Origin of the sequence: uncultured Microbacterium sp. (assembly GCF_947632095.1) — a bacterium.
GTDB lineage: Bacteria > Actinomycetota > Actinomycetes > Actinomycetales > Microbacteriaceae > Microbacterium.
The window spans coordinates 57672-114124 of record NZ_CANROA010000001.1 but is presented as its reverse complement, the minus strand read 5'-3'; the positions used below and the strand labels follow the sequence as shown (position 1 = coordinate 114124).

Here is a 56453-nt window from a genome sequence, read left to right as displayed (position 1 = left end):
CAGTCGGCGAACAGCGACTTGTCGGTCGTGCCCGTGACGAGTCCGCGCAGCTTGTTGGCGGCGTCGGCGTCGAGCCGGCCCTTCGCCTCGAGCTTGCCGATCTCCTCATGGATGTAAGCGACGCCCTTATCGACGCGTGCCTGATCGAGATCGGTGATGAGCACCGGAACCTGCAGTCTGCGAACGAACAGCAGCGCGAACTGGCTGGCCATGAGACCCGCACCGATGATGCCGACCTTGGTCACCTTCTTCGCAAGCGCCTTGTCGGGGGCGCCGACAGGGCGCTTGGCACGCTTCTGCACGAGGTCGAACGCATACATGGATGCCGCGAACTGATCACCCGCGACGAGCTCGGTCAGCGCCTCGTCCTCGCGCGCGAAGCCCTCTGCCTTCGTTCCGCTCTTCGCCTTGTCGAGCAGCTCGAGGGCGAGGTACGGCGCACGAGGCATCGTTCCGATCTTCGACTCGAGCATGCCGCGGGCCATCTTGATGGCGATCGGCCACTTCGTGAGTCGCTCGATCTTGCCGGGGACGTTCTTGCGCTCGACCGAGATCTTTCCCGAAAGGACCCCGTCGGCCCAGGCGAGCGAACGCTCGAGGTACGTCGATGCCGGGAAGATGGCATCGAAGATTCCCAGCTCGAACGCCTGCTGGGGCTTGAGAACGCGGTTCTGCTTGAGCGGGTTGGAGATGACGACCTCGAGGGCGTTCTCGATGCCGATCAGGTTCGGCATCAGGTAAGCCCCGCCCCAACCGGGGATGAGCCCGAGGAAGACCTCCGGGAGCGCGACCGCGGCAGCAGAGGCATCCACCGTGCGGTAATCGGAGTTCAACGCGATCTCGAGGCCACCGCCGAGCGCGAGCCCGTTCACGAAGGCGAACGAGGGCACGCCCAGATCGCCGAGCGAGCCGATGACCTTGTGCCCGAGCTGCGCGATGAGGCGCGCGTGATCCTTCGACGTCACCTTGGAGATGTCGGAGAGGTCGGCTCCGGCCGCCAGGATGTACTGCTTGCCGGTGATGCCGACCGCCTGGATCTCACCGGCCGCAGCGCGCTTCTTGAGACCGTCGAGAGTCTCTCCGAGCTCGGTGAGGGTCGCCGGGCCCAGCGTGTTCGGTCGGGTGTGGTCGCGGCCGTTGTCGAGGGTGATCAGGGCGAGAGTCTTGCCCGACGCGAGGCGCACGTCGCGCACCGTCGAGTGGGTGATGACCTCATCGTCACCCGCGAGGGCGAGGATGGGCGAGAAGTCGATGGTGGAGTAATCGGTCATTGCTTCATGCCTCACTTGCGCTTCTTGCCGTCGTAGAACGGGTTCTCCCAGATGACCGAGCCGCCCTGGCCCAGTCCGACGCACATCGCCGTCAGTCCGTAGCGGACGTCGGGGCGCTCGGCGAACTGAGCGGCCAGCTGGATCATCAGACGGACGCCGGATGCGGCGAGCGGATGGCCGAGGGCGATCGCACCGCCCCAGGCGTTGACGCGCGGGTCGTCATCGGCGATGCCGAAGTGGTCGAGCAAGGAGATGACCTGGATCGCGAAGGCCTCGTTGAGCTCGAAGAGCCCAATGTCGGAGATCGTGAGTCCGGCCTTCTTCAGCGCCTTCTCGGTCGAGGGGATCGGTCCGATGCCCATGATCTCCGGCTGCACGCCGGCGAATGCGAACGAGACCATCTTCATCTTCGGTGCCAGGCCGAACTCCTTGACGGCGCCGCCACCGGCCAGCAACGACATCGTCGCACCATCGGTGAGCGGCGAGGAGGTCCCGGCCGTGACCCGGCCATGCGGACGGAACGGCGTCTTCAGGCCCGCGAGGTCTTCCATGGTCGTCTGCGGGCGACGCCCCTCGTCCTCAGTGGCGAGGCCCCATGCGCCGTCGGCGCCCTTGACGGCGACGGAGACGAGGTCGGGCTGGATCTTGCCGGCGTCGTACGCGGCCTGCACCTTGTGCTGGCTGAGCATGCCGTAGCGGTCGGAGCGCTCCTTCGTGAGGTGCGGGAAACGATCGAAGATGCGCTCTGCGGTCACGCCCATGTTCAGCGCGCCCGGGTCGACCATCTTCTCGGCGACGAAGCGCGGGTTCGGATCGGCGTTGCCGCCGATGGGGTGGTGGCCCATGTGCTCGACACCGCCGGCGAGGGCGAAATCGTACATGCCGATGCCGATGGACGCGGCCATCGTCGTGACGCTCGTCATGGCGCCTGCGCACATGCGCTCGACGGCGAGTCCGGGAACCGTGTTCGGAAGACCCGCGAGGATCGCGACCGAACGGCCGAGCGTCAGCCCCTGGTCTCCGGTCTGACTGGTCGCGGCGATCGCGACGTCGTCAATACGATCGGCGGGGACGGCGCTGTTGCGCTCCATCAGCCCGATCGTCGCTTTCACCGCGAGATCGTCTGCGCGTGTGTTCCAGTACATGCCCTTTTCGCCGGCGCGCCCGAACGGGGTGCGCATTCCATCGACGAAGTAGACGTCCGAGATCTCGGCCACTCTGCCTCCAAGGTTAGGGATGGCTTCAGCCTAGGAGGAGCCCCGGACCCAGCGGAATCGCTTGGATCGAACCTACGAATCCGAAGCGGGGGCCTGATCGGCCGATTGAGCAGCATCTACAAAAGCATCTGCGATCTTCTGTGCAGTCTGCTCAATCTGCCAGGGGCGGGCGCCCTGCGCGGCGAGAGCCGCTCCAACGGTCTCGGCCGATGTGCCCGCATCTGCCCAGGCGATGCGGCGCAGCGATTCGGGCTTCAGAAGATTCTCCGTCGGCATGCTCAACTCTTCGGCGAGGGCCTCGACGACAGGACGCGCCGCCTTGAGACGCGCGTCGGCTTCAGGATTGCGCTCGGCCCAGCTGCGTGCCGGGGGGAGAGCATCGCTGGAGACACGGGCACGGGGCAAATCGGTGCTCTCGCGTCCGCGGACGATCGCTTCCCACCAGCGATCCAGCTGCGAGCGGCTGGCACGCCCGGTGAAGCCGGAGACGGCGGCGAGCCGGCTCTTACTGTCGGGATTCGCCATCACGGCGGCGACGAGCGAGCGATCCGGGACCAGGCGTCCCGGGGACGTGTCCTGCTGCTGCGCGTACTCCTCCCGCGCCTGCCACAGAGCACGGGCGATCGCCAGGTTCTTCGAACCCTTGACCTGATGCAGACCGCTCAGTCGACGCCAGGGCTCATCGCGCGGCGGACGCGGAGGCTGTGCGAGAGTAGCGGCGAACTCCTGTGCGGCGAACTCTGTCTTGCCCTGCTCCTCGAGCTCACGGGCTATCTCGTCGCGCACGTCGACGAGGTGCAGCACGTCCAGAGCCGCATATTCGAGCCAAGTGTCGGGCAGCGGACGCGTGGACCAGTCGGCGGCCGAGTGCTCTTTCTTGAGGACGATGCCGAGGGTGTCCTCCACGACGGCGGCCAGGCCGACCTTGTCGTGTCCGAGCAGGCGCGAGGCGAGCTCGGTGTCGAAGATCGTCTCCGGCACGAGATCGAGCTCCCGCAGCGAGGGAAGGTCCTGGCTCGCGGCGTGGAAGACCCATTCCACGGAGCCGATCGCAGCCTGCAGCGGCGAGAAGTCGTCCAGCGCCGGGGGATCGAACAGGAAGACACCGGCATCGCGGCGGAAGACCTGGACGAGGTAGGCCCGCTGCGAGTATCGGAATCCCGAAGCCCGCTCGACGTCGACGGCCACCGGGCCGGTTCCCGCGGCGAGCGCTGCGCACGCCTCTTCGAATGCGATCGTGTCGTCGATGACGGCGTACTCAGTCACGACTAGCCTTTCGTGCGCCGAACACGGCGATGTTCTCTGAACCGGGCGGGAGCCCGGCGAGCATGCCGACGAGTTCGGTCCATGCTTCAACGTGCGGCCGGAACGGTTCTTCCGGCGTCCAAGACGATCGTAGTTCGATCTGGGCGCCATCGCCTTCGTCGCCGAGCGAGCCGAAGCCCGTCGACAGCGTCTTGGTCGAGGTTCCGGATGCCGAGTGGTAGGAAGCGCCGTGGGAGGCGAGGGCATCGATCAGCCACGACCAGGTGACGTCGGCGAGGAGCGGGTCGGTACCGATCTCCGGTTCGAGCGGTGCCTGAGCGAACGCGATGATGCGCCACGCGCCGCCCCAGGCCTCGGGGGTCTCCGGGTCGTGCAGGAGGACGAAACGCCCTGTTCCGTAGATCGAGTCGCCATGGTCGTCCGGAAGGACGTCTGCGGCGAACGCGATCGAGTAGGGGGCGAGTCCCTGGGGAGAGGGGATCTCGCGTATGACGATGTCGTCGCGGAATACCGTGTCGCGCAGCTCTGCTGCGGCACGGGCGAATAGCGATCCGGCGTCGGGAAGTCCGCTCACGGTGACAGGCTAGAGTCAGGAAGCGATGAAGAGTCTCAGGCACGCCGTCGCAATCCTCGTCCCTGCCGCCGTCGCGCTGGCGTCCGCGATCCTGTTCGTGGTCTTCCAGATCGCACGCAGGGTGGTCACTCCCGGGCCTCGGGACATGGACACGCAGATCCTGGCGGTCGACACGGGGGCGCAGACGATCGAGCTGGCGCGAACGCCCGACACGGAGCTGCCCGGCCGATACGGTCTGTTCACCACCGGTAGCCACGACTATGTGAAGCTGGGCGCCGTGCTGAGCGCGGATGCGGAGCGCGTGCGCAGAAAGCTGCTGACGCAGATCGAGCCGGGCTCGCAGATCGATCGGGCGGCGGGTTTCAGCGGCTGGTACTACTCGTCTCCGGCGGAGCTCCATCTCCCGTGGGAGTCGGCCCTGATCGGTGCTCCGGCGGGGCCCTGCCCGGCATGGGTCTTCCCGGCGCCGCTTCCTGCCCTCGTCTCACCGACCTGGGTGATCCAGGTGCATGGCCGGGGCGTCACTCGCGCGGAGTGCCTGCGTGCTGTGCCCGTCTTCCATTCGGCGGGGATGACGAACCTCGTCGTGTCGTATCGGAATGATGGCGAGGCCCCGCGCAGCCGCAACGGCGCGTATTCCCTCGGCGCCGCCGAGTGGCGGGATGTCGATGCTGCGATCGCCTATGCGCTGCGCCACGGCGCTGAGCGGGTGATCCTGATGGGCTGGTCGATGGGAGGGGCGATCGCCCTGCAGACGGCGGTCTCGTCGGGATACCGCGATGCGATCGCCGGCCTCGTGCTGGAGTCTCCGGTGGTCGACTGGCGTACGGTGCTGCGTTTTCAGGCACGGGAGTCGGGGATCGGCGGCCCGCTGCCCACACTCGCGATGAATGCGCTCTCGACGCCGCTCACGGCGCGACTGAGCGGCGCGGAGGACGCGATCCAGTTCGACAGCCTCGACATGGTGGCGCGTGCCGAAGAGCTCGTCGCACCGATCCTCATCCTGCACAGCGAGGATGACGGCTTCGTCCCCGCCGACGCATCGCATGCGCTGGCCGAGGCGCGCCCGGACATCGTGACGATGCCGCGGTTCGGAGGCGCGCGTCACACGAAGCTGTGGAATTACGATCAGACAGGCTGGACGTCGGCGATCGACGCGTGGCTGGTCGAGAACGGGTTCAGCGCTTCAGTGCGACCTGACGCTTGACCCGCATGAGCATGCCGGTCATACCGGCGATGCGCAGCGGCGAGACGGCACGCGTGAGCCCGATCGACTGAGGGTAGTCGTCCGGGATCGCGAGGACCTCGTCGGGGCTGAGCCCCTGGACGCCCTGCGCCAGGATGCTGGCGAACCCGCGCGTCGTCGGCGCCTCCGGCGGCGCGGTGGCGTGCATGGTGACCGCGTCGTCGACGATCTCGACGTAGATGTAGACGGGGGATTGGCATTCTGCCACCCGCTCCGTCATCTCGGGGTGAGCGGCGACCTCGTCGGATACCGGTGGGAGCCCGTTGGAGAACTCCAGCAGCAGCTGGAGCCGCTCCGCTTCGGGCAGCTCAAGGAAATCCTCGCGGATCGAGGCCAGGGCATCGGGGACGTTCGTCGTGCTCACCCCGTCATTCTCACACGGTCACAGCGTGCCCGGCTCGTCGCCGGTGACGATCGGCACGCGCACGGCGCTGCCCCATTCGGTCCAGGATCCGTCGTAGTTGCGGACCTTGTCGAACCCGAGCAGGTGCTTCAGCACGAACCAGGTGTGGCTCGAGCGTTCGCCGATACGGCAGTAGGCCACGATGTCATCGCCATCCTGAAGCCCCGCACCGGCCCGGTAGATCTCATCGAGCTCGGCGCGCGAACGGAAGCCGCCGTCCTCCGCGACGGCACGACCCCACGGAATGCTCTGCGCCGTCGGGATGTGTCCGGCGCGCAGCGAGCCCTCCTCGGGGTAGGCGGGAGCGGTGGTGCGGGTGCCGTTGTACTCCTCGGGGGACCGAACGTCGATGAGCGGGTTTCCGAGATGCGCCAGCACGTCGTCCTTGTAAGCACGCAGAATCGTGTCATCACGCTCGACGATCGGGTACTCCGTCGCCGGGCGCACGGTCGCGTTGGTGGTCGTCCCGCGCCCCTCGGCGATCCAGCGGTCCCGGCCGCCGTCGAGCAGGCGCACGTCCTCATGCCCGAACAGGGAGAAGACCCAGAGCGCGTATGCAGCCCACCAGTTGTTCTTGTCGCCGTAGATCACGATGGTGTCTTCGCGGGCGATGCCCTTGCGGCTCATGAGCCGGGCGAATCCCTCGCCATCGAGGTAATCGCGGACCACCGGGTCGTTCAACTCGGTGTGCCAGTCGACCTTGACCGCGCCGGGGATGTGCCCGGTCTCGTAAAGCAGCACGTCCTCATCGGATTCGACGACGACGAGTCCGGGCTCCTCGAGACGCGTCGCCAACCATTCGGTGCTGACGAGCCGGCCGGGTTCGGCGTACTCGGAGAACTTGTCGACGGAAGAATCGAAGTCGATGGTCACGGGGCGCTCCTCGAGGTGTGTGCGAGCGAAGGCTCTAGTGCTGGCGCGACGGCGTAGTCTTGATCCGTCCCCTTCGACGATAGAGCTGTTCGGCGCGTCCGGCATCGTTCTGTCAGACTTCGACACAGGAAACGCATGACCGACACGATGAACCCGAACGCTGTGCACCTCACCGATCGCCAGCCGGTCGTCACCGGTCCCGAAATGCTGGCGAGCCTGGTCCCGCCGCCGCAGTTCGACACGGCGACCTTCGACAGCTACCGCTCGGATGACGCCTACCCGTCCCAGTCCGAGGCCAAGGATCTCCTCCAGCGCTTCGCGGGCAAATCCGTCGCTGTCAAGCGCGGCGGATTCTTCAGCCGGGCGAAGAAAGAGCCCGAGATGAAACCGGGCGTCTACCTCGACGGCGGATTCGGCGTCGGCAAGACGCACCTGCTCGCCTCGATCTACCACGCGATGCCGGCACGGCGGAAGTACTTCGGTTCCTTCATCGAGTACACGGCGCTGGTGGGCGCTCTCGGATACAAGAACACCGTCGAGCTGCTCCGCGGCGCGGATCTGCTGTGCATCGACGAGTTCGAGCTCGACGATCCCGGCGACACGATGGTCATGACCCGTCTGCTGGGGGAGCTCGTCGGCACCGGCACGCGCCTCGCCGCGACATCAAACACGCCGCCGAACGCCCTCGGCGAGGGGCGGTTCGCCGCTCAGGACTTCCTGCGTGAGATCCACGCGATGTCCGACAGCTTCCAGACGTTGCGCATCGACGGCGTCGACTTCCGTCAGCGAGCCCTCGACGGTCAGGCGATCGTCCACGACGACGCAGCATACGCGGCGCGCATCGCCGCCGCCGGCCCGACGGCATCCGATGATCTCTTCGCCGACGTCATCCGCCATCTCGCCACGGTGCACCCGTCGCGGTACATCCGTCTGATCGACGGGCTCTCTCTCGTCGGCCTGCGCGATGTCGACCAGCTCACCGACCAGTCCGAGGCCCTCCGGTTCGTCGCCTTCATCGACCGTGTGTACGACGCGCAGATCCCGATCGCGGCGACGGGCGTGAGCCTGGACCAGGTCTTCTCCGAGGAGATGCTCGGTGGCGGATACTGCAAGAAGTATCTGCGGGCGATCTCGCGCCTCAACGCTCTCACCCACTCCATCGAGGATCCCGCGGCGCCGTAACGCGATGTTCACATCACGACGCCTCCTGTAACGCAGGAGAAACATCGCGCGCGCATTCCGGTAATCGGGGCTCAACATACTGAAGCCCTCGATCACTTCGAATGTGAGGTTTACGCATGGATTCTCCCGGAAACATCTCATGGGGGATCACCGCTACGGCGCTGGTCCTGCTCATGACCCCCGGTGTCGCCTTCTTCTACGGCGGGCTCGTCAAGGCGAAGAGCGTCGTCAGCATGATGATGATGAGCTTCGGCTCGATCGGCCTCGTCGCCGTGCTGTGGATCCTCTTCGGCTTCTCGATGAGCGCCGTCGAGAGGCCCGGACAGTTCGCGGGCAACCCGTTCGCGGACTTCGGCCTGAGCGGCCTCGCCACGGGTGAGGGCTCGAACGTCGCACTCCTCGGCGTTGCATACGGCGCGACCTTCGCGATCATCACGGTCGCGCTGATCTCGGGTGCCATCGCCGATCGAGCGAAGTTCGGCAGCTGGTTGATCTTCGCGGGCGTGTTCGCCACGGTCGGATACTTCCCGATCTCCGCATGGGTGTGGGGCGGCGGCTGGGTCATGGAGCTCGGCACGACCCTCTTCGGCGCCGACAGCGGCATCGAAGTGATCGACTACGCCGGCGGTACCGCCGTGCACATCACCGCCGGCGCGGCGGCGCTGGCCCTGGCTCTGGTGCTCGGCAAGCGAGTGGGCTTCCAGAAGGGCATCCTCAAGCCGCACAACGTGCCGCTGACCCTGCTGGGTGCAGCACTGCTGTGGTTCGGCTGGTTCGGCTTCAACGCCGGCGCCGAGTGGAACGCCGAGGACATGGGCGGCGTCGGACTCATCGGCCTCAACACGCTCGGGGCCACCGCCGCCGCGATCCTCGGCTGGATCCTCGTGGAGCGCATCAAGGACGGCAAGCCGACCTCGGTCGGCGCCGCATCCGGTGCCGTGGCCGGTCTCGTCGCCATCACGCCCGCCTGCGCCAACCTGACCCCGGGATGGTCCCTGCTGCTGGGCGCGCTGTCCGGCATCGCCTGCGCGCTGGCCGTCGAGCTGAAGTTCCGCCTCGGCTTCGACGACTCGCTCGATGTCGTCGGCATCCACCTCGTCGGTGGCCTCCTGGGCACCGTCTACCTCGGATTCTTCGCCATGGACCAGGGGCTCTTCGTCGGCGGAGACGCACGCCTGCTGGTGGTCCAGGTGCTCGCAGCCCTCGGTGTTCTGCTCTACTCCTTCGTCGTGGCCTTCGTCATCGGCACGGTGATCCAGAAGACCATCGGGTTCCGGATCACGAATGAGGACGAGATCGCCGGCGTCGATGTGGTCGTCCACGGTGAGGAGGGGTACGCACTGGTCGACGCCTGAGATCGATAGGGTGTCGAGGTGAGTTCTTCTCAGAGCATTCTCGGCCGACTCCTCGGCCTCGCCATCGACACCCTGACCAACCGGACGTCCCGACCTTCAACGACGAAGGCGGGACGTCCTCGTGCAACCCTGCGGGTGGATGCCCCATCCGCCGCTCCCACGGTGGAAGCCGGGCGCGCGCGGGGGAGCGACACCGTGCGGATCGACCCCGAGCGCATCACGGATCTCCTGGTCGACTACGCACCCGAGAAGGACGGTGCTCCGGATTCCGGAGAGGTCATCTGGACCTGGGTGCCGTATGAGGAGAACGATGGGCGCGGCAAGGACCGCCCGGTGCTCGTCATCGGCCGTCAGTCCTCGGATCGGGTCTACGCGGTCCGCATGACGAGCAAGGCGCATGAGCGCGACCGCGACTACCTCTCGATCGGCAGTGGTGCGTGGGATTCCCAGGGGCGCGAGTCCTGGGTCGACATCGAGCAGCTCTACAGCGTGCACGATCGGGGTATGCGGCGCGAGGCGGCGATCCTCGACCGCGGACGCTACGACCGCGTCGCCTCCGCGCTCATCGCCCGCTACGGATGGGCGCGCACCGCCTGATGGGACTCATCTCATGGGTGCGTCGCAGGCTCGGAATCAAAAGCCCGCTGCAGCGCCGCATCGAGCTGCAGGAACTCATCACCCGCGCATGGGAGGTCACCGACCCCGCCTCGCGCGACGTGCTCATCACCTACGCGCCGCAGCGCCTCAACGGCATCCCCGATACGGGTGAGATCGTCTGGGCCTGGGTGCCGTACGCCGAGGATCCCGAGCAGGGCAAGGACCGCCCGATGCTCGTCATCGCCCGCCACGACACGCTGCGCGTCTATGCGTTGAAGCTCACGACGAAGGCGCGTCCCGGTGCCCAGAACCTCATGCTGCTCGGACCGGGCACCTGGGACAACCACAAGCGCGACTCCTGGATCGAGATGGACAAGCTCTACAGCATCCACCATCAGGGGATCCGTCGTGAGGCGTCACCTCTGGATCGGAATCGCTTCACGTATATCGCCCAGGCTCTCGCCGATCGGCACGGGTGGCGCGTCCAGATCTGAGGCCGCCCCGCGGAACGGATGTCAAGCCCATCGGACGTGCGAGCGCTGAACACTATCGTGGGCACCCTCATTGAGGAGGACATGATGACGAGTACCGAGCAGACACCCGAGGAGAAGCGGCGCGATCAGCTCACGGCCGCTCCGGCGGCGACCGAGGCGGACGCCGCCCCGCGCATCGAGGTGACGAGGAGCGGCACGGCGACCCGCGTGGATATCCGGAACGATGCGACCGTGCGTCCCGGCCCCGGGCCGGGGATGCCGGAAGCGGACGCGGGACAGGACCTCAGCGCGCCGGACGCTGAGAGCTCTTGACCGCTTCATAGGCGTTGAGCGCCGCCTGACGCGTCGCACGCAGATCGACGATGGGCTCTCTGCTCGTCGCCCCGCCCCACCGGCGGATGTACTCGCCGTGCGGGTCGAATTTCTCGGCCTGCAGGATCGGGTTGAAGACGCGGAAGTAGGGTGCCGCATCGGCTCCGGATCCGGCGACCCACTGCCAGTTGAACGGGTTGCTGGCGGCATCCGCGTCGACGAGCGTGTCCCAGAACCATTCCTCCCCGATCCGCCAGTCGATGAGCAGGTTCTTGATGAGGAAGGATGCCGTCACCATGCGCACACGGTTGTGCATGTGCCCGGTCTCCCAGAGCTCCCGCATGCCGGCGTCGACGAGCGGAATGCCCGTCTCGCCGCGCTGCCAGGAGACGAGCATGTCGGGGTCGAGGGGCGGCCAGGGGAACGCGTCGAATTCGGGACGAAGATTATCGTCGGCGAGGGCGGGGAAGTGGAAGAGCGTGTGCCAGGCGAACTCCCGCCAGCCGAGCTCTGCGAGGAACCGGGCGGAACCGCCTACCTCGACTGCGGCGTGCCAGGCCGTATGGGGGCTGATCTCGCCCCAGCGCAGGCGGGGTGAGATCATCGACGTCGCGCCCGATGCCGGCTCATCACGAGCCCGGTCATAGTCGGAGAGGTCGTCCTCGAGGAATTCGTGCAGGCGTGCGACCGCTGCGGGCTCGCCGGGTGTCCAGGCGGTGCGGAGCCCCGCGGCCCAGTCCGGCGCTGTCGGCAGAAGTTCCCAGTCGGTGAGCGCATCGGAGGCGATGTCGACCGCGGCCGGCGTCATTCGGGGCGGTTCGGGCAGCGGCAGCCGCGGAGCGGGGAGAGCCTGACAGGCACGCCAGAAGGGGGTGAAGACCGAATAGTGCGTCCCGGCCCCGGTCTGCACGGTCCATGGTTCGTGGAGGAGATTCCCGGCGTGAGAGTGCGCGTCGACACCCTCGTCGCGGAGGCCGCTCTTGAGCTCCGCATCGATATCGCGCTCCGGCTTGCCGTAGCGCCTATTCCAGTGGATGCCGCGCGCCCCGGTCTCCGTCACGAGCTCACGGATCAAACGGACCGCAGGCCCCCGCCGCAGGACGAGGCGCACGCCGCGCTCGGCGAGTCGTTCACCCAGCGAGGTGAGCGAATGATGCAGCCACCATCGGGCGGCGCCGCCGAGCGCGCGAACGCCGGCGGATTCCTCGTCGAGAACATAGATCCCGATGATCGGCGCGCCGGTGGCGGCGGCCGTGTGCAATGCCGGGTGGTCCGCGATGCGCAGGTCATCGCGGAACCACACCAGCACCGGGGCTGTCACGGTGCGACGCCCGCCGCAGCCGGTTTGAACCCGGCGCGCACGTTCTCACAGCATCCGGGGCGGCACACATCGAACCACGGGCCCAGCGACGTGCCGGTGATGCGATCGGCTGGGGCGACCGCCGCGATCCGCTCCTCGATCAGGTCCACGAGACCGCGCACGAAGATCGGATCGGCCCCCGGCGTGGCCGTGCGCGCCGCGCGAAGACCGGCTTCCTCAGCGGCTTCGAGCGCCTCGTTGTCGAGATCCCACATCACCTCCATGTGGTCGCTGACGAACCCGATGGGGGAGATGGCGATCGCCGAAATCCCTTCGGCGGGCAGCTCGGAGATCCGGTCGCAGATGTCGGGCTCGAGCCAGGGCTGCGAGGCCGGGCCGGAGCGCGACTGGTACACCAGCTCCCAGGCGACATCCGCCAGACGTGCGTCCTGGGAGGCTGCGCGCTCCATCACGGCTGCGGCCACGGCGCGGTGCTGGGCCTCATAAGCTCCGCCGGAGCCGAAGTCCTGATCACGGGGGCCGGAGCGCTGAGCGTCGGCGGTCGGGATCGAGTGCGTGGTGAACAGCACCCGGAGGGCCTGGGCGACGATGCCATCGTCGAGGAAACGTCCCAGCTCGTCGACGATCGACGCGACGAAGGAATCGATGAAGCCCGGGTGATCGAAGAACTGGCGGATCTTGTCGATCGTCACGGTACCGACGAGCTCGGTCTCTTCGAGGACGCGCGCGAAGTCCTCCCGATACTGACGGCAGCTCGAGAACGAGCTGTATGCACTGGTCGCAAGACCGAGCAGGCGCGTGTGTCCGTTGCCGGCTGCCTCGCGAACCGACTCGTCGAGATAGGGAGCCCAGTTGCGGTTGCCCCAGTAGACCGGCAGGGGCAGGCCGCGGTGCGCGATCTCCGCCTCGAGCGCCGCTTTCAGGAGGCGGTTCTGCGCGTTGATCGGGCTGACGCCGCCGAAGTGGCGGTAGTGGTGCGCGACCTCTTCGAGGCGTTCATCCGGGATGCCGCGGCCGCGCGTGACGTTGCGCAGGAACGGGATCACGTCATCCTGCCCTTCGGGGCCGCCGAAACCGGCCAGGAGGATTGCATCGTACGGCTGGGGCTGCGCCGCGAATGGCGCGCCGCAGACCGTCGCGGGTGAGGCATGGGGGACAGCAGTGGTGTCGTTCATCGGGATCTCCGAGGTCGAGGGGCGGTTCATCACGCGGAGGTGATCGCGGTGATGATGAGGAGCATCGTGACGGCGAAGCCGCATGCGTAGTTGATCCAGAGGAAGTGCTTCCAGCCGCGGTTCGCGGTTGCGGAATCGGCGTCGTCGACGCGCCAGAACGGGCCGGCGGCGATCAGGTAGGGGATCGCGAGCACAGCGGCCCATGCCGCGGGCGGCCCGGTCGTCAGCATCAGGACTCCTGCCGCGGTCCAGAACAGCAGGGCGACGCGGACGGTCCAGGCGGCGCCCAGCACGGTGGCTATCGAGGCGATGCCTCCGTCGCGGTCGGGGACCACGTCCTGCACGGCTCCGAAGGCGTGGCTGGCCATGCCCCAGAGGAAGAAGGCCACGAGGATCGTGATCGATCCGGCATCCGGAGTGCCGCCGGCGAGCAGGAGCCCGAACAGCGCCGGGCTCACGAAGTGCGTGCTCGAGGTGATCGAGTCGAGGAACGGGATCTCCTTGAAGCGGAACGGCGGCGCCGAGTAGGCGTAGACGGCGAACATGCTGATCGCGAGGACGAGCCACGAGACCGGGTCGCCCACGATCACGAGATACATGAGGAACGGCAGGCACGACAGCCCCGCCGCGATGAGCACTCCGCGGTGGCGGCGCGGGTCGAGAAGTGCGCCCTCGACACCGCCCTTACGGGGATTCTTCAAATCCGAGGCGTAGTCGAAGACATCGTTGATGCCGTACATCGCCAGGTTGTAGGGGATCAGGAAGAAGACGGTTCCGATCACCAGCGTCAGGTCGACCTCTCCCGATACCAGCAGATAGGCGGCTGCGAACGGGAAAGCGGTGTTGATCCAGCTGATGGGGCGGGATGCGGCGAGGAGATCAGTGATCATGACGGCTCCGGAGGAAAGCCCACAGTGCGGGCAGAAGGATCAGGGCGGCGAGGGGGTAGGCGAAGTCTTCGAGTGGAGCGAGTCCGATCCGCAGACCGATGATGTGCTCATCGGCGTACGTGAACAGCCCGACGGCGATCATGACGGTGTCGAAGACCGCCGTGAGGATGAGGAGGGCTGCCCCTCCGAGGAGAAGAGCAGGCAGCCGCACGCCCGCTCGGCGCGGGTGCCGGGTGCGTGCGCGCAGGATGAGCGCGCTGACCCCGGCTATCGCGAGGAAGATGCCGGCAAGAAGCAGATAGGTCATCGCTCCGCCTCGCCGTGCCCGCTCGCGCGTCGGCTCTCGAGCAGACGCTGAGTTCCCAGCACGAGCACCATCGTCACCTCGCAGAGGAACAGCAGGAAGATCGGCTCCTCGAGCGGGAGTTCCGGGGCGAGCATGATGCCCAGCAGGAAAGGGCTGTCACCGCGGGCGAAGATCGACAGGCCGATTCCCGCGGCATCCCAGGCGAGGAAGAAGGCCAGCCCCACCCCGAGCACGAGAAGCGCCGAGGGGAGCGACCGCCCGAGGAAGAGACGGAAGCGAATATCGACCGCGACGACGCAGCCGAAGCTCACGAGCAGCGCGAGGAGATATCCGTAGGTCACGCCGCTGTCTCCGTGGGGCCTGCGCTCTGATCGTCGCGCATGCGCTTGAGCACCAGTTCGGCGCTGATCAGGCACATCGGCAGCCCCACACCGGGCACCGTGGTCGCCCCGGCGTACAAGAGCCCGTCGACCTTGCGAGAGCGTGTGCTGCCTCGGAAGAACGCGCTCTGTTGAAGGGTGTGCGCGGGACCGATCGCGCCGCCCCGCCAAGAGCCGTACTCGCGCTCGAAGTCGGCTGGTCCGATCGAGTGGCGGACGACGATCCGATCCGCGAGGTCGGGGATTCCGGCCCACTCGGAGATCTGCGCGATCGCCGCGTCGACCGTGCGCTCGACCCGCTCGTGCCCCGCTCCATCGTCGCCACCCGAACCGATGCCCGGGTCAGCCGGGACGGGCACGAGCACGAACAGGTTCTCGTGCCCGACCGGGGCGACCGTGTCATCCGTCGCGCTCGGACGGCAGATGTACAGCGAGGCCGGGTCGGGGATGTGCGGCTCGTCCCCATAGATCGCGTCGAAGCCCTCTTCCCAGCGGTCGGCGAACAGCAGCGTGTGGTGGGCGAGCTGGGGGAGTTCTCCCTCGACGCCGAGAAGTGCGAGGACCGCACCGGGGCCGGGGTTTCTCTTCTTCCACCAGCGGGTCGATGTGCTGCGGTGCTCGGGCTTGTCGAGCAGCGTGTTCTCCGTGATGTCGAGATCCGCGGTGGAGACGACGACATCCGCATCGAAATGCACGGATGCCCCGTCGCGAACCGCGTCGACGCCCGTCGCGCGATTGTTCTCCACCGTGATCCGCGTCGCGCGCGTGCCGGTGAGGATCTCAACGCCATGCGCGCGTGCGAGCCGTTCGATCGCGAATATCACGGTCGAGAACCCGCCCTGCGGATACAGGACGCCCTGATCCACGTCGAGATGGCTCATGAGGTGGTACATGCTCGGTGCAGCGGCCGGTGATGTGCCGAGGAACACCGACAGGTATCCGAGCACCTGCTGAACGCGCTTGGAGGGTGAATGCGCGGCGATGAAACGGTCGAGCGGCTGTGCCAGCAGACGCAGGAGACGCGGGAGGCGCTTCACCGTATCCGCATCGACGAGCCCGGTGAGCGAGGAGAAGTTCGTGTACAGGAACTGCTTCGTGGCGATGTCGTACGTCTCGGCGGCCGAGTCGAAGTAGCGGGTGAGTCCCTCGCGGGATGCGGGATCGAGATCGATGATCGCCTCGCGCGCACCTTCTGCGGGCAGGTCGAATCGCTCAGCATCCCCTTCGAAGTAGACCCGGTACCCCGGGTCGAGGCGCACCAGATCGAGCTCCTGCTCGGAGGAGGAGCCGAGCATGCGGAAGAAGTGGTCGAACACCTCGGGCATGAGATACCACGACGGACCGGTGTCGAAGGTGAAGCCGTCGCGCTGGTAGCGGCCGGCTCGTCCGCCGAGCTCGTCGCGCGACTCGATGAGCGAGACGGTGTGACCGTCGGCTGCGAGCAGTGCTGCTGTGGCGAGACCGGAGATGCCGCCGCCGATGACGACGATGCGCTGGGGCGCGGAGGGTGCGGGGGTCACGAAGAGTTCCGTCCAGATAGGGCGCGGGCGAGAATGCGAAGCTTGACGGATGTCGGAACCGAGACGCGGCGCGTGCGCAACTCCGTGGCTGGAGTCACACGGATCTCCGTATTGAGCCGTCCGAAGAGATCGGCGGCGGCGGTCGTCGCCCGCCGGGACCGGCGGGGCAGGCGGCTGATGGCGAGGCGCGCGACGCGGAGGTCCTCTTCGATCTCGTCGGCGACGGCATCCTTGTCGGCATCGCTGAAGGAATCCGGATCGAATGCCGGCAGATAGGTCCGGCCCAGTCGGTCGCAGTCGTCGCCGAGGTCGCGGAGGAAGTTCACCTTCTGGAAGGCGGCGCCGAGCCGGCGGGCGCCCTCGTCGAGGCCATCGTCGATGCGGATGCCGCGACCTTCCTGAGCGAAGACGCGCAGGCACATGGACCCGACGACCTCGGCAGAGCCGTGGATGTATCGACGGTAAGCGGCGTCGTCATAGACGGCATCCTCATCGAGATCCATCCGCATGGAGGCGAAGAACGGGATGACGATGTCGCTCTGGATGCCAGTCTCCCGTGCAGTCGCGGCGAAAGCGTGCACGACCATGTTCGCGCTGAACCCGCGGGCCATCGCCCGCAGCGTCTCCGCCTCGAGCTCATCGAGCATCTCCGCCTTCTCCGCGGGGGAGAGGCCGGCTTCGGCCGCCGGCCCGTCGACGATCTCATCCGCGATGCGGACCAGGGCGTAGATATCGGCGATCTGTCCGCGCGACCTCGGAGTCAGCAGTCTGCTGGCGAGTCCGAAGGATGTCGAGTACGCCGTGATCACCTGCGCGGATGCGGATCGAGCTGTACGGGTGAAGAGATCGAGACCGGTGAGGGTCATGACTCCCTCTCCGCACAGCGACGCGCGATCGCGCGCAGTTCCTGGCGCAACGGCAACGGCAGGGAGGAAGCATCGATGCGAGCGGCGACCTGGTCGCCCTCGTGGGTCAGCAGTCGCTCGATCTCCGCGGCCGCACCGGAATCGACGATGGCCTGGCGCAGAAGAGCCACATCGCCCGCATCGATGCCCCGGCGTCCGAAGAGATGGCTCACCCGAGCCCACTCGGCCGAATGCTCGGCATGGGCGATCAACAGTGTTCTCTTCCCCTCGCGCAGGTCGCCGTCGATCGACTTGCCCAGTGTGTCCGGGTCGCCGAAGACGCCGAGAACGTCATCGCGCAGCTGATAGATGAATCCGAGCGCTGTACCGATCTGGGAGAGCTCGGCGGATGCTTCGGCAGAGGCCCCGGCGAGAGCGGCGCCAATGCGCAGCGGTGCGGAGAACGTGTAGTGGGCCGTCTTTTCGGCCATCATCCGACCGATCTCCGCCGCGTCGGGGCGCATGGCTCCGACCCCGTAGCCGACATCGGCGAGTTCGCCGGCGGCGGTGACGAACATGCTCTCATCGAGGATCTCGTGGATCTTGACACGAGCGGGGCTGTTGATCCGGGCGGCGAAAGCATGCACCGCGCTGATGAGCAGATCTCCGCCGAGCACGCCGGCTGTGTCTCCCCAGGTGCGGCTGTGCTCTCCGCCCAGGCCCGACTCCAACGCATCGGCGACGAAGCGCCCCTGAAGGTTCGGCTCGCCGCGACGGACGAGGTCTGCGTCGAGGACGTCGTCATGGAACAGGAGGGCCGTGTGCATCAGCTCGGTCGCGGCGGCAGCGGTCAGAGCATCCTCCGGCGCATTGCCGCCCAGCGCCGTGTGCGCGAGCAGAACAAGGCCAGGGCGCAGCCTCTTGCCACCGCGGGAGGCATCTCGCATGCGTCGCCACAGCAACTCGTACTGGCTGCCCGAGGCGCCTGCTCGCGCGATCCTTTCGGCATAGAAGGTGTCGAGAACGGCGTCGACGGCGACGCGGGCGTCGGTGCTCGTGAGCATCATCGGGCGACCTCCAGCCCCCATGAGATCATCGACGAGCTCGGCAGGGCAACCATTTCGCGGATCTGGTCGACCATCCACGGGCTGAAGGCCCAGGGCGTCGACTCGATCGCCTGGAGCAGGTGCTCCGGTCGCGACCACTGCGTCTGCATGACCTCGGCGGGATCGGGGGTGACTTCGGAATCGATGACGGCGGCGTAGACCGGGCAGATCTCGTTCTCGACGATTCCCGATGCATCGACGGCCCGGTAGCGGAAGTCCGGGAGAACGAGCTGCAGATCGCGGATCTGCAGTCCGAGCTCCTGCTCTGCCCGCCGGTGGACGGCTTCGGGGATCGGCTCGAAGGGCTCGGGGTGCCCGCAGAACGTATTCGTCCACGTCCCCGGCCAGGTCTTCTTCGTCAGAGCCCGCCGCGTGAGCAGCAGGCGATCGCGCTGCGCGTCGACCACGTAGCAGGAGAAGGCGAGGTGAAGGGGTGTGGCCTCGCCATGCACCTCAGACTTCAGCGCAGCGCCGAGGGGGGACCCGTCGTCGTCGAGGAGAACGACGCGTTCTTCTGGTCCGCTCATGCTTGCTCCCTCAGTAGATCCGTCTATTTCTTATCTCAGTAAACATTAAGCCTAGTTTAAGTTCAATCCGGTTAGGATGATCATGTGAGTGATGACGCGACAGCTTTCTCGATGCTCGACCCACGGATCATGGACCCCGATGGGGAGATCGTCGACCGCTCTGGCCTCAGCGCGGAGGACGTCGATGAGGTAGTGGCCGTGCTCGAGGCGATGAACGAGTGGCGAGACACGGAGCGCAGCATGAGCGAGGCGTCCCGCCGCTACATGCGCCTCGGCGACACAGACATGCGGGCTCTGCGCTTCCTCATCGCACAAGAGCGCAATGGTCAGGCCTCCACGCCCGGATCGATCGCAGCCCACCTGGGCGTGACGGCCGCCGCGACGACAAAGCTCCTGGATCGGCTGGCCGCCGGCGGGCACGTGACGCGCGCGCCCCACCCCGATGACCGCCGAAGCACATCGATTCACGTGACAGCCGAAACGCGGCAGTCGGCGCGCGCCAGTGTTGGACGCAGCCACGCTCGACGCTTCGATGCGATCGCCCAGCTGCGCTCCGCAGACCGCGCAGCCGTCCTGCGGTTCTTCCGCGGCCTGATCGACACCGCCGAATGGGTTCAGCACGACGAAGAGTGAACCCATTCGACAGGAGAACGAAAAAGCCCCGCATGTCTCAGACGTGCGGGGCTTTGCTGTGGGCGATGCCGGACTCGAACCGACGACCTCTTCCGTGTGAAGGAAGCGCGCTACCAACTGCGCCAATCGCCCCGGGAACCGGGGTTCGAGTAACGATATTACCGGACGCTTTCGGGTGCTGCTGACCATTTCGGAGGACACGCGCGAGATCAGTCCCGGGTTTTGCAGACGGGGGATCGTGGGCTAATGTTTCATAAGTGCCCAGCGAGCCGGAAGGCAAGCAGGGAATAACGCGGATGTAGCGCAGTGGTAGCGCATCACCTTGCCAAGGTGAGGGTCGCGAGTTCGAATCTCGTCATCCGCTCGAGTGCAGGAGCCCCCGTGCAGGGGGTTTCAGCATGTGGAGTCGAACTTCCACCTCGCGGTGGCGTGGCCGAGAGGCTAGGCACCGGCCTGCAAAGCCGTTTACACGGGTTCGAATCCCGTCGCCACCTCGCCCACAACTGAATAGCCCAACGGGCGCGATTGGCGCAGCGGTAGCGCGCTTCCCTGACACGGAAGAGGTCACTGGTTCGATCCCAGTATCGCGCACAGCCGAGAACCTCTGTTCGCCAGAGGTTTTCTTGTCTCGACAAGATCGGCTAAAGTAAGAAAGTCCCCCCTGGGACGCATGCGGATGTAGCGCAGTGGTAGCGCATCACCTTGCCAAGGTGAGGGTCGCGAGTTCGAATCTCGTCATCCGCTCTCGAAAAACTGAACAGCCCATTGGGCGCGATTGGCGCAGCGGTAGCGCGCTTCCCTGACACGGAAGAGGTCACTGGTTCGATCCCAGTATCGCGCACACATCCAGAACCCCCGGCTAATGCCGGGGGTTCTGTCGTTTTGTCAATGGGTGTGACCCATCCTTCTTCGTCGACGAACATGTGTGCTTCCCCATCATTGAAAGAGAGGTCGATGATGACCGCCGCCGCTCGATCCGACCGCCCGGAGGAGGGCCGCCCAACCGTCGTCGGGACGGACCCCGACATGAACGTCACAGAGAGTCAACAGGTTGGCAACGAGCCCGACGACGATTCCCCTGAAGACGACGGCGAGAATCGCCCGTCGGCTGTGGACATCGAGGATCTGCCCTGACGCGGCGGTTGCCTCTCCTGCACGGTGGCAGAGAGATCGCGCGCGCAGATCGGCTGATCCTCGCAGCCAAGGCCGCGGCAGCAGCAGCCCTGGCCTGGTACACCGCCCCGCTCATCCCGCTCGCGCAGGACGAGTACTCCTATTACGCCCCGCTGGGTGTGATCATCAGCATGCACGCCACGGTCGCTGCATCGGCACGGGCCGGCGCCCAGACCCTGGTCGGCCTCGGAACAGGAGTCGCGCTGGGGCTGGGAGCCCTCGGGTTGGTGTTCAGCGGCCTTCCGGCGATCATCGCCATCGCCCTGGTCATCGCCGCGGGAATCCTCCTCGGCGGCATCCCGGCGCTCGGCGCCGGGCAGGAGTGGGTCCCGATCGCAGGGGTCTTCGTGCTGCTGCTGGGCGGGGCGAACGCGGATGAATTCTCGTTGTCGTATCTGGTGACCACCGCGTTCGGAATCGTGATCGGGGTCGCCGTCAACCTTCTGATTATTCCTCCGCTGCACATTCGTCGAGCCGATCTGCGACTGTCCGCATTGCGCGATGAGGTCTCCACAGCGCTGGACGAGGTCGCGGATGCCATCAACCGCACCCCACCGGATGCCGAGGCACTCCGCAACGCGACCAGGCGCTTGCCGTGGCGTCGTGATGAGGTGGCCATCAACGTCAAGGAGGCCGAGGACAGCAGCCGGGGGAATCCCCGTGCACGACGCCGCCGCGCGGAGCGCGACATGGTCGGCTCTCGGATGCATGCGCTCGATGCTACGACCCGCGCCGTCTCAGATCTCTCCGACGGAATGCTTTCGGCGATCGAGGAGGACCGAGTTCCGACAGCAGACGTGCGGGAGGCCCTCTCCGCGTCCGTGCGCGCCGCCAGCGCCCTCGTCGGGGCGCCCGCCGATGACGAGCGCGCGGCGGGCAAACTCGGCGTTGCGGAAAGAGCCCTGCAGCACGCGATGACGACGATGAACGCATCGTCATCGCCCGGCGATGCGATCGGTCACGCGTACGCCGCGGCGATGTCGGTGCGGCGCATCATCCGGGCCAGTGAGGACTTCGTATCCGCGCACAGATGACGTTGTCGGTGGACGCCCGCACAGGCGAGTAATCTGGAACCCAGACCTAGTGGAGTGATCTGTGCCTGAAAACGCCCAGCCGAAAGACGGCTTCGCCCTGTTCACCGACCGATCCGTCGTCGCCATGCGCGTCGACGGCGAGCTGAAGGATCTCGCAGCACCCCTGACGGGATCCGAGACTGTCGAGCCGGTCACGATCGACAGCGAAGACGGCCTCTCCATTCTTCGCCACTCCGCCGCCCACGTCCTCGCGCAGGCCGTGCAGCGCATCAACCCGCAGGCGAACCTCGGTATCGGCCCGCCCGTCACTGATGGGTTCTACTACGACTTCGGCGTCGACACCCCGTTCACGCCCGAAGATCTCAAGGCCATCAACAAGGAGATGCAGCGCATCATCCGCGAGGGCCAGCGCTTCACGAGGCGCGTCGTCACCGAAGAAGAAGCCCGTGCCGAGATGGCGAACGAGCCCTTCAAACTCGAGCTCATCGAGCTCGCCGGCGGACCCGGGTCCGGCGCGGATGCCGCAGAAGGAGCATCCGTCGAGGTCGGTGCCGGCGAGCTGACGATCTACGACAACGTCTCCAAGGACGGCGAAGTCGTCTGGAAGGACCTCTGCCGCGGACCGCACCTGCCCAGCACCCGCATGATCGGCAACGGCTGGGACCTCACGCGCATGGCCGCCGCCTACTGGCGCGGCAGCGAGAAGAACCCCCAGCTGCAGCGGATCTACGGCACGGCGTGGCCCTCGAAGGACGAGCTGAAGGCGTACAAGGAGCGCATCGCCGAGGCCGAGCGCCGCGACCACCGCAAGCTCGGCGTCGAGATGGACCTCTTCTCGTTCCCCGATGAGATCGGTTCGGGACTGGCGGTGTTCCACCCGAAGGGCGGCATCATCCGCTACGAGATCGAGGAAAATCTGCGCCGGCACCTGCTGCGCAACGGGTACGACGTCGTCAACTCGCCGCACATCACGAAGAAGGATCTCTTCATGACGTCGGGGCACCTGCAGACGTACTCCGACGGCATGTTCCCCCCGATGCACCTCGACGAGGTCACCGACGAAGACGGCAACATCACCAAGCAGGGCCAGGACTACTACCTGAAGCCCATGAACTGCCCGTTCCACAACCTCATCTTCCGCTCGCGCGGCCGCTCCTACCGTGAGCTCCCGCTGCGTCTGGCGGAGTTCGGGACCGTTTACCGCTACGAGAAGAGCGGCACGCTGCAGGGCCTCACCCGTGTGCGCGGCCTGACCCAGGACGATGCCCACATCTACGTCGCCCAGGACCAGGTCAAGCAGGAGCTCGAGACGAACCTCAACCTGGTTCTGGACCTGCTGCGCGACTATGGCCTGAACGACTTCTACCTCGAGCTGTCCACGAACGAAGAGGGCAACCCCAAGTTCCTCGGCGAGCCCGAGCAGTGGTCCACCGCGATCGACACGCTGCGCGAGGTGGCCGTGGCATCCGGTCTCGAACTCGTCGCCGATCCCGGCGGCGCGGCCTTCTACGGTCCGAAGATCTCGGTGCAGGCGCGCGACGCGATCGGCCGAACCTGGCAGATGTCGACTATCCAGCTCGACTTCAACCAGCCCGAGCGCTTCGAGCTCGAGTACACCGGTCCCGACGGGCAGAAGCACCGTCCGGTGATGATCCACCGTGCTCTGCTCGGCTCGGTCGAGCGCTTCTTCGCGATCCTGCTCGAGCACTACGCCGGTGACTTCCCGGTGTGGCTCGCCCCCGTTCAGGTGGTGGGCGTTCCCGTCGCCGAGCAGTACGGCGAGTACCTCGACGGCATCATCGCCAAGCTGCGCCAGAACGACGTTCGCGCAGAGGTCGATCACTCCGACGACCGCATGCAGAAGAAGATCCGCAACCACACCACGCACAAGGTGCCGCTGATCCTCATCGCCGGCGAGCAGGACAAGGAAGCGGGTACCGTGTCGTTCCGCTTCCGCGATGGCACGCAGGAGAACGGCGTGCCGGTCGCGGATGCGATCGCCCGCATCCGTCAGGCGATCGCTTCCCACGCCCTCGTGCTCAAGGCCGAGGACCTCGTATGACCTGGTCGGGGGCGCCCGAGGATGCCGCGCATCTCGCCGGCGTCCCCGACGAGTTCCAGCGGCTGTGGACCCCGCACCGGATGGCGTACATCCAGGCGGGACCCGAACCGCACCATGAGGAGTGCCCGTTCTGCGAGGCGCCGAAGCACCCCGATGAGCAACGCCTCGTCGTCGCGCGCGGACGCACCGCCTATGTTCTACTGAACCTCTTCCCGTACAACTCTGGCCACCTGCTGGTGTGCCCGTACCGGCACATCGCGACCTACGATCAGGCCACGCCCGAGGAGGTCGCCGAGATCGGCGAGCTCACGCAGATCGGCATGCGGGTGCTCCGCGAGGTCTCGAACTGCGACGGGTTCAACCTCGGCATGAACCAGGGCGCGGTCGCCGGTGCGGGTGTGGACGCGCACCTGCACCAGCACATCGTGCCCCGCTGGCGTTCGGACGCGAACTTCTTCCCGATCATCGCCAAGACGAAGGCCCTGCCGCAGTTGCTCGGCGAAGTGCGCGAGGCCGTGGCGAACGCCTGGCCGGCGGACGCCACGACGCTCTGACGTCCGCTCAGCGCACCTGACGTGCGGTGAACTGCAGACGGGGGTTCGCGTAGAACTCCTGCGCCTCGATGAGCTGGAGCTCGCGCTCCCCGGATTCGAGGGTGAGCTTCAGCAGGTCGAAGACGCTGGATGCTGTGCGCTCCAGAGCATCCTTCGCGCTCCCCGTCGCGACATAGTGGGCGGTGAACAGCGCCGCGGTGACGTCGCCCGAGCCGTTTGCCTTGAACGGCAGGTACGGAGTCGTGACCAGCCAGGCTCCCGCCTGATCCACGGCGAGCATCTCGATCGTTCCTTCGTCACGATCCGGGCGTTCGACGCTCGTCACGAGTGCGATCCGCGGCCCCATCGCGAATGCGGCATCCACAGAGGCAAGCGTCGATTCCAGGGAATCGGGGGAGGTTTCCGTCAAGAAACCGAGTTCGAACTGGTTCGGCGTGATGATGTCGGCGACGGGGACGACGCGTTCACGCAGCAGCTCCGGGATGGCCGGGGCCACGAAGCATCCGGATTTCGCATTGCCCATCACCGGGTCGCATGTGTACAGCGCATCGGGATTCGCCGCCTTCACCCGACTGACAGCGTCGATGATCACCTCGCCGATGCCCTCACCGCCCTGATACCCCGAGAGAATGGCGTCGATCTGCCCGAACACCCCACGGTCCTCGACGCCGGAGATCACCGCGCGCACATCATCCGGGGCGATGAGAGGACCACCCCACGACCCGTAGCCGGTGTGGTTCGAGAAGTTCACCGTGTTCACCGGCAGGACGTCGACGCCGATCCGCTGCAGGGGGAACACCGCGGCGGAATTGCCGACGTGGCCGTAGGCGACGGCGGACTGGATCGACAGAATCTTCATGCGGTGCTCTTCTCACTGCTCGGGCGCATCATCGTGCGCATCATCGGACGGCCGCCGCGATATCGGAGGCCAACTGCTCGGCGTCATCGCCGGAGAGGTCGTGCACCGTGAGGCGCACATGGTTGGAGGGGCGCTCGCCCGCCGTCAGCGAGAAACCATCGCCGGTGCGCACGAGCCAACCGCGACGCATGAGGTGCTCCGAAGCGATGCGCGCCTCGACCGGCAACTCGACCCACAGGCTCATGCCCTCGGAGCCCGCCACCGCGATGCCCCGCTCGCGGAGCATATCGGCGAATGCCGCGTTGCGTGCCGCGTAGTGAGCACCCGCGGCGGCGATCTCGGTCTGCGCCGCGGGGTCTTCGAGAAGGCCGAGGGCGAGACGCTGAAGCAGGTGGCTGACCCAGGTCGTGCCGGGGCTCAGGCGCATGCCGAGGCGGTCGGCGGTCTCCGGGTCGGTCGCGGCGATCGCCAGGCACATGTCGGGCCCGAGGAACTTCGACACCGATCGCAGGAGCGCATAGCGGCGGTGCCCCGGACCGATGATGCTCTCGTACGGTTTCGCGGAGAGCAGGGAGAAGTGGTCGTCCTCGATGATGAGCACATACGGGTGCTCGATGAGGAGGGCCCGTAGTTCCGCCGCTCGAGCGGGGGACAGCGCGACACCGGTCGGGTTCTGGGCGCGCGGCGTGCAGATGATCGCGCGAACGCCGGCGTCGAGTGCGGCACGGAGCCCTGCGACGGTCATGCCCTCGTCATCCACGGGCACGGGAACCGGTCGGTATCCGCCGAGGCGCACGGTGTGGATGCTGCCGAGGAAGCAGGGGTCCTCGAGTGCTACCGCGTCGTCGCGCATGAGAGCTTGGGCGAGCAGGCGCTCGACGGCGTCGACCGCGCCGCTGGTGACGGTGATGCGGAAGTCATCGGCCGCGAGGTCGGGGGACACCCATGACCGTGCCCACGCTTCGAGGCCGGGATCGATGACGGGTTCGCCGTAGAGCACCGGACGCCCGACGACACCGGCGAGGGCGCGGGACGGGTCCGGGATGCGCCGCGGATCGGGGTTTCCGGTGCCGACGTCGCGTAGCACGGTGTCGGGCGTGTAGCCCTCCTGCGCTACCGGCGATTGCTCGGCGATCGTCGTTCCGGCGCGACCCCGGCTGACGACGATTCCCGCTTGGGAGAGCTGGCGGTACGCGGCGACGGCTGTGTTGCGGTTCACGCCGAGCGAGGCGGCGAGTTCACGCACGGGCGGCAGCGTCGCTCCCGGCACGAGCACCCCGCGCTCATGCAGTGCGCGGACGCTCGCGGCGATCTCCGATGCCGTCTCGCCTGTGATGTCGTCGTTCATGTCACCTCTCGAAACAGATTCTAGACCTGTCCGGGACAGTGCTATGTTCTGGCCTAGGTCAAATGAAGTTCTGGATGCTCGAAAGGTTCGCTCATGGTTTCTGAAGTCCCCTCCGTCACCGGTTCACCGCGGGTCAAGCGCGGTCTCGCCGAGATGCTCAAGGGCGGCGTCATCATGGATGTCGTCACCGCCGAACAGGCGAAGATCGCCGAGGAAGCCGGAGCCGTCGCCGTCATGGCCCTCGAACGCGTCCCCGCCGATATCCGTGCACAGGGCGGCGTCTCGCGCATGAGCGATCCCGACATGATCGACGCCATCATCTCCTCGGTCTCGATTCCCGTCATGGCGAAGGCGCGCATCGGCCACTTCGTCGAGGCCCAGGTTCTGCAGGAGCTCGGCGTCGACTACATCGACGAGTCCGAGGTGCTCTCGCCGGCCGACTACGTCAATCACATCGACAAGCACGGATTCACGGTGCCGTTCGTATGCGGTGCGACGAACCTCGGCGAGGCGCTGCGGCGCATCAACGAGGGTGCGGCGATGATCCGGTCCAAGGGAGAGGCCGGCACCGGCGACGTCTCCGAGGCGATGAAGCACATCCGGAAGATCCGCGGTGACATCGCCGCGCTCGGCGCGCTGTCGAAGGACGAGCTGTACGTCGCCGCCAAGGAGCTGCAGGCACCGTACGACCTCGTCGCCGAGATCGCCGAGACGGGGGAGTTGCCGGTCGTGCTGTTCGTCGCCGGCGGTGTCGCGACGCCGGCGGATGCCGCCATGATGATGCAGCTCGGAGCAGACGGAGTCTTCGTCGGATCCGGCATCTTCAAATCCGGTGACCCCGCCGCCCGCGCGGCCGCGATCGTGAAGGCGACGACGTTCTTCGACGATCCTGCCGTGATCGCCGAGGTGTCGCGCGGTCTGGGCGAGGCGATGGTCGGCATCAACGTCTCCGACCTGCCTGCTCCGCATCGCCTGTCCGAACGCGGGTGGTGACGGCATCCGTATCGCGCGACGCACTCCCGCGGCGTTGCGCACAGCGGACGTTGTTGCGCCTGGCGGACTTTTTTGCACGCGACCTCCGCTGTCTGCAACAGTTTCCGCCGTGTGCAACGCGAACCGTGACGACCAAGCGACGGCGGACGCGCGCATCCCACTCGCCCCGGATGCCTCGTGGCGCCTGCCGGTGGGGTGGATGCCGGTGGTGAACGCCCTGCACCGCGAGCTCGTCGCCCTCGTCGGCGACTACGAGATCAACCACGGCGTGTGGCAGAAGGCCGGGCGCCTGCGGTACCTGGCCGAGTTCCCCGTCGTGAGCGCGCGGGCGCGCCGGTTGGCCCATGAGGCGCAGGAGCGCACGGCATCCCTCTGCGAGGTCTGCGGCGGACCGGGGATGCGCGCCGTGGCGTCGCCCCGCTGCGCCAAGCATCCGATGCGCGGGCCGGGCGCAGTCCCGGAGGTGATCGCGGCGCGGCCGGCGTTGCGCACGGCGGACGATGTTGCACGTGGCGGACTTTCCGACCCGAAGCCTCCGCAGCGTGCAACAACCTCCGCGGAGCGGAACGCATGACGATGATCGGCGTGCTCGCGCTCCAGGGGGACGTCCGCGAGCACGAGCGGATGCTGTCGGCCCTCGGCGCCGAGACGATCCGGGTCCGCCGCCCCGAAGATCTCGTGCAGGTGGATGGGCTCGTCATCCCGGGCGGTGAATCGACGGTCATCGACAAGCTGTCCCGGCAGTTCGGGATGCAGCATCCGATCCGCGCCGCGATCGCGGACGGGATGCCGGTGCTCGGCACATGCGCGGGCCTCATCATGCTGGCGGATGCCGTCGCAGACGGCGTCGACGGTCAGGAGACTATCGGCGGGCTCGACGTGGTCGTCCGCAGGAATGCCTTTGGTCGACAGGCAGAGTCTTTCGAGGCGGCGCTGGATGTCGCGGGATTCGATGAACGCCCGGTCGACGCGGCATTCATCCGCGGTCCGGTGATCGAGTCGGTCGGGCCTCGCGCCGGCACCATCGCGATGCTCGACGACGGGCGCGCGGTCGCCGTCGTGCAGGGGAGCATCGTCGGGCTGGCTTTCCACCCGGAAATCTCCGGCGAACATCGCTTCCACGAACGATTGATCACCGACGCGGCGCAGTACCGAGCGCGGAGCCGATAGCGTGGCGGGATGAGATCGCCGATCGGAACCCGGGACGTCAGCGCAAGCGGTGGGACCATGGAGCTCATCGGGAGACGCGGGGACGGATGGGCGCGGATCTCCTCCGAGAGCGTCTCGGTCGACGAGGCGATCGCCCTGCTCGAGCAGAACGCCGGCGAGGAGGGGCGTCCCATCTCCGGATCGCGGGACGTCGTGCCCTCCGGCGCCCCGTTCGCCCCGCGGTTCACACCGGGCGAGACGATCCTGTGGCAGTACTCGCGACATGTCGAGGCCGTCCGCGTGGTCAGAGACGATGAGCGCGGCCTGGTGATCTGGATCCCGGCGGGATCCGAGCGCTTGGAGTCCGCGCCCGCCGATGGTCGCCGCACACGGGACGTCCCGGTCCACGAGCGATTCAGCATCCCGTGGGTGATGCGCGAGACCACCTGGAGGGGGCAGGGCGTCCTGCGCGTCGCGCCGACGGGCAAGCCCTGGTCGCTCTGGTTCTTCCGGGCGCCCGATGGGACGCCCGCCGGGGTGTATGTGAATCTCGAACTGCCGCACCGGCGAATCGGGGGCACGTCACCCAGCATCTACTCACGAGATCTCGTGCTGGACCTGTGGATCGAGGCGGAGCACCCCGGAAGCGAGGACGTCTGGCTGAAGGACGCCGACGAGCTCGCGGCAGCGGTCGACCAGGGACGGTTCACCTCCGCGCAGGCGGAGGCCGTGCGCACCCTGGCCGATCACGCGACGCGGGAGGTCATCGCCTCAGGCGCGTGGCCGCTCGACGAGGGATGGGACACGTGGAATCCGGATGCTGTGACGGACGCCCCGGTGCGACTGCCGGCGAACGCCATCGTGGATGCGGCGCGCGCCCGGTCGGGCCGCACCAGCCTGGAGGGATGATCGGGCGCTCCGAACCCCGTAGACCAACGGCGTCACCGCAATCTCCTAGACTGGACGACGCAGCGATGCGCGTAGACTGAACCGCGCAAAAAGCGCGAGACGATCGGGAGACAGACATGGCAGGGCATTCCAAATGGGCCACGACGAAGCACAAGAAGGCCGTCATCGACTCGCGCCGTGCCAAGTCGTGGGCGAAGCTCATCAAGAACATCGAGGTCGCAGCGAAGCTCGGCGGCGCTGATCTGGCCGGCAACCCGACGCTTTACGACGCCGTCCTCAAGGCTAAGAAGACCTCCGTCCCCAAGGACAACATCGACCGCGCGATCAAGCGCGGTGCGGGAATCGGCGGCGAAGCTGTCGAGTACACCTCGATCATGTACGAAGGCTACGGCCCCAACGGTGTCGCACTCATGATCGAGTGTCTGACCGACAACAAGAACCGTGCGGCGGCCGAGGTGCGCACCGCCCTCAGCCGCAACGGCGGGACGCTTGCCGATCCGGGCAGCGTCGCCTACAACTTCAGCCGCAAGGGCGTCGTCGTCGTGGGCGGCGAGGGCACGACCGAGGACGACGTCATGATGGCGGCGCTCGAGGCTGGCGCAGAAGAGATCGAGGCGCACGGCGAGGGCTTCCAGGTGATCACCGAGGCCACCGACCTGGTTCCGGTCCGTTCGGCTCTCGTCGATGCCGGCATCGAGTACGACTCGGCCGACATCGAGTTCGTCCCGAACCTCAAGGTCGAGATCGACGCCGACACGGCGCGCAAGATCTTCCGCCTCATCGACGCGCTGGAAGACAGCGAGGACGTGCAGAACGTCTTCAGCAACTTCGACCTCACTCCCGAGGTGCAGGCCGAGCTCGAGGAAGACGAGTAAGCACGCGCGCACCGAGTGTCGTCGAAGCCGCCGCTCCGCCGGGCGCATAGCCTGGGGGAGTGGCGGCTTCTTCTCTGCGCGTGCTCGGCATCGATCCGGGCCTGACCCGATGCGGCATCGGGATCGTCGACGTCGATCGCGCCCGGCGCGGAACGCTCGTGCATGTCGGTGTGGTTCGCACACCCGTCGACGCCCCGATCGGCGAACGTCTCGCAGGGGTCGCCGCGGGCATCCGGGCCGTTCTCGCGGAGCACCGGCCTGATGCTGTCGCCGTCGAGCGCGTCTTCGCTCAGCACAACACGAGCACGGTCATGGGCACCGCCCAAGCCAGCGGTGTCGCCCTGCTGATCGCGGCCGAAGCGGGGCTCCCGGCCGCGACGCACACACCGAGCGAGGTCAAGGCTGCGGTCACCGGATACGGGTCGGCGGACAAGAAGCAGGTACAGGCCATGATCGCCCGCATCCTGCGCCTGGATGCCCCTCCGCAGCCGGCCGACGCCGCCGATGCACTCGCGATCGCACTGTGCCATGCCTGGCGTCGCGGTGCGGCAACACCGGACGGCACGAATGCTCTGACTCCGGCGCAGCGGGCCTGGGCAGACGCGGAGCGTGTCGCTCGAACATACGTACGATGACGCGCATAGGATGAGAGCATGATCTCCTCCCTGCGCGGCACCGTGCTGTCCTCCGGCGCCGATCACGTCGTCATCGAGGTCGGCGGCGTCGGATTCTTCGTCTTCGTGCCCGCGGATGTCGCACGCACGGCGCACGTCGACGGCGAGCTGCGTCTGCACACGAGCCTGATCGTGCGCGAAGATGCGATGACGCTGTACGGATTCACGGATGCCGCAGAGCTCGAGGTCTTCACGATTCTGCTCAGCGTCACGGGAGTCGGCCCGAAGTCCGCCCTCGGCGTTCTCGGTCATCTCACCGTCGATCAGATCGCCGCCGCCGTGACGGATGACGACGATGCGCCGTTCCGCCGCGTCTCCGGAATCGGTCCGAAGACCGCGAAGCTCATCGTCGTACAGTTGGCGGGCAAGCTGCCGGAGCCGACTCCCGGCAGCGGGCGCCCGGCTTCCGGAGCCGACATGGTCATCACCCAACTGACCGCTGCTCTCATCGGGCTCGGGTGGTCCGAGAAGGTCGCGGCCGAGGCCGCCGAGCAGACGATCGAGGTCGCAAACGACGAGGACCGCGCCTCGGTGCCGGTTCTGCTGCGCCAGGCCCTCGCATCCCTCGGTCCCGCGAAGGGTGGTTCCGCCCGTGGATGAGCTGCGCGATGCCTCCGAACCCATCGATGAGGCAGAACTCGCCATCGAAGGAGCCCTGCGCCCGAGTAGCCTCGGTGAATTCGTCGGCCAGCCGAAGGTGCGCGGCCAGCTGCAGCTGCTTCTCGACGCGGCGCGCATCCAGAATCGTCCGCCCGACCACATTCTCCTCGCCGGCCCTCCCGGACTCGGCAAGACGACGCTCGCGATGATCGTCGCGCATGAGAGCGAGCGCCCACTTCGCCTGTCCAGCGGCCCGGCCATCCAGCATGCGGGTGATCTCGCAGCCCTTCTGTCGAGCCTGCTCCCGGGCGACGTTCTCTTCATCGACGAGATCCATCGGATGGCGCGCTCCGCGGAGGAGATGCTCTATCTCGCGATGGAGGACTTCCGCATCGACATCATGGTCGGCAAGGGCGCCGGCGCAACCAGCATCCCTCTGGATCTCGCCCCGTTCACTCTCGTCGGAGCCACAACGAGATCCGGTCTGCTGCCGAACCCGCTGCGCGATCGGTTCGGCTTCACCGGTCACCTCGAGTTCTACGAGGACAGCGACCTGGAGCACGTGATCTCCCGCTCTGCCGGCGTGCTCGGTGTGACGCTCCCGACGGATGCTCTCAGCGAGATCGCCCGCCGCTCCCGCGGAACCCCGCGAATCGCCAACCGTCTGCTGCGCCGCGTCCGCGACTACGCGCTCGTGCACGGAGAACGAGGAACGACCTCCGTCTCCGAGGTGAACGCTGCACTCGAGCTCTACGATGTGGATCCGATCGGCCTCGACCGACTCGACCGCGCTGTGCTCGACACCCTGGTACGTCGCTTCCGCGGCGGACCGGTCGGGCTCAGCACCCTCGCGGTCGCCGTCGGGGAGGAAGCAGAGACCGTCGAGAGCGTCGTCGAGCCCTACCTCGTCCGCATCGGTTTCCTCGGCCGCACGCCCCGCGGGCGCGTCGCGATGCCCGAGGCGTACACGCACCTCGGGCTGCGTCACCCCGAGGCTGCCGCATCGGCAGATGACCTATAATCGCTGAAGACTTCACCTGAATCCCCATTGCGCTGGCGCTGTCGGCGTGCATACCGAAAGGCTCTCCGCCATGCCCATGGAATTCGTTCTCTTCGGCCTCCTCGCCGTTCTGCTGGTCTTCATGTTCGTCAACACGCGCAAGCGTCAGAAGCAGCTGAAGGCCGAGCAGGAGGAGAAGGCCACGAAGTCCGTGCCCGGTGCAAAGGTCCTGCTGCAGGGCGGCATCTACGGCACGATCGTCGAATACGACGCCGAGAACCTCGACCGCCCTGCGCACATCGAGATCGCTCCCGGAACGGTCATCGAGGTGCACAGCCAGGCAATCCTCCGCATCGTCGAGGACGAGGCCGTCTCGGATGATGTCGAGGTCGACAGCGCCGATGAGTCCGAGAGCACCTCCCTGTCGGACATGCCCGAAGTCATCGTCGAAACCCCGGAAGAGACCCAGGCACGACTCGAGCGCAACGCCGACGACAAGTAAACCTCTCCTCTCCCGTTCGCGCATCATCGTAGAAAGCTGAACGTACGTGGCTTCTTCCTCTCCAGTCCGTCACGCCTGGAAGGTCCTCATCGGACTCGTCATCGTGACAGCGTTTCTGTTCGGCATCAACGCTCTCGGCGTCTACGGGTTCAAGAAGAGCTCCTGGACACCTGAGCTCGCCCTCGACCTGCAGGGCGGGACGCAGATCGTGCTCAGTGCAGTCACGGAGGATGGTGCGAACCCGACGCAGGAGCAGCTCGACCAGGCTGCGGCCATCATCCGTCAGCGCGTGGACGCGTCGGGTGTCGCCGAGGCTGACATCACGACCGAGGGCGGACGCAACATCGTCGTCCAGATCCCCGGTGCCGCGGATGACGAGACCCGAGCGCGCATCGAAGCGAGCGCACAGCTCGAGTTCCGCTCGGTGATCTACGTCGGTCAGCCCGCGAACCAGTTCGTCGGCGAAGACGGCAACGCGACGCCGTACCCGACGCCGGATGCGACGGCGAACGCCGTTCCCACGCCCGATCCGACCGATGGCAGCGATCTCGCCTGGGTGACGGAGAAGCTCCAGGCCGAGTTCCTCGCCTACGACTGCACCGCCCCCGAGAACGATCCGTCCAACGCACCGGCCGACCAGCCGCTCATCACGTGCGATGAGACCAACTCGATCAAGTACATCCTCGGCCCGACCGAGCTCACCGGCGACGCGATCGACGACGCCACCAGCGGACGCGACCAGCAGAACGGTCAGTGGACGGTCAACCTCGTGCTCGACAAGAACGGCACGAAGGTCTTCGGCGAGATCAGTCAGCGGCTCTTCCAGAACCAGCTGTCGGGTCTGAGCCCTCGCGACCAGTTCGCCTTCGTCCTCGACGGCAAGGTGATCTCTGCCCCGCAGATGAACGCGCAGATCCTCAACGGCAAGCCGAGCATCTCCGGGCAGTTCACGCAGGAGACGGCCCAGACGCTCGCTGACCAGCTCAAGTACGGCGCGCTGCCGTTGAGCTTCACGACCGAGAGCTCGGCGACCATCTCCGCGACGCTCGGAACTCAGCAGCTGCAGATCGGTCTGATCGCCGGTCTCATCGGCCTGGCGCTCGTCGCCCTGTACTCGCTCGTCAGCTACCGTGCACTCGGCGCAGTCATCATCGCCTCGATCGCCGTGATGGGCGTGCTGACCTACATCATCGTCTGCATCCTCGCCTGGCGTCTCGGCTTCCGCCTGTCGCTGGCCGGTGTCGCCGGTCTGATCGTCTCGATCGGCTTCGTCGCCGACTCGTTCATCGTCTACTTCGAGCGAATACGAGACGAGCTGCGAGACGGAAAGTCGATCACCAGCGCGGTGGAAGACGGATGGGGGCGCGCCAAGCGGACCATCTACATCTCCAAGTCGATCAACATCCTCGCTGCGGTCGTGCTGTACATCCTCGCGGATGCAACAGTGAAGGGCTTCGCCTTCACGCTCGGTCTCACGACGATCATCGACGTGTTCATCTTCGTGATCTTCACCCACCCGGTCATGCAGATCCTCGCCCGCACGAAGTTCTTCGGGGGCGGGCACAAACTGTCGGGCCTCGACCCCGATGCGCTCGGAGCCGTCTACCACGCGCGCACGCAATACCGCGCCGTGGCCGCACCGGCAGCCGGACGCGGCGGCGGGAAGAAGTCCCGATCCCGTGGCGAGGCCGAGCGCCGCCAAACGATCGCAGAACGTAAACGTGCCGAAGCCCTCGCGGGCGATAGAACGACCGACGCCGGAAGCGAGGGAGAGCACTGATGGCCTCCATGAATGAGTTCGGCAACAACCTCTACACGGGAAAGACCTCCTTCCCCTTCGTCGCGAAGCGGCGCCTGTGGTTCATCATCGCGATCGCGCTGGTGCTGGGGGCGGTGCTGGTGCCGTTCTTCCGCCCCGTGCAGTTCTCCATCGAATTCACCGGCGGCTCGCAGTTCACCGTGACGGCGCCCTCCTCCACGGACCAGGAACTCGCGTCCGAAGCCGTGCAGGAGATCGTGCCTGACGCCACGACCAAGGTCGTCGTCGTCGGCGGCAGCGACATCCGCGTGCAGACCTCCCAGATGTCCTCGGAGGAGACCCAGGCAGTCGCACGTTCGCTCGCAGCAGCCTACGACGTCGACCCCGATGAGGTCACGGCATCCTTCATCGGACCGGCGTGGGGCGAGAACGTGACCAAGCAGTCCCTCTGGGGCCTGGTGATCTTCCTCGCGCTGACCTTCCTCATCCTCGCGATCTACTTCCGCACCTGGAAGATGTCTGCCGCCGCGATCATCGGTCTCCTCGACGTGCTCGTCATCACGGTCGGTGTCTACGCCCTCGCCGGATTCTCGATCTCACCGGCGGCGGTGATCGGATTCCTGACGATCCTCGCGTACTCGCTGTACGACACGACGGTCGTCTTCGACAAGATTCGTGAGAACACGACGGAGGACGGTGAGAATTCCTCCCGCCTGTTCGGTGAATCGGTGAACCTCGCAGTGAACCAGACGCTGATCCGCTCCATCAACACCTCGATCGTCGCGGCGCTGCCCGTCGGCGCGATCCTCTTCATCGGTGCGTTCTGGCTCGGCGCCGACACCCTGACCGACATCTCGCTATCGATCTTCGTCGGAATCCTCGTCGCGACCTACTCGACCCTGTTCGTCGCCGCACCGCTGTACTCGCTGTTCCGCGAGAACGAGTTCGAGATCACCGAACGCGATGCCAAGGTGCTCGAGCTGCGCGAACGCGCAGCCGCGGACGCCTAATAACTGACACCTGATAACTTCTGTCCGCCGGCCCGCCGGCGGACAGAAGCGTAAGATGACCTGACCCGGAGGTGTGATGTGATGGCGGATGCGAATTCGTCGACGCAGGGATCAAGCTTGAGAAGGCTCGTGCCCCGCATCTTCTCCCGCGCGCCCCGGATCAACGATCTCGACAATCTGATTCGCACGGTTCGGGTTAATCATCCGAAGGGCGACCTCGCGATCATCGAGCGCGCCTACGCGGTCGCCAAGGAGAAGCACGAGGGGCAGAAGCGTCAGAGCGGCGAGCCGTACATCACGCACCCCCTGGCCGTCGCGCAGATCCTCGCCGAAATGGGACTCGGCCCTCGTGCCGTCGCCGCGGCGCTGCTTCACGACACCGTGGAGGACACCGGCTACGCCCTGTCCGAGCTCACCGATACGTTCGGCGACGAGGTCGCGATGCTCGTCGACGGCGTCACCAAGCTCGACAAGGTCAAATACGGCGAGAGCGCCCAGGCCGAGACCGTCCGCAAGATGATCGTCGCGATGTCCAAAGACATCCGCGTACTCCTCATCAAGCTCGCAGACCGCCTTCACAATGCACGCACCTGGGGCTTCGTGCCCCCCGAGAAGGCGGAGCGCAAGGCTCGCGAGACGCTCGAGATCTACGCGCCTCTCGCGAATCGTCTCGGCATCCAGACGGTCAAGTCCGAACTGGAGGATCTCTCCTTCGCCGTCCTGCATCCGAAGATCTACGCGGAGATCAGCAGTCTGATCGCGCAGCGCACTCCGCAGCGCGAGAAGTACCTCAAGCAGGTCATCGAATCGATCAACGAAGACCTCCACGATCTCCGCCTGCGCGGCAAGGTCGGCGGGCGCCCCAAGCAGCTCTACTCCGTGTACCAGAAGATGGTCCTCCGAGGACGCGAGTTCGATGACATCTACGATCTCATCGGCATCCGCGTTCTGGTGAACTCGGTTCGTGATTGCTACGCGGTTCTCGGGGCCATCCATGCTCGATGGACACCGCTGCCGGGGCGCTTCAAGGACTACATCGCGACACCGAAGTTCAACCTCTACCAGTCGCTTCACACGACCGTCATCGGTCCGAGCGGTCGCACCGTCGAGATTCAGATCCGCACCCACGAGATGCACAAGCAGGCCGAGTTCGGCGTGGCAGCGCACTGGATGTACAAGGAGCGGATGAACGGCGGCAAGACAGCCGGCGGTCCGACCGACACCGACATGACGTGGCTCGCGCACATCTCCGATTGGCAGGCGGAGACCGCCGACCCGAGCGAGTTCCTCGACTCTTTGCGCTTCGAGATCGGCGCGAAAGAGGTCTACGTCTTCACGCCGAAGGGACGGGTCATCGGCCTGCCCGCCGGCGGCACGCCCGTCGATTTCGCCTACGCCGTGCACACCGAGATCGGCAACCGCACGATGGGCGCGAAGGTCAACGGACGTCTCGTCCCGCTCGACACGGAGGTCAAGAGCGGCGACGTCATCGAGGTCTTCACCTCGAAGAATCCGGACGCGGGCCCCAGCCAGGACTGGTTGACCTTCGTCAAGAGCACCCGCGCGCGCAACAAGATCCGCGGATGGTTCACGAAGGAGCGCCGCGAAGAGGCCATCGAGCAGGGCAAGGAATCCATCGCCCGCGCCATGCGCCGGCAGAACCTGCCCCTGCAGCGGCTGATGAGCCAGGACTCCTTCGCGGATGTCGCCCAGCAACTGCACTATGAGGACGTCTCCGCCCTGTACGCGGCCGTCGGCGAAGGCCACGTCTCGACGCAATCCGTGCTCGAGAAAGTGACCGCGCTCATCGCGGCGAATGACACGGCCACCGGTGCGATCGATCTACCGGGACACACTCGCATCCATCAGCCCCGCCGCAGCGACTCCGGCATCCTCGTCCGCGGAGCCGACGACATCCTCGTCAAGCTCGCCAAATGTTGCACGCCCGTTCCCGGAGACGGGATCGTCGGGTTCGTGACCCGAGGAAGCGGCGTGTCCGTGCACCGTGCGGATTGCGTCAACGTCAAGGCTCTCAGCGGCGAGGAACAGCGATTCGTCGAGGTCTCCTGGGCCCCCACCACCAAGAGCGTATTCCGCGTCCAGATCCAGGTCGAGGCGCTCGACCGTTCGGGGCTGCTCTCGGATGTCACCCGGGTTCTCAGCGAGCACCATGTCAACATCCTCTCGGCGACGGTTCACACCAACGACGAGCGTCTGGCCATCAGCCGATTCGTCTTCGAGATGGGCGATGCCGTCCACCTCGACCGTGTGCTCAACGCCGTGCGACGCATCGAAGCCGTCTACGACGTCTACCGCGTTACATCGTCCTGATCGCACGGCTCGAGGAGATCTCCTCGAGCCGTGCGATGGCGGCCCGTTTCCCCGGCATCCGGGTTCGGGCGCGCAGCCGTTCCACCGCGCCCTCGAGCAGATCCGTGCTGCACTCGGCGAAGAGTCGGAACCACTTCTCATAGTTCGGATCGCGATCGGCCCACAGCGCGAGATCGCAGAGCGTGCGAAGCGAGTTCGTCACCGGCAGGGAGGCGATGCTGATCAGATCCTCTGCGGGAGCCTGCATCTCATGCAGGACCACGGACGCGGACCCCGCGACCCGCGGACGATGCTTCGTCACCCTCTGCAGGTGGTGGCGCAGGGGAGCGGTGTCTCCGGCGCCGAGCACCCAGGCCGCCGTCGGACCGCACAACCCATAACCGGGAACCAGCAGCGGCCGCAGCGATAGCGCCCGAGCCTCTTCGTTCTCGGGCAGATCAGCCGGCATATAGGCATCGCCCACTTCGAACAGCAGACCGTCCAAGCGCGCGGCGCTCAGTTCGGCCGGGGACAGCAACGCCCCGGGGAGGTGCAGGAGCCACGGATTCACACTGCTAGTGTGCCGTGCCTCCCGATCTCACCGGGGCGGCTGTGGATAAGGTCAGGCTCCGAGGGCCTTGAGCCAGGCGCGACGCGCCTCGAGCGACTCGGCGGCCTGCTGAGCGGCCTTCTTGTCACCGGCCGCCTCGGCGGCTGCCTTCTCGGACTCGAGCTTCTCGATCGCGTCGAGGAGCTGCTGGCTCATGTCGTTGGCGCGGGCCTTGGTCTCGGGGTTGTTGCGCTTCCAGTCGACCTCTTCGCGGGACTTCAGCGCCTGCTCGATCGTGCGCAGCTTGTCGTCGAGCGCACGCTCCTTGTCACGCGGGAAGATGCGGCCGACCTCGTCCCACTGACGCTGGATTCGCGTCAGCAGTGCACGGGCCTGCTTGATGTCGGACTCGTCGGCGACGGCCTTGGCCTCTTCGAGGAGCGCAGTGCGAGCCTCGATCTTCGGCGCGGACTCGGCCTCTTCGGCGGCGGACTGCTCGGCACGGGCGGCGTACAGCTCGTCGCCGGCGGCCTTGAAGCGGGCCCAGAGCGCGTCGTCAGCCTTCCGGCCGGCGCGTCCGGAAGCCTTCCACTCGTCAAGCAGAGCACGGTAAGCGGGGATGCCGTCGACGCCCTGCGGAGCGAGCGCCTCAGCCCGCTGGATGAGCTTGTTCTTGCGATCGCGCGACGCCTTGTGGGTCTCGTCGAGCTCTGCATAGAACGCACGACGGGCCTTGTCGACCGTCGATCGTGCATCGCGGAATCGCTTCCACAGCTGCTGCGAGATGCCCTTGGGCAGACGCGGTCCGCTCTGCTGCTGAGCCTGCCAGGCGTCGAAGAGCGCGGTGACCTCCTCGGTCACCTGCTTCCACTGAACCTTGGAGAGGTCGCGCGCGGCGATGGCCTCGATCTTCTCGACGAGCACGGTGCGCTCGGCGATCGCCTCATCGACGAGGCGCTTGGCCTCGCGCGATTCGGCGGCGCTGGCCTCCGCGAGCTCTGCGGTGAGGGCTTCGAGGCGCTTCTGCAGCGAAGCGAGGTCGCCGACGGCGGCAGCGCCGGTCACCTCGGAGGTCAGGTGCTTGGCCTGGTTCGTGAGGTCACTGGCGGAAGCGCCGCCCGCCTGGTGGCGCTGCTCGAGCGTGTGGACCTTGAAGGCGAGGTCGTCGAACTTGCGGACGTAATAGGCGAGCGCCTCATCCGGCGTCCCGTCGGGGTACTGCCCGACGACGCGGTACTCGTCGCCCTCGCGGACCTCGACGGTGCCGTCTTCGGTCACACGACCCCAGTCGGCGGAGTCGGATGCCGCGACGGGCGAGACCGGTGCCACCGGTGCGGCGGCCGCAGGAGCGGCAGTCTTCGGGGGCATGGGCACGCGCGGGGGTGCGGGGACGGGCGGGGTCGGCTTCGAAGGCTCGGTGGCAGACACGATGTGCTCCTTGCGCGGTCAGTCCGCGTGAGGGGGAAAGGACGTCACTCAGCCTAGTCGGCGGAGGCGCCCGTCGTGAACAGGTCGATGAACGGGTTCTCCAGTGGCGTGTCGCTCACGCCGGGCGCGGGGGTCGTCTCCGGCGCCGGTGCCGTCACAGCGGCATGAACGGATTGGCTCGCGATGGCGCCCAGGATGACGATGCCCGCGACGATGCCCGCGAGCGTGTTGTCGCGCACGCGCCGACTGATCTGGCGCTCGTGCCAGGCCGTTCGGGCGGCGTAGCGGCGGGCACGCTCGTTCTGCGTGCGTGCGGTCTTCGATCGGCGCGCTGCCATGATCATCCTCCTCGCGCACCCGGAGGGTGCCGTATGCGAGCCTACCGGTGCCGCCCCGCCGCGATGTCCGCCACGGCGACTAGCCTGGAGGGATGACGTCCGCACCCTTGCTCTCGGGCCAGACGCCTCTCGCCGTGCGCATGAGGCCGACCTCGCTCGATGAGGTGGCCGGGCAGCAGCACCTCCTACGCGCCGGATCGCCGATCGTCGCACTCGCAGATCCCGAAGCATCATCGCCGGGGGCCGTCTCGATCATCCTCTGGGGCCCGCCGGGCACCGGCAAGACCACGCTCGCACAGGCGATCGCTCGTTCCTCGGGGCGCCGCTTCGTCGAGCTCTCGGCCATCACGGCAGGGGTGAAGGACGTGCGCGAGGTGATGCAGGAGGCGATCACGCAGCGCGACCTCTACGGGCAGACGACGATCCTCTTCCTCGATGAGATCCACCGCTTCACGAAGGCGCAGCAGGACGCCCTGCTGCCCGGAGTCGAGAACGGCTGGGTCATCCTCATCGCCGCGACCACCGAGAACCCGTCCTTCTCCGTGATCTCGCCGCTGCTCTCGCGCTCGCTGCTGCTCACGCTCCAGCCGTTGACCGATGACGACATCGCGCTTCTCATCGACCGTGCCGTCGACGACCCCCGCGGTCTCAACGGCTCGGTCTCCATCGACGACAGCGCGCGCGCCGCGCTCGTCCGGCTGGCCTCGGGCGATGGCCGTCGAGCGCTGACCGGCCTCGAGGCGGCCGCCGCCGTAGCGGTCTCGACGAGCGGCGCCGAACCCGCGGCCCGGATCAACGACGAGCACGTCGCGCAGGCGGTGGACCGCGCGCTTCTGAGGTACGACCGCCAGGGGGACGAGCACTACGACGTCATCAGTGCGTTCATCAAGTCGATCCGCGGTTCCGACCCGGATGCTGCGCTGCACTATCTGGCCCGCATGATCGAGGCGGGGGAGGACCCCCGATTCATCGCCCGCCGCCTCGTGATCTCGGCGTCCGAGGACATCGGTCTCGCCGACCCGCAGGGGCTCGTCATCGCCACCGCTGCGGCGGACGCCGTCGCCTTCATCGGCATGCCGGAGGGGCGGATCCCGCTCGCGGAGGCCACGGTCTACCTCGCCACGACGGCGAAGTCGAATGCGGCCTACAACGGGATAAACGCCGCCATCGCCGATGTGCGCGCGGGCGCTTTCGGGCGCGTTCCGGCGCATCTGCGCGATGCGCATTACCCCGGGGCCAAGCGCCTCGGCCACGGCAAGGGCTACGTGTATCCGCACGATGCCGACCATGGCATCGTGCCGCAGCAGTATCTGCCCGATGAGCTCGTCGGCCGACGCTATTACGAACCCAAGAATCTGGGTGCCGAGCGGGAGATCGGAGCACGCGTCGAACGCATCCGTCGCATCCTCGACGATCGCTGATCGCGGCATCCGACCCATCTGTTAGAATTGAGCGGCTCGAAACTCAGTTTTCGGGCATCTTCTCGTTCACACCCCACCCGTACGGCGCCCCGGCGTGCGCCCTCGGGCAGAACGCGGAGATACGTCCGTGAGACGTGAAAGTCACGTCCACGTCATCGGAAGGAACACTTCGTGGTTACGAAGTCCCAGGACCGCCGCAAGGTCCGCCTGTCCCGTGCTCTCGGCATCGCCCTCACCCCGAAGGCGGCCCGCTACCTCGAGAAGCGTCCCTACGCTCCCGGCGAGCACGGCCGCACCAAGCGCAAGGCCGACAGCGACTACGCCGTCCGTCTGCGTGAGAAGCAGCGCCTGCGCGAGCAGTACGGCATCCGCGAGAAGCAGCTGCGCATCGCCTTCAACGAGGCTCGTCGCATCGATGGCCTGACCGGTGAGAACCTGGTCGAGATCCTCGAGACGCGCCTCGACGCGCTCGTGCTGCGTGCCGGCTTCGCCCGCACCACCGCACAGGCCCGTCAGATGGTCGTGCACCGCCACATCATGGTCGACGGTCAGCTCGTCGACCGCCCGTCCTTCCGCGTGAAGCCGGGTCAGCTCATCCACGTCAAGCCCAAGAGCGAGGGCACCGAGCCCTTCCAGGTCGCAGCAGCCGGCGGTCACGCCGAGGTCCTGCCTCCCGTTCCCGGCTACCTCGAGGTCGAGCTCGACAAGCTCCAGGCCCGCCTCGTGCGCGGCCCGAAGCGCGCTGAGGTCCCCGTGACCTGTGAAGTGCAGCTCGTCGTCGAGTACTACGCGGCTCGCTGATACAGCACAACAGCAGAAGGCGTCGGGCTTCCCGACGCCTTCTGTCGTTTCCGCCTACGATGGAGAGACCGCGCTCGGCGGTGAGGATGACGAGGATGACGACATGAAGAACTTGGTGTGGTTCCTGATCGGTGTGATCGGCGGCTTCGTCGCGGCGCACTTCATGAACAAGGATCCGCGCGGACACGAGGTCCTCGCCGACGCCGATGCGCGCATCACCGAGTTCACGACGATCCTCGGCGATGCCTACCGCGAGCAGGCCGCACGCCTCGTCGAACCCGACCAGAACTGAATCAGCTTTTCCGGACGCCGCCGCCCGACCGCGTCCACCCGTCTCACACAAGGACAGCACGACACATATGAAGACCGCGGACATCGCACAGCGCTATCTCAGCTACTTCGAGAAGAACGGGCACACCATCGTGCCGTCCGCGTCTCTGGTCAGCGACGACCCGACCGTGATGTTCACGATCGCCGGCATGGTTCCCTTCGTGCCGTATCTGCAGGGCCTCGTCCCCGCGCCCTTCCCGCGCGCCGCAGATATTCAGAAATGCATCCGCACCAACGACATCGAAGAGGTCGGAAAGACCGCGCGCCACGGAACGTTCTTCCAGATGCTCGGCAACTGGTCGTTCGGCGACTACTTCAAGGAGGGCGCGATCTCCTATGCCTGGGAGCTGCTGACCTCCTCCGAGGCCGATGGCGGCCTGGGGTTCGCGGAGAAGGACATCTGGGTCACCGTCTACGAGACCGATGACGAGGCCGCTCAGCTCTGGCAGAAGATCGCCGGCATCCCCGCCGAGCGCATCCAGCGCATGGGCAAGGAGGACAACTACTGGCACACCGGCCAGCCCGGCCCCGCCGGCCCCTGCTCCGAGATCTACATCGACCGCGGACCGGCTTATGGTCGCGATGGCGGCCCGATCGTCGACGACAACCGGTTCACCGAGATCTGGAACCTCGTTTTCATGCAGGAGCTGCTCAGCGATGTCCGCTCGAAGACGGACTTCGACATCGCCGGCCCGCTGCCCAAGAAGAACATCGATACCGGCATGGGGCTCGAGCGCGTCGCGATGTTCAAGCAGGGCGTCGAGAACATGTACGAGACGGACCAGGTGCGTCCGGTTCTCGATCGCGCTCAGGAGATCTCCGGCCGCCGTTACGGCGCGGATGCCGCCGATGATGTGCGCTTCCGCGTGATCGCCGACCACGTGCGCTCCTCGCTCATGCTGCTCTCCGACGGCGTGAAGCCCGGCAACGACGGTCGCGGATACATCCTGCGTCGCCTCATGCGCCGCACCGTCCGATCGATGCGCCTGCTGGGCGTCGATGCGCCGACGTTCCCCGAGCTTTTCTCCGCATCGCGTGACGCGATGAAGGAGTCCTACCCGATCCTCGAGACCGAGTGGGACCACCTGTCGGCCTCGGCCGTCGCGGAGGAGGACACCTTCCTGCGCACGCTCGCCCAGGGCTCGACGATCCTCGATCTGGCATTGGATGACACGAAGAAGTCGGGGGCGAAGAGCCTCGCCGGCTCCGAGGCGTTCCTGCTGCACGACACCTACGGCTTCCCGATCGATCTCACGCTCGAGATCGCCGAGGAGGCCGGCCTGAGCGTCGACCGCGGCGCCTTCGACGAGTTGATGCTCGAGCAGCGCACCCGCGCCAAGGCGGATGCGAAGAGCCGTCGCCGCCAACTCGCCGATGTCTCCGTCTACAGCGGTTTCCGCGCCCTCGGCGAGACCGGTTTCGCCGGTTACACCGACCTGGAGACGCAGTCGCGCGTTCTCGGTCTACTCGTGGATGGCCAGCCCGTCACGTCCGCGTCCGAGGGCGACATCGCCGAGGTGATCCTCGCCGAGACGACGCTGTACGCCGAGTCCGGCGGTCAGGTAGCCGACAAGGGCACGATCATCGGGTCGGGCTTCGAGCTCGAGGTGCTCGACGTGCAGAAGCCGGTCGCCGGGCTCATCAGTCACACCGTCCAGGTGACCACGGGCACGGTCGCGGTCGACGATGCGGCGACGACGGTCGTCGACGCCGCCAACCGCCGCGCCGCGAAGCAGGCGCACTCGGCGACGCACCTCGTGCATGCGGCGCTGCGCGATACCCTCGGCTCACACGCGACCCAGGCCGGTTCGTTGAACCGTGCCGGATACATGCGCTTCGACTTCGCCTGGAACCAGGCCCTGTCGGCGCAGACGCGCTCCGAGATCGAGGACATCACGAACCGTGCGGTTCAGGATGCGCTCGAGGTGACCACGCGGATCGTCTCGCTCGACGAGGCCAAGGACGCCGGCGCGATGGCCCTGTTCGGGGAGAAGTACGGCGACGTCGTGCGCATGGTCGACATCGGCGGCCCCTGGTCACGAGAGCTGTGCGCCGGAACGCATGTCGGCAGCAGTGCGGAGATCGGCCTGGTCAGCATCGTGGGCGAGTCCTCGGTCGGCTCCTCCAACCGACGGATCGAAGCCCTGGTCGGCCAGAACGCGTTCCGCGAGCTCGCCGCCGAGCGGGCGATCGTCTCGCAGCTCACGTCGGCGCTGAAGACGCCGCGCGAACAGCTTCCCGATCGCATCGCCGAGATCGCCGCCAATCTCAAGGCCGCGGAGAAGCGCATCGCGCAGCTCGAGGCGAAGGAGCGCGAGGGCCAGGTCCCGGCGATCGCCGCGGGTGCCGAGCAGGTCGGGGCGTTCCGTGTCGCTGCCGTGTCGATCGGCGAGGTCGGCTCGGCCGATGATGTGCGCACGCTGGCACTCAGCGTTCGCGAACGGCTCGGCTCGGATGCCGCGGTCGTCGCGCTCGGCGGCATCGCAGGCGGTCGCCCCGTCGTCGTCGTCGCGACGAATGAGGTCGCACGCACGGCCGGTGCGAAGGCCGGTGCTCTCGCGAAGCGCGCCGCCGGTGTGCTCGGCGGCGGTGGCGGCGGTCGGGACGATGTCGCGCAGGGCGGCGGAGCGGATGCTTCGGCTCTGCCCGCGGCGCTCGACGCGGTCGTCGCAGAGCTCCGCGCAGCGTGACCGGGTTCCGTCGAGGCGTCCGTCTCGGTATCGATGTGGGCAAGGCCCGCGTCGGGGTCGCGCGATGCGACCCCGACGGGATGCTCGCGGTTCCGGTCGAGACCGTCCCGCGAGACGAGAGATCGTTGGCCCGTCTCGCGCAGCTCGCCGAGGAATACGCCCCCCTGGAGTTCGTCGTCGGGCTGCCGGTGAACATGCAGGGCGCCGACACGCCCTCGACGGTGGATGCGCGGGAGTTCGCCGCAGCGCTTCTGAGGCTCACCGGCATCCCTGTCCGGATGATCGACGAACGCCTGAGCACGGTCTCCGCGCACGCCGCTTTGCGCTCATCTGGCAGAAACCAGAAGAACTCTCGTAGCATTGTCGATCAGGTCGCTGCAGTAGTGCTGCTGCAGCAGGCCATAGACACGGAGAAGAGCACCGGCAGCCCGGCCGGTTCCGTGGTCCAGACCGACGAGGAGCCTTCCTGAGCATGCCCGAGCGTGAGACACCCGATCACGACCCGAACAGCCTGTCCGACGATCTCTTCGCGAATTTGCCGGAGCCGTCGCATCAGGTGCCGTCCGTGGATTCGACGCCGCCCCCGCCCGGATCCCGGCGGGCGCGTCGGGAGGCCGCGGCCGCGTCGCCGCGTCAGAACACCGATGCGCCGACGACTCCCGTGAGCGCGCCGATGGCCGATGAACCGCCGATCGGGCAGGGTTCGCCGGTGGCGCCTGCGGCGGAGGGCATCGCCGTGAGCGCCACCCCGGAGCCGACCCCGGCTCCGATCGTGGGCTCGAGTCTCGACGACCTGTTCGTGGCGGAGACGTCGCACGAGGATCGAGCGCCCCGCAAGAAGAAGCGACGCGTCGGATGCTTCGTCACCCTCGGCATCCTCCTGGTTCTGATCGGCGGTGCGGTTTACGGCGGCATCTGGGTCATGAACACCTATGGCGACCAGATCGACGAGCTCATGGGGTGGGGGGAGCCCACCGATTACGAGCCCGGCCAGGCGACGGGCGAGGCGACCATCACGATCCGCGAGGGCGACACCGGCTCGCCGGTCTCCACGGCCCTCTACGAGGCGGGAGTCACCAAGACCGACCGCGTGTTCTACAACTACCTCGTTTCCGAGAACATCGAGGCGCCCTTCTATCCGGGCGTCTACAGCCTGCAGAAGCAGATGACGGCCGCCGCGGCGTTGGAGGCGCTGAGCGATCCCGCGAACCGCATGGAGAACACCGTCTCCATCGCCGAGGGCGGCACGGTATCGTCGGCTCTGAACGCGATCAGCGAGAGCATCGGCATCCCGAGCGCAGATCTGGATGCGGCCGTTGCTGACCCCCGAGCGTACGGCGTCGACACCGACCGTCTCGATGGCTGGTTGTTCCCCGCCGTGTACACCTTCGATCCGGAGGTGACCGCGAGCGAGGTCATCCAGCGCATGGTGGATCGCACACGGGAGGCGCTCAGCGCCGCCGGTGTCCAGGCCGGCGATGAGAACCGCATCCTCACGATCGCCTCGATCGTTCAGCGCGAGGGGCACACCGCGGACTTCGATAAGGTCTCGCGCGTGATCGCGAACCGCCTCGATCCGTCCAACGATCAGACGCACGGGCTTCTGCAGATGGACTCGACGGCACAGTTCGGCTACGGGCTGACGCATGAAGGACCTGTCGCTTCCTGGCCGTGGGACGAGGTCGTGGGCGATGAGAACCCCTGGAACACCTATGTGCACGCTGGTCTTCCCGTCTCGCCGATCTCGAACCCCAGCGAGGCCGCGATCCAGGCAGCGCAGAGCCCTGCCGATGGCCCCTGGTTCTACTTCGTCACTGTGAATCTCGACACCGGTGAGACCGTGTTCTCGGCCACCTATGCCGAGCAGCAGGCCGCCGAGGCCCAGTATCGCAAGTGGTGCGAGGAGAACCCCGACGGCGGTTGCTACTGATGGCGGCAGATGGGCGCACGCGGCTGGAGGTCTGGGGCGATCCGATCGCTCACAGCAAGTCGCCGCTCCTGCACGAGGCCGCCTATCGCGTCCTCGGACTCGATTGGTCCTACGAACGCCGCCAGGTGGATGCCGCGGGATTCGACGCAGCGTTCACCGGCTTGGACGCCAGCTGGCGCGGGCTCTCCACGACGATGCCGCTCAAGGAATCGGCTCACCGGGTCGCCGACCGGCTCGACCGTCACGCGCAGTTGACCGGCGCCGTCAACACGCTGGTCCTCGGCGTCGGCATCGCCGGCTACAACACCGATGTCGGCGGCATCATCGACGCCTTCGCCGGCGCGGATGTCACCGGCATCCGCTCAGCCCGGGTGCTGGGCGCCGGAGCGACCGCTGCCTCGGCCGTGGTCGCCGCAGCCGAGATGGGCGCCCGGCAGGTCGAGGTGCGGGCGCGCCGCCCCGAGCGCGCGGGCGCGCTCATGACCCTCGGATCCGCGCTCGGGATCGATGTCGACGTGACGGTCTTCGAGACGTCCGCCGCACCCGTCGATGCGACGATCGCGACGCTGCCCAGCGGAACGGTCCTGGACGAGACCGTCGCCGGTCCGCTCGCCGCAGACGGGGGAGTGCTCCTCGATGCGGCCTACGCTCCGTGGCCATCGGCGCTCGCGAGCTCCTGGGAGGCGTTCACCGTCATCTCCGGCCTGGAGATGCTTCTGGGGCAGGCCGTGCGCCAGGTGCGCGCATTCGTGAACGGCGATCCGCTCGCGGTTCTCGATGACGAGGATGCCGTCCGCACGGCTATGCGGGCCGCGCTGGGCTGATGCGTCCGTCATGCGGCAAGCAGCCGGGCAAACGCATGCCACACTAGAGACATGCTCCGCGTGCTGACGGCCGGCGAATCGCACGGCCCCGAACTCATTGCCGTCATGGAGGGATTGCCGTCCGGCGTCCCGATCTCCTCCGAGGCGATCCAGGCCGACCTCGCCCGCCGTAAACTCGGCTATGGGCGCGGTTCGCGCATGAAGTTCGAACAGGACCAGCTCTCCATCTCCGGCGGCGTACGCCACGGCAAGAGCCTCGGCAGCCCCATCGCTCTGCGTGTGGGCAACACCGAGTGGCCGAAGTGGATCGAGGTCATGAACCCCGAGCCCGTCGAGCTGACAGACATGTCCCGCGGTCGGTCCGCGCCGCTGACACGCCCTCGTCCCGGGCACGCGGATCTCGTCGGCATGCAGAAGTACGACTTCGACGAGGCTCGCCCGATCCTCGAGCGCGCGAGCGCGCGGGAGACCGCGGCCCGCGTGGCGCTCGGCGCCGTCGCCCGCTCGTTCCTCGGTGAGCTCGGCATCCGTCTGGTCAGCCACACCCTGTCGATCGGCCCGGTTCAGGTCCCCGAGGGAGCCGAGCTCCCCGGCCCCGACGACGTCGCGGCACTGGATGCTGATCCGCTGCGCTGCTTCGACGCCGCCACCAGCGAGCGCATGGTCGCCGAGGTCGATGCCGCGCGCAAGGACGGCGACACGCTCGGCGGCATCGTCGAGGTTCTCGCCTACGGCCTGCCCCCGGGACTCGGATCCCACGTGCACTGGGACCGCCGTCTCGACGCGCGCCTGGCGCAGGCTCTCATGAGCATTCAGGCCATCAAGGGCGTCGAGGTCGGCGACGGCTTCGAGACGACCCGCCGACGCGGCTCCGCCGCGCACGACGAACTCTTCGCCGCGGATGCGGGCATCACCCGTTCCAGCGATCGGGCCGGCGGAACCGAGGGCGGCATGTCCACGGGCACCGTTCTGCGCGTGCGCGCCGGTATGAAGCCGATCGCCACGGTGCCGCGCGCACTGCGCACCATCGACGTCGCCACCGGCGACGCGGCCACGGCCCACCACCAGCGATCCGACGTCTGCGCAGTGCCCGCAGCCGGTGTCGTCGCCGAGGCCATGGTCGCCGTCGAACTCGCCCGGGCCGTGCTCGAGAAGTTCGGCGGCGACAGCGTCAAGGAGACTCGCCGCAACCTCGAGAGCTACCTCGCCGCCATTCCGGCGGAGCTGCGCACTGCGCCCGCCTCGGAAGCGGCGCTGATCGCCCACGATGAGCAGTCCTGACCCGCTGACGACCGTGCTCGTCGGCCCGATGGGCGCGGGCAAGACCAGCGTGGGCCGACAGGTCGCCAAGCGCCTGGGCATCGCGTTCATCGACACCGATAAGAGGATCACGGCCGAGCACGGCCCGATTCCCGAGATTTTCACGAGTCAGGGAGAAAGACGCTTCCGCGAGATCGAGGCGCAGATCGTCGCCGCGGCTCTCGAGGAAGAAGGCGTGATCTCGGTCGGCGGGGGAGCAGTCACCTCGGAGACCACCCGGGAACTGCTGCACCGGCATCCGGTCGTGTTCCTCGCCGTCACGGCGGAAGCCGTTTCCACACGCATCCGAGCCGGAGGCCGTCCGCTCCTCGAAGCGGAGGATCCACTGGCCCGCTGGTCCGAGATCTACCAGCAGCGTCTGAGCTGGTACGAAGACGTCTCGGACATCACATTCGACACCTCGAGGCGTCCGATGCAGCGCATCGCCGACGACATCGCGGCTTGGAGGAGAGAACAGGCATGAGCACCACCACAATCAGCGTGACCGGACAGGCGTCCTACGACATCACCGTCGGCCGCGGCATCCTCGACAGCGTTTCGACGGCACTGGACCCCGCCGTGCGCAAGGTCCTCATCGTGCACCCGCCCACGCTCGGCGCACGCGCCGCAGAACTGCGCGAGCGTCTGCTCAGCGACACGAGCAACGGACCGCGCGAAGTCCTCATGGCGGAGATCCCGGATGCCGAGCAGGGCAAGCGCATCGAAGTCGCCGCCTTCTGCTGGCAGATTCTGGGCCAGTCCGACTTCACCCGCACGGATGCCGTGATCGGGTACGGCGGCGGGTCTGTGACGGATGTCGCCGGATTCGTGGCCGCCACCTGGCTGCGCGGCATCCAGGTCATCCAGGTTCCCACCACTGTCCTGGGCCTCGTCGACGCCTCCGTCGGCGGCAAGACCGGAGTGAACACGGCGGAGGGCAAGAACCTCGTCGGCGCGTTCTGGGCTCCGCGCGCCGTGATCGGCGACCTCGATGAGCTGGGAAGCCTCAGCGCGCACGAGGCCGCCGCCGGCTACGCCGAGGTCGTCAAGGCCGGGTTCATCTGGGCCCCCGAGATCCTCGACATCATCGAGACGGACCCTGCGTCGGCCGTGGACACCGCCAGTGACGGATTCCGGCGCTCGGTAGAACTCGCGATCGAGATGAAGGCGCGCGTCGTCTCGGAGGACTTCCGCGAAGCCGGTCAGCGCGAGATCCTCAACTATGGCCACACGCTCGGTCACGCCATCGAGCACGCCGAGCGCTACCGCTGGCGCCACGGCGCTGCGATCTCGATCGGCATGATGTACGCCGCGGAGCTGTCGCGCCTCGCCGGGCGGCTCTCGGACACCGCGGTCGACCGTCACCGCTCCGTGCTCGAGTCGCTGGGTCTGCCGACCACCTACCGCGCCGGCGCATGGCCCCAGCTGCTGGCGACCATGCAGCGCGATAAGAAGTCGCGCGGCGGGATGCTCCGCTTCATCGTCCTCGACGACATCGCGAAGCCGACCGTTCTGCAGGCCCCCGACGAGTCGCTCCTGTTCGCCGCCTACCAGGAGATCGGGGCGTGAGCGCACCCCGCCGGCTGCTCCTCGTCAACGGACCGAACCTCAATCTGCTCGGCACCCGACAGCCGGAGATCTACGGAACCGCGACGCTCGCGGACGTCGAGCGCATCGCCGGCGAGGCCGCCGCCGAGACGGACTTCGAGGTCCGCACCATCCAGAGCAACCACGAGGGCGTCCTAATCGACGCGATCCACGCGGCGCGCGCGGACTGCGCGGGCATCGTGATCAACCCCGGTGGGCTGACCCACACCTCGGTCGCGTTGCGTGACGCCCTCACCGGAGTCTCCCTCCCGTTCGCGGAGATCCACATCTCGGATGTCAACGCGCGCGAGGAGTTCCGCCGCTTCTCGTACCTGCACGACGTCGCGGCCGTTCGCGTGATCGGCGAGGGCGTCGAGGGCTATCGGAGCGCAGTGCGTCAGCTCTCAGCGCTGATCGCGTAGAATCGACTGTCGGCCGCACTTTCGTCACGCTCAGTGAGCGGCCTCTACCTCACGGAAACGGAACTCAGAACGCATGGCATCCACCGCAGACATCAAGAACGGCGTCGTCCTCAACCTGGACGGACAGCTCTGGACCGTCGTCGAGTTCCAGCACGTCAAGCCGGGCAAGGGCGGCGCATTCGTGCGCACCAAGCTGAAGAACGTCGTCTCGGGCAAGACGAACGACAAGACCTTCAACGCCGGCGCCAAGGTCGATATCGAGAACGTCGACCGTCGCGACTTCACCTACCTGTACGCCGATGGCGACGGCTTCGTGTTCATGGACACCACCGACTACGACCAGATCACTCTGAGCGATGTCGTCGTGGGCGACGCCAAGAACTTCCTGCTCGAGAACCAGCAGGTGACCATCGCCCTGAACAACGGCAACCCGCTCTACATCGACCTGCCGGCATCCGTGATCCTCGAGGTCACCTACTCGGAGCCGGGTCTGCAGGGCGACCGCTCCTCGGCCGGCACCAAGCCCGCCACGGTCGAGACCGGTTACGAGATGCAGGTTCCGCTGTTCGTCGAGACCGGCACGAAGATCAAGGTCGACACCCGCACGGGCGAGTACCTCGGTCGCGAGAAGTAAGACGTGGGAGCTCGAACGAAGGCGCGCAAGCGCGCCCTCGACATCCTCTTCTCGGCGGATGTCCGTGGCGAGTCGATCGCGACGATCGTCGCGGCCGAGGCCAAGCGAGCGGCGAGCGAGCCGGCCCGCGAGGCATCCTGGATGTACGCCCGCGAGATCGTCGACGGCATCAGCGACCACGGCGAGGAGATCGATGAGCAGATCGTGACGCACAGTCGCGACTGGCGCATTGAGCGCATGCCCACGGTGGACCGCGCCCTGCTGCGCATCGGCGTCTGGGAACTGCTGCACAACAGCGAGGTCCCCACGGCCGTCGCGATCGACGAGGCCGTGGAACTCGCGAAGGAGTTCTCCACCGACGACTCCGGCGCTTTCGTGCACGGTGTCCTCGCCCGCGTCGCCCGGGCCAACTGATCGGAGCGCTGTCCGACCCCTGTAGGAGGATGTGACCGTGGTCGCTCCTCTCATCTCGGATTCCGCCCTCGCTCGCCTCGCTGATCGAGGAACCATCGAGCGGGGGCGTTCCGTGTTCTCCGGCGGAAAGGTCATCCAGCGGGAGTGGGACGCGGAGACCCGGGTGATGACCGCCGGGGTCAACGGGGCGCACGGGGAGCTCTACCGGGCCTGGGCGCACGTCGACGGCGATGGCGATGCTCTGATCGGAACGTCGTGCTCCTGCCCCGCGCAGTTCGCGTGCGAGCACATCGTCGCGATGGTGCTGCACAGCAACGACCATCGTCAGCGAGGCCGACGCCCCGAACCCGTGGATGCCCCGAGTCGTCCATCCACGAACTGGCGCACGTTGATGGATGCTTCGGTCGGTGATGCTGTGCCGGTTCCACTCGCGCTCGGGCTGGAGATCCGGCACCGTGATTCCATCCGGGAACGCCCCTGGGGTCCGCGTCCCGTGCGGTCGGCAACGACCCGCGATGTCGCGGTGGCTCGAGGCGAGCTGCTCCTGGGAATGCGGCCGCTGATCCGAAGCGAGTCCACCGGCAAGTGGGTTCAGGGCGACATCGGCTGGGATTCCGTGCGGCGATCCCCGCAGCGGTTCGGTGCGGGGATCGCCCGCTGGTTCACGGATCTGCTCAGCATCTCCCGAGATTCGCTCCTGTCGGGCACGGCGGGGGACTGGCTCCTGCTCGACCACGTCGAGTCCCCGTTGCTGTGGCCTCACCTCCGGCACGGCGAAAGCCGCGGCATCCCGGTCGTTACGGCCCAGAAGGGTTTCTCCTTCTCTCTGGCCGATTCCGCGTCGTTCGCCGCCGAGGTTGCGCGCGCAGACGACGGCTCCCTCACCCTGCGCCCGGAGGTCATGGTCGATGACCGGTCCTTCACTCCTGCCCAGGCGCGCCCGATCGGCCATACGGGCGTCTACACCCTGCTTCCGGTCGGCGCTCGCGTCGAGGTGCGGCTCGCCGAGCTCCCGCTCGCCTCATCAGCCCACGCGCTGCTCACAGCCGGCGAGGATGTCGCGGTTCCCGCCGCGGACGAAGCGGAGTTCCTCTCTGGTCTGTACCCGCAGCTTGCCCGGCGGGTCGAGGTGCGCGCCCTCGGTGCGCTGACTCTTCCTGCGCTGCCGGTCCCCGTTCCCACCCTCTGCGTGACGCATCATCCCGGTGACACGGTCCGCTACCGCTTCGAGTGGACATATCGCGGGCACGGCCGGTTCCCCTTCGCTGCCACGACGGCACCGATCCGCGATGCGATCGCAGAGGAGCATGCGCTTTCCGACCTCCAGCAGAGCTGGCAGCGCATCGTCGGTGCGCCCTTCGCCGTGTCCGGCGCGTATCACGACGTGGCCGCCGCTGAATTCGTCACCCATCTCGTACCGCGCTTGGAGGAGCACGGCGTCGCCGTCGTCGTCAGCGGGCGTGTGAAGAGCTACCGGGAGCTCAGCGGCGAGCCCGAGATCACGGTCTCGACGCTTGAGACCACGGATCGTGATTGGTTCGATCTCGGCGTCATCGTCACGATCGACGGTAAGAAGATCCCCTTCACCCCGCTCTTCACCGCCCTCGCGCAACGGCGCACCAAGCTGCTCCTCGTCGACGGCAGCTACTTCTCGCTCGCACATCCCGCTCTCGACGCGCTACGCGAGCTGATCGATGAGGCGGCCGACCTCGCCGAATGGGAGACGGGTGCCCGGATCAACCGCTCCCAGGTGGCGCTCTGGGAAGACTTCGAGGACCTCGCCGATACGGCTCTCCCCGCGACGAGCTGGCGGCGGACGGCAGAGGCGCTCCGCCAGTCCTCCGGGGTCCCGGCGACTCCGGTTCCCCCTGGTATTCGAGCCGAGCTCCGCCCCTATCAGCAGACCGGTTTCGAATGGCTCGCCTTCCTCTGGCGTCACCGGCTCGGTGGAATCCTCGCCGACGATATGGGGCTCGGCAAGACCCTGCAGCTGCTGACGTTGATCCTGCATGCCCGCGAGTCGGGCGAAACCCGCCCCTTCCTCGTCGTCGCTCCGACGTCGGTGCTGTCGATGTGGCAGCAGGAAGCCGCGCGCTTCGCGCCGTCCCTGCGGGTGCGGGTCCTCGATACGACGGCGCTCACGCGCGGTCAGTCGGTCGCGGATGCTGCGGAATCAGCCAACGTCATCGTCACTTCCTATACGCTCGTGCGGCTCGATGAGCAGGAGTGCACGGCTGTGGAGTGGGCCGGACTCATCCTCGACGAAGCGCAGTTCGTCAAAAACGCGCAATCGCAGCAGCACCGTGCCGTGGCGTCATTGCGCGCGGATGCCGTTTTCGCGGTGACCGGCACGCCGCTGGAGAACAGCCTCGGCGATCTGTGGGCACTCCTGAAGCTCACAGCTCCCGGGCTCTTCCCCTCCGCCCGCCGCTTCCGCCAGGAGTACATCCAACCGATCGAGCAGGGCAAGGTCGCCGAGAACGCCGAGGGGAGCACGTTCCGCCGTCACCGGCTGGAGAGACTGCGCCGTCGCATCCGCCCCCTCGTTCTGCGCCGCACCAAGGAACTCGTCGCAGCGGACCTGCCCGTCAAGCAGGAGCAGGTCGTCCTGGTCGAACTCGCCCCGGCTCACCGTGCGATCTATGACACGGTCCTGCAGCGCGAACGCCAGAAGGTGCTCGGCCTCCTGAAGGATTTGGACAAGAACCGCTTCATCGTGTTCCGCTCGCTGACGATGCTGAGGATGCTCGCTCTCGCCCCGGGACTCATCGAGCCCGATGACGCGACGATCGCCTCCCGCAAGCTCGAGACGCTCGTGGAGCGCGTGCACGAGCTTCATCAGGAGCGTCACCGGGCTCTGGTCTTCAGCCAGTTCACCTCGTTCCTGCAGATGGCCGCGCGCAGACTCGAAACCGCCGGCATCCCGTACCTCTACCTCGACGGATCGACGCGCGATCGGCGCGAGGTCATCGAGGAGTTCCGATCGGGGGAGCAGCCCGTGTTCCTCATCAGCCTCAAGGCCGGCGGTTTCGGGCTGACCCTGACCGAGGCGGACTACGTGTTCATGCTGGATCCGTGGTGGAACCCCGCGGCCGAGGCCCAAGCCATCGATCGCACCCACCGCATCGGGCAGGACAAGCCCGTCTTCGTCTACCGGATGATCGCCGCCGACACGATCGAGGAGAAGGTGCTCGCTCTGCAGCAGCGCAAGGCGCGCCTTTTCTCCGCGGTCATCGACGACGACGAGCTCTTCGCGCAGACGCTGACCGCGGATGACATCCGCGGACTGTTGTAGGAATATCTCCGGCTCTACGCCGACAGGCGCTCATCTGCGCACGGGTAGAATCATCAGGTCCACACCAGGAGGAAATGCAATGCGGATCACGGGACTCGGCCACGCCGGGATGTTCATCGAGACCACAGGCGGCAACATCATCTGCGACCCGGTTCTCGGGCCCTCCTTCTTCGGCTCGTGGTTCC

Annotated in this window: 58 protein-coding genes and 6 tRNA genes (2 of these 64 cut by a window edge); 43 read left to right on the top strand and 21 right to left on the bottom strand. The window is 67.1% G+C overall.

Annotated elements, in window-relative coordinates; all coding sequences use genetic code 11:
• The 4 genes from Q0Z66_RS00575 to Q0Z66_RS00560 all read right to left on the bottom strand — a co-directional run.
• A protein-coding gene (locus Q0Z66_RS00575) for a 3-hydroxyacyl-CoA dehydrogenase NAD-binding domain-containing protein (RefSeq protein ID WP_298036398.1) crosses the window boundary here: on the bottom strand, positions 1-1271 show its 5' portion. Its footprint begins 877 nt before the window's first position; 1271 of the gene's 2148 nt are visible here — the first part of the coding sequence; the start codon lies at positions 1269-1271; the stop codon falls past the left edge of the window.
• Positions 1272-1282: 11 nt separating this feature from the next.
• Entirely contained in the window at positions 1283-2488 is a 1206-nt protein-coding gene (locus Q0Z66_RS00570) for a thiolase family protein (protein ID WP_298036396.1), read from the bottom strand.
• A 72-nt stretch (positions 2489-2560) separates the two neighbouring features.
• A complete protein-coding gene (locus Q0Z66_RS00565; RefSeq protein WP_298036393.1) occupies positions 2561-3754 on the bottom strand; it encodes an HRDC domain-containing protein in 1194 nt (397 codons plus the stop codon).
• Positions 3747-4328 (bottom strand): DUF3000 domain-containing protein, encoded by a 582-nt coding sequence (locus Q0Z66_RS00560; protein ID WP_298036391.1) that lies wholly within the window; start codon positions 4326-4328, stop codon positions 3747-3749. The genes Q0Z66_RS00565 and Q0Z66_RS00560 overlap by 8 nt, the downstream gene beginning before the upstream one ends.
• Positions 4329-4353: 25 nt before the next feature.
• Between Q0Z66_RS00560 and Q0Z66_RS00555 the strand changes: the two genes are divergently transcribed.
• On the top strand, positions 4354-5535 hold the full coding sequence (locus Q0Z66_RS00555; protein WP_298036389.1) for an alpha/beta fold hydrolase: 1182 nt from the start codon (positions 4354-4356) through the stop codon (positions 5533-5535).
• Here Q0Z66_RS00555 and Q0Z66_RS00550 read toward each other — a convergent pair.
• Both Q0Z66_RS00550 and Q0Z66_RS00545 read right to left on the bottom strand, forming a co-directional pair.
• The gene (locus Q0Z66_RS00550) at positions 5507-5938 is read right to left on the bottom strand and encodes a SufE family protein (RefSeq protein WP_298036386.1); all 432 of its coding nucleotides are present in this window, start codon (positions 5936-5938) and stop codon (positions 5507-5509) included. The two genes, Q0Z66_RS00555 and Q0Z66_RS00550, sit on opposite strands and share 29 nt — an antisense overlap.
• Positions 5939-5956: 18 nt before the next feature.
• Positions 5957-6850 (bottom strand): sulfurtransferase, encoded by an 894-nt coding sequence (locus Q0Z66_RS00545; RefSeq protein ID WP_298036385.1) that lies wholly within the window; start codon positions 6848-6850, stop codon positions 5957-5959.
• A 135-nt stretch (positions 6851-6985) separates the two neighbouring features.
• Between Q0Z66_RS00545 and zapE the strand changes: the two genes are divergently transcribed.
• The 5 genes from zapE to Q0Z66_RS00520 all read left to right on the top strand — a co-directional run bounded on the left by zapE (position 6986) and on the right by Q0Z66_RS00520 (position 10790).
• Positions 6986-8032, top strand: a complete 1047-nt coding sequence (zapE, locus tag Q0Z66_RS00540) for a cell division protein ZapE (RefSeq protein ID WP_298036383.1) — start codon at positions 6986-6988, stop codon at positions 8030-8032.
• 116 nt (positions 8033-8148) lie between these two features.
• Positions 8149-9387, top strand: a complete 1239-nt coding sequence (locus tag Q0Z66_RS00535; RefSeq protein WP_298036381.1) for an ammonium transporter — start codon at positions 8149-8151, stop codon at positions 9385-9387.
• Positions 9388-9405: 18 nt separating this feature from the next.
• Entirely contained in the window at positions 9406-9984 is a 579-nt protein-coding gene (locus Q0Z66_RS00530) for a type II toxin-antitoxin system PemK/MazF family toxin (protein ID WP_298036378.1), read from the top strand.
• Complete coding sequence (locus tag Q0Z66_RS00525; RefSeq protein WP_298036376.1) at positions 9984-10478, top strand: type II toxin-antitoxin system PemK/MazF family toxin; 495 nt, start codon at positions 9984-9986, stop codon at positions 10476-10478. Before Q0Z66_RS00530 ends, Q0Z66_RS00525 begins: the two co-directional genes overlap by 1 nt.
• An 84-nt stretch (positions 10479-10562) precedes the next feature.
• Positions 10563-10790, top strand: a complete 228-nt coding sequence (locus tag Q0Z66_RS00520; RefSeq protein ID WP_298036374.1) for a multidrug transporter — start codon at positions 10563-10565, stop codon at positions 10788-10790.
• On the opposite strand, the gene Q0Z66_RS00515 is transcribed toward Q0Z66_RS00520, so the two are convergent.
• Genes Q0Z66_RS00515 through idi form a run of 9 tightly spaced genes read right to left on the bottom strand, consistent with a single transcriptional unit; the run spans position 10762 to position 18861 of the window.
• Positions 10762-12111, bottom strand: a complete 1350-nt coding sequence (locus Q0Z66_RS00515; RefSeq protein WP_298036372.1) for a deoxyribodipyrimidine photo-lyase — start codon at positions 12109-12111, stop codon at positions 10762-10764. The genes Q0Z66_RS00520 and Q0Z66_RS00515 overlap by 29 nt on opposite strands.
• On the bottom strand, positions 12108-13286 hold the full coding sequence (locus tag Q0Z66_RS00510) for a ferrochelatase (RefSeq protein WP_298036370.1): 1179 nt from the start codon (positions 13284-13286) through the stop codon (positions 12108-12110). Before Q0Z66_RS00510 ends, Q0Z66_RS00515 begins: the two co-directional genes overlap by 4 nt.
• Before the next feature lie 29 nt (positions 13287-13315).
• Positions 13316-14176, bottom strand: a complete 861-nt coding sequence (locus Q0Z66_RS00505) for a prenyltransferase (protein WP_298036368.1) — start codon at positions 14174-14176, stop codon at positions 13316-13318.
• Positions 14166-14483, bottom strand: a complete 318-nt coding sequence (locus tag Q0Z66_RS00500; protein WP_298036365.1) for a lycopene cyclase domain-containing protein — start codon at positions 14481-14483, stop codon at positions 14166-14168. The genes Q0Z66_RS00505 and Q0Z66_RS00500 overlap by 11 nt, the downstream gene beginning before the upstream one ends.
• On the bottom strand, positions 14480-14824 hold the full coding sequence (locus Q0Z66_RS00495) for a lycopene cyclase domain-containing protein (protein ID WP_298036363.1): 345 nt from the start codon (positions 14822-14824) through the stop codon (positions 14480-14482). The genes Q0Z66_RS00500 and Q0Z66_RS00495 overlap by 4 nt, the downstream gene beginning before the upstream one ends.
• Positions 14821-16383, bottom strand: a complete 1563-nt coding sequence (crtI, locus tag Q0Z66_RS00490) for a phytoene desaturase family protein (RefSeq protein ID WP_298036361.1) — start codon at positions 16381-16383, stop codon at positions 14821-14823. The genes Q0Z66_RS00495 and crtI overlap by 4 nt, the downstream gene beginning before the upstream one ends.
• The gene (locus tag Q0Z66_RS00485) at positions 16380-17249 is read right to left on the bottom strand and encodes a phytoene/squalene synthase family protein (RefSeq protein WP_298036358.1); all 870 of its coding nucleotides are present in this window, start codon (positions 17247-17249) and stop codon (positions 16380-16382) included. The genes crtI and Q0Z66_RS00485 overlap by 4 nt, the downstream gene beginning before the upstream one ends.
• The gene (locus Q0Z66_RS00480; protein WP_298036355.1) at positions 17246-18295 is read right to left on the bottom strand and encodes a polyprenyl synthetase family protein; all 1050 of its coding nucleotides are present in this window, start codon (positions 18293-18295) and stop codon (positions 17246-17248) included. The genes Q0Z66_RS00485 and Q0Z66_RS00480 overlap by 4 nt, the downstream gene beginning before the upstream one ends.
• Complete coding sequence (gene idi / locus Q0Z66_RS00475; protein ID WP_298036352.1) at positions 18292-18861, bottom strand: isopentenyl-diphosphate Delta-isomerase; 570 nt, start codon at positions 18859-18861, stop codon at positions 18292-18294. The genes Q0Z66_RS00480 and idi overlap by 4 nt, the downstream gene beginning before the upstream one ends.
• 84 nt (positions 18862-18945) lie before the next feature.
• Here idi and Q0Z66_RS00470 point away from each other — a divergent pair, with 84 nt between their 5' ends.
• Complete coding sequence (locus Q0Z66_RS00470; protein ID WP_298036350.1) at positions 18946-19494, top strand: MarR family transcriptional regulator; 549 nt, start codon at positions 18946-18948, stop codon at positions 19492-19494.
• Between the two features lie 59 nt (positions 19495-19553).
• On the opposite strand, the gene Q0Z66_RS00465 is transcribed toward Q0Z66_RS00470, so the two are convergent.
• A tRNA-Val gene (locus tag Q0Z66_RS00465) sits at positions 19554-19626 on the bottom strand.
• Between the two features lie 160 nt (positions 19627-19786).
• Here Q0Z66_RS00465 and Q0Z66_RS00460 point away from each other — a divergent pair.
• From Q0Z66_RS00460 to Q0Z66_RS00420, 9 genes are all read left to right on the top strand, one after another.
• Positions 19787-19858: transfer RNA gene (locus Q0Z66_RS00460), tRNA-Gly, on the top strand.
• Positions 19859-19917: 59 nt separating this feature from the next.
• Positions 19918-19988: transfer RNA gene (locus Q0Z66_RS00455), tRNA-Cys, on the top strand.
• A gap of 25 nt (positions 19989-20013) precedes the next feature.
• A tRNA-Val gene (locus tag Q0Z66_RS00450) sits at positions 20014-20085 on the top strand.
• An 81-nt stretch (positions 20086-20166) separates the two neighbouring features.
• Positions 20167-20238 (top strand) — tRNA-Gly (locus tag Q0Z66_RS00445).
• Positions 20239-20263: 25 nt separating this feature from the next.
• Positions 20264-20335: transfer RNA gene (locus tag Q0Z66_RS00440), tRNA-Val, on the top strand.
• 113 nt (positions 20336-20448) lie between these two features.
• Complete coding sequence (locus Q0Z66_RS00435; RefSeq protein ID WP_298036348.1) at positions 20449-20628, top strand: hypothetical protein; 180 nt, start codon at positions 20449-20451, stop codon at positions 20626-20628.
• Positions 20629-20636: 8 nt separating this feature from the next.
• Positions 20637-21701, top strand: a complete 1065-nt coding sequence (locus Q0Z66_RS00430) for an FUSC family protein (protein WP_298036346.1) — start codon at positions 20637-20639, stop codon at positions 21699-21701.
• Between the two features lie 124 nt (positions 21702-21825).
• Complete coding sequence (gene thrS, locus Q0Z66_RS00425) at positions 21826-23763, top strand: threonine--tRNA ligase (protein ID WP_298036710.1); 1938 nt, start codon at positions 21826-21828, stop codon at positions 23761-23763.
• Complete coding sequence (locus Q0Z66_RS00420; protein WP_298036344.1) at positions 23760-24317, top strand: HIT domain-containing protein; 558 nt, start codon at positions 23760-23762, stop codon at positions 24315-24317. Before thrS ends, Q0Z66_RS00420 begins: the two co-directional genes overlap by 4 nt.
• 7 nt (positions 24318-24324) lie before the next feature.
• Here the strand turns inward: Q0Z66_RS00420 and pdxY are convergent, their stop codons facing one another.
• Together pdxY and Q0Z66_RS00410 are read right to left on the bottom strand one after the other, a co-directional pair.
• Positions 24325-25176 (bottom strand): pyridoxal kinase PdxY, encoded by an 852-nt coding sequence (gene pdxY / locus Q0Z66_RS00415; protein ID WP_298036341.1) that lies wholly within the window; start codon positions 25174-25176, stop codon positions 24325-24327.
• A gap of 40 nt (positions 25177-25216) precedes the next feature.
• The gene (locus Q0Z66_RS00410; protein WP_298036339.1) at positions 25217-26524 is read right to left on the bottom strand and encodes an aminotransferase class I/II-fold pyridoxal phosphate-dependent enzyme; all 1308 of its coding nucleotides are present in this window, start codon (positions 26522-26524) and stop codon (positions 25217-25219) included.
• Between the two features lie 93 nt (positions 26525-26617).
• Between Q0Z66_RS00410 and pdxS the strand changes: the two genes are divergently transcribed.
• The 12 genes from pdxS to Q0Z66_RS00350 all read left to right on the top strand — a co-directional run bounded on the left by pdxS (position 26618) and on the right by Q0Z66_RS00350 (position 38326).
• Positions 26618-27517: a pyridoxal 5'-phosphate synthase lyase subunit PdxS gene (gene pdxS / locus Q0Z66_RS00405; RefSeq protein ID WP_298036336.1), complete on the top strand. Its 900-nt coding sequence runs from the start codon at positions 26618-26620 to the stop codon at positions 27515-27517.
• 109 nt (positions 27518-27626) lie between these two features.
• Positions 27627-28091 (top strand): hypothetical protein, encoded by a 465-nt coding sequence (locus Q0Z66_RS00400; protein ID WP_298036333.1) that lies wholly within the window; start codon positions 27627-27629, stop codon positions 28089-28091.
• Positions 28088-28687 carry a pyridoxal 5'-phosphate synthase glutaminase subunit PdxT gene (gene pdxT, locus Q0Z66_RS00395; protein ID WP_298036330.1) on the top strand — a complete coding sequence of 200 codons (600 nt, stop codon included), beginning with the start codon at positions 28088-28090 and terminating at the stop codon, positions 28685-28687. The genes Q0Z66_RS00400 and pdxT overlap by 4 nt, the downstream gene beginning before the upstream one ends.
• A 9-nt stretch (positions 28688-28696) precedes the next feature.
• Positions 28697-29575 (top strand): DUF402 domain-containing protein, encoded by an 879-nt coding sequence (locus tag Q0Z66_RS00390; RefSeq protein ID WP_298036327.1) that lies wholly within the window; start codon positions 28697-28699, stop codon positions 29573-29575.
• Positions 29576-29691: 116 nt separating this feature from the next.
• On the top strand, positions 29692-30450 hold the full coding sequence (locus Q0Z66_RS00385; protein ID WP_298036325.1) for a YebC/PmpR family DNA-binding transcriptional regulator: 759 nt from the start codon (positions 29692-29694) through the stop codon (positions 30448-30450).
• Positions 30451-30509: 59 nt separating this feature from the next.
• Positions 30510-31085 carry a crossover junction endodeoxyribonuclease RuvC gene (gene ruvC / locus Q0Z66_RS00380; RefSeq protein WP_298036323.1) on the top strand — a complete coding sequence of 192 codons (576 nt, stop codon included), beginning with the start codon at positions 30510-30512 and terminating at the stop codon, positions 31083-31085.
• Between the two features lie 18 nt (positions 31086-31103).
• Positions 31104-31724: a Holliday junction branch migration protein RuvA gene (ruvA, locus tag Q0Z66_RS00375; protein ID WP_298036320.1), complete on the top strand. Its 621-nt coding sequence runs from the start codon at positions 31104-31106 to the stop codon at positions 31722-31724.
• Positions 31717-32745: a Holliday junction branch migration DNA helicase RuvB gene (gene ruvB, locus Q0Z66_RS00370; RefSeq protein WP_298036317.1), complete on the top strand. Its 1029-nt coding sequence runs from the start codon at positions 31717-31719 to the stop codon at positions 32743-32745. Before ruvA ends, ruvB begins: the two co-directional genes overlap by 8 nt.
• 70 nt (positions 32746-32815) lie before the next feature.
• Positions 32816-33226 (top strand): preprotein translocase subunit YajC, encoded by a 411-nt coding sequence (locus Q0Z66_RS00365; RefSeq protein ID WP_298036315.1) that lies wholly within the window; start codon positions 32816-32818, stop codon positions 33224-33226.
• A gap of 46 nt (positions 33227-33272) precedes the next feature.
• Positions 33273-35006: a protein translocase subunit SecD gene (secD, locus tag Q0Z66_RS00360; protein WP_298036312.1), complete on the top strand. Its 1734-nt coding sequence runs from the start codon at positions 33273-33275 to the stop codon at positions 35004-35006.
• The gene (gene secF, locus Q0Z66_RS00355; RefSeq protein WP_298036310.1) at positions 35006-35995 is read left to right on the top strand and encodes a protein translocase subunit SecF; all 990 of its coding nucleotides are present in this window, start codon (positions 35006-35008) and stop codon (positions 35993-35995) included. Before secD ends, secF begins: the two co-directional genes overlap by 1 nt.
• 81 nt (positions 35996-36076) lie before the next feature.
• Positions 36077-38326 (top strand): bifunctional (p)ppGpp synthetase/guanosine-3',5'-bis(diphosphate) 3'-pyrophosphohydrolase, encoded by a 2250-nt coding sequence (locus Q0Z66_RS00350; RefSeq protein WP_298036307.1) that lies wholly within the window; start codon positions 36077-36079, stop codon positions 38324-38326.
• Here the strand turns inward: Q0Z66_RS00350 and Q0Z66_RS00345 are convergent.
• The 3 genes from Q0Z66_RS00345 to Q0Z66_RS00335 are packed head-to-tail and all read right to left on the bottom strand — an operon-like array spanning position 38313 to position 40621.
• Positions 38313-38876, bottom strand: a complete 564-nt coding sequence (locus Q0Z66_RS00345) for a hypothetical protein (protein ID WP_298036305.1) — start codon at positions 38874-38876, stop codon at positions 38313-38315. The two genes, Q0Z66_RS00350 and Q0Z66_RS00345, sit on opposite strands and share 14 nt — an antisense overlap.
• Positions 38877-38927: 51 nt before the next feature.
• A complete protein-coding gene (locus Q0Z66_RS00340) occupies positions 38928-40283 on the bottom strand; it encodes a DUF349 domain-containing protein (RefSeq protein WP_298036303.1) in 1356 nt (451 codons plus the stop codon).
• A 53-nt stretch (positions 40284-40336) separates the two neighbouring features.
• Positions 40337-40621: a hypothetical protein gene (locus Q0Z66_RS00335; protein ID WP_298036300.1), complete on the bottom strand. Its 285-nt coding sequence runs from the start codon at positions 40619-40621 to the stop codon at positions 40337-40339.
• A 92-nt stretch (positions 40622-40713) separates the two neighbouring features.
• On the opposite strand from Q0Z66_RS00335, the gene Q0Z66_RS00330 reads away from it, so the two are divergent.
• The 15 genes from Q0Z66_RS00330 to Q0Z66_RS00260 all read left to right on the top strand — a co-directional run.
• The gene (locus Q0Z66_RS00330) at positions 40714-42042 is read left to right on the top strand and encodes a replication-associated recombination protein A (RefSeq protein WP_298036297.1); all 1329 of its coding nucleotides are present in this window, start codon (positions 40714-40716) and stop codon (positions 42040-42042) included.
• Positions 42043-42213: 171 nt separating this feature from the next.
• Complete coding sequence (rpsD, locus tag Q0Z66_RS00325; RefSeq protein WP_298036292.1) at positions 42214-42843, top strand: 30S ribosomal protein S4; 630 nt, start codon at positions 42214-42216, stop codon at positions 42841-42843.
• Positions 42844-42946: 103 nt separating this feature from the next.
• Positions 42947-43135: a hypothetical protein gene (locus tag Q0Z66_RS00320; protein ID WP_298036288.1), complete on the top strand. Its 189-nt coding sequence runs from the start codon at positions 42947-42949 to the stop codon at positions 43133-43135.
• 67 nt (positions 43136-43202) lie between these two features.
• Positions 43203-45863: an alanine--tRNA ligase gene (gene alaS, locus Q0Z66_RS00315; protein ID WP_298036285.1), complete on the top strand. Its 2661-nt coding sequence runs from the start codon at positions 43203-43205 to the stop codon at positions 45861-45863.
• Positions 45860-46333, top strand: a complete 474-nt coding sequence (gene ruvX / locus Q0Z66_RS00310) for a Holliday junction resolvase RuvX (RefSeq protein ID WP_298036282.1) — start codon at positions 45860-45862, stop codon at positions 46331-46333. The genes alaS and ruvX overlap by 4 nt, the downstream gene beginning before the upstream one ends.
• Before the next feature lie 2 nt (positions 46334-46335).
• A complete protein-coding gene (mltG, locus tag Q0Z66_RS00305) occupies positions 46336-47793 on the top strand; it encodes an endolytic transglycosylase MltG (RefSeq protein WP_298036279.1) in 1458 nt (485 codons plus the stop codon).
• The gene (locus tag Q0Z66_RS00300; RefSeq protein ID WP_298036276.1) at positions 47793-48617 is read left to right on the top strand and encodes a shikimate dehydrogenase; all 825 of its coding nucleotides are present in this window, start codon (positions 47793-47795) and stop codon (positions 48615-48617) included. The genes mltG and Q0Z66_RS00300 overlap by 1 nt, the downstream gene beginning before the upstream one ends.
• Before the next feature lie 51 nt (positions 48618-48668).
• On the top strand, positions 48669-49898 hold the full coding sequence (gene aroC, locus Q0Z66_RS00295; RefSeq protein WP_298036272.1) for a chorismate synthase: 1230 nt from the start codon (positions 48669-48671) through the stop codon (positions 49896-49898).
• Positions 49885-50400: a shikimate kinase gene (locus Q0Z66_RS00290; RefSeq protein WP_298036267.1), complete on the top strand. Its 516-nt coding sequence runs from the start codon at positions 49885-49887 to the stop codon at positions 50398-50400. Before aroC ends, Q0Z66_RS00290 begins: the two co-directional genes overlap by 14 nt.
• Positions 50397-51485, top strand: coding sequence for a 3-dehydroquinate synthase (gene aroB, locus Q0Z66_RS00285; RefSeq protein ID WP_298036261.1), 1089 nt, complete (start codon positions 50397-50399; stop codon positions 51483-51485). Before Q0Z66_RS00290 ends, aroB begins: the two co-directional genes overlap by 4 nt.
• Complete coding sequence (locus tag Q0Z66_RS00280; RefSeq protein WP_298036257.1) at positions 51482-51925, top strand: type II 3-dehydroquinate dehydratase; 444 nt, start codon at positions 51482-51484, stop codon at positions 51923-51925. Before aroB ends, Q0Z66_RS00280 begins: the two co-directional genes overlap by 4 nt.
• A 73-nt stretch (positions 51926-51998) precedes the next feature.
• Complete coding sequence (efp, locus tag Q0Z66_RS00275; protein WP_298036254.1) at positions 51999-52559, top strand: elongation factor P; 561 nt, start codon at positions 51999-52001, stop codon at positions 52557-52559.
• 3 nt (positions 52560-52562) lie between these two features.
• On the top strand, positions 52563-52973 hold the full coding sequence (gene nusB / locus Q0Z66_RS00270) for a transcription antitermination factor NusB (protein WP_298036252.1): 411 nt from the start codon (positions 52563-52565) through the stop codon (positions 52971-52973).
• Between the two features lie 37 nt (positions 52974-53010).
• Complete coding sequence (locus tag Q0Z66_RS00265; RefSeq protein ID WP_298036249.1) at positions 53011-56268, top strand: DEAD/DEAH box helicase; 3258 nt, start codon at positions 53011-53013, stop codon at positions 56266-56268.
• A 79-nt stretch (positions 56269-56347) separates the two neighbouring features.
• Positions 56348-56453: the 5' end (the start) of a Rieske 2Fe-2S domain-containing protein gene (locus Q0Z66_RS00260; protein WP_298036246.1), read on the top strand. It continues 1469 nt past the right edge of the window; the window shows 106 of its 1575 coding nt (coding positions 1-106); its start codon is at positions 56348-56350; the stop codon falls past the right edge of the window.

Excerpts from the sequence above, each read along its gene's own strand:
- Q0Z66_RS00435 (WP_298036348.1), top strand. The coding sequence starts at position 20,449 with ATGATGACCGCCGCCGCTCGATCCGACCGCCCGGAGGAGGGCCGCCCA.
- Q0Z66_RS00290 (WP_298036267.1), top strand. The coding sequence starts at position 49,885 with ATGAGCAGTCCTGACCCGCTGACGACCGTGCTCGTCGGCCCGATGGGC.
- Q0Z66_RS00520 (WP_298036374.1), top strand. The coding sequence starts at position 10,563 with ATGACGAGTACCGAGCAGACACCCGAGGAGAAGCGGCGCGATCAGCTC.
- Q0Z66_RS00500 (WP_298036365.1), bottom strand. The coding sequence starts at position 14,483 with ATGACCTATCTGCTTCTTGCCGGCATCTTCCTCGCGATAGCCGGGGTC.
- Q0Z66_RS00335 (WP_298036300.1), bottom strand. The coding sequence starts at position 40,621 with ATGGCAGCGCGCCGATCGAAGACCGCACGCACGCAGAACGAGCGTGCC.
- secF (WP_298036310.1), top strand. The coding sequence starts at position 35,006 with ATGGCCTCCATGAATGAGTTCGGCAACAACCTCTACACGGGAAAGACC.
- Q0Z66_RS00510 (WP_298036370.1), bottom strand. The coding sequence starts at position 13,286 with ATGAACGACACCACTGCTGTCCCCCATGCCTCACCCGCGACGGTCTGC.
- Q0Z66_RS00555 (WP_298036389.1), top strand. The coding sequence starts at position 4,354 with ATGAAGAGTCTCAGGCACGCCGTCGCAATCCTCGTCCCTGCCGCCGTC.
- zapE (WP_298036383.1), top strand. The coding sequence starts at position 6,986 with ATGACCGACACGATGAACCCGAACGCTGTGCACCTCACCGATCGCCAG.
- Q0Z66_RS00300 (WP_298036276.1), top strand. The coding sequence starts at position 47,793 with ATGGCGGCAGATGGGCGCACGCGGCTGGAGGTCTGGGGCGATCCGATC.
- alaS (WP_298036285.1), top strand. The coding sequence starts at position 43,203 with ATGAAGACCGCGGACATCGCACAGCGCTATCTCAGCTACTTCGAGAAG.
- Q0Z66_RS00505 (WP_298036368.1), bottom strand. The coding sequence starts at position 14,176 with ATGATCACTGATCTCCTCGCCGCATCCCGCCCCATCAGCTGGATCAAC.
- Q0Z66_RS00525 (WP_298036376.1), top strand. The coding sequence starts at position 9,984 with ATGGGACTCATCTCATGGGTGCGTCGCAGGCTCGGAATCAAAAGCCCG.
- idi (WP_298036352.1), bottom strand. The coding sequence starts at position 18,861 with ATGAGCGGACCAGAAGAACGCGTCGTTCTCCTCGACGACGACGGGTCC.
- aroC (WP_298036272.1), top strand. The coding sequence starts at position 48,669 with ATGCTCCGCGTGCTGACGGCCGGCGAATCGCACGGCCCCGAACTCATT.
- Q0Z66_RS00485 (WP_298036358.1), bottom strand. The coding sequence starts at position 17,249 with ATGACCCTCACCGGTCTCGATCTCTTCACCCGTACAGCTCGATCCGCA.
- Q0Z66_RS00480 (WP_298036355.1), bottom strand. The coding sequence starts at position 18,295 with ATGATGCTCACGAGCACCGACGCCCGCGTCGCCGTCGACGCCGTTCTC.
- Q0Z66_RS00365 (WP_298036315.1), top strand. The coding sequence starts at position 32,816 with ATGCCCATGGAATTCGTTCTCTTCGGCCTCCTCGCCGTTCTGCTGGTC.
- efp (WP_298036254.1), top strand. The coding sequence starts at position 51,999 with ATGGCATCCACCGCAGACATCAAGAACGGCGTCGTCCTCAACCTGGAC.
- aroB (WP_298036261.1), top strand. The coding sequence starts at position 50,397 with ATGAGCACCACCACAATCAGCGTGACCGGACAGGCGTCCTACGACATC.
- mltG (WP_298036279.1), top strand. The coding sequence starts at position 46,336 with ATGCCCGAGCGTGAGACACCCGATCACGACCCGAACAGCCTGTCCGAC.
- Q0Z66_RS00320 (WP_298036288.1), top strand. The coding sequence starts at position 42,947 with ATGAAGAACTTGGTGTGGTTCCTGATCGGTGTGATCGGCGGCTTCGTC.
- Q0Z66_RS00535 (WP_298036381.1), top strand. The coding sequence starts at position 8,149 with ATGGATTCTCCCGGAAACATCTCATGGGGGATCACCGCTACGGCGCTG.
- Q0Z66_RS00350 (WP_298036307.1), top strand. The coding sequence starts at position 36,077 with ATGGCGGATGCGAATTCGTCGACGCAGGGATCAAGCTTGAGAAGGCTC.
- pdxY (WP_298036341.1), bottom strand. The coding sequence starts at position 25,176 with ATGAAGATTCTGTCGATCCAGTCCGCCGTCGCCTACGGCCACGTCGGC.
- pdxS (WP_298036336.1), top strand. The coding sequence starts at position 26,618 with ATGGTTTCTGAAGTCCCCTCCGTCACCGGTTCACCGCGGGTCAAGCGC.
- Q0Z66_RS00410 (WP_298036339.1), bottom strand. The coding sequence starts at position 26,524 with ATGAACGACGACATCACAGGCGAGACGGCATCGGAGATCGCCGCGAGC.
- thrS (WP_298036710.1), top strand. The coding sequence starts at position 21,826 with ATGCGCGTCGACGGCGAGCTGAAGGATCTCGCAGCACCCCTGACGGGA.
- ruvA (WP_298036320.1), top strand. The coding sequence starts at position 31,104 with ATGATCTCCTCCCTGCGCGGCACCGTGCTGTCCTCCGGCGCCGATCAC.
- Q0Z66_RS00330 (WP_298036297.1), top strand. The coding sequence starts at position 40,714 with ATGACGTCCGCACCCTTGCTCTCGGGCCAGACGCCTCTCGCCGTGCGC.
- Q0Z66_RS00420 (WP_298036344.1), top strand. The coding sequence starts at position 23,760 with ATGACCTGGTCGGGGGCGCCCGAGGATGCCGCGCATCTCGCCGGCGTC.
- pdxT (WP_298036330.1), top strand. The coding sequence starts at position 28,088 with ATGACGATGATCGGCGTGCTCGCGCTCCAGGGGGACGTCCGCGAGCAC.
- Q0Z66_RS00390 (WP_298036327.1), top strand. The coding sequence starts at position 28,697 with ATGAGATCGCCGATCGGAACCCGGGACGTCAGCGCAAGCGGTGGGACC.
- Q0Z66_RS00385 (WP_298036325.1), top strand. The coding sequence starts at position 29,692 with ATGGCAGGGCATTCCAAATGGGCCACGACGAAGCACAAGAAGGCCGTC.